Here is a 57671-nt window from a genome sequence, read left to right on the forward strand (position 1 = left end):
CAGCTCTTTTCGTTACTGCTGCGTCCCTTATCGATGATGGTAACCGAAGGTTGTTGCTCCTGCAGGAAAGCGATGGCGGCCTTCACCCGTTCATTATAAGCTGCCGGCGCTTCGGCTTTTTCGCAAGCCCCTTTACAGGTAGCGGCGGCAATACCGGCACAGGTGCCGGTACCTTTCTGGAGAAAACACAATTTGGGGCATAACCCGAACTCCTTTATCAGCGAGCGTAGCAGGCGATGTCCATCTATCAGTAAATTAAAGCTGTGTATGGGGTGGGTATACTTCCGTTTCTTTTCTATGGCCAGCCTCAGGTAGCCGTGCTGGTCTTCAAACAGGTAAAAGCCATAGCGGAACTCCACCCGCTTCTGGGCGGAGTTATAAATGGGCCAAAGCCGTTTTATCTCGACCGACTCCAGGATGCAGGCCATCAGGTCTGTAGCCGTTTCCTGGTGGGTAATGCTATAAATAGTGCGGAGGAAGTTTTGTCGCTGGCGACTGGTACTATGCCCCGTAAAGTGGCTGTTAACACGCTTCTTGAGGTCTTTCGCCTTGCCTACATATACCACTTTCCCCTTCTGGTCGTGGAAATAGTATACGCCAGGGCGGTCGGGCAACGACTTTACCTGTTCTGGTGGCAGGTTTGGTGGCAGGAACTGTTCTTTTGAACCCACCTTCAGCGCGGCAGCAATCACCTTCTCTTTATCATTAGCCAGCAACAGGCCGAAGAGTTTAGCCGTAGCCTCCGCATCGCCACCGGCGCGATGACGGCCATGTATGGGGATACTGAAATGCCGGCAGATATTACCCAGGCTATAGGATGCCAGGCCGGGGAAGATTTTGCGGCCCAGTCGAACCGTACAAAGTTTTTTCGTTTGCAGGTCAAAACCGGCGGTGTTCAGTTGATGCTTAATAAAAGAATAGTCGAAGTTGACGTTGTGTGCCACAAAGATGCGGTCTTTCAACAAATCGAACAGCATCGGCGCAATCGCTTCAAAGGGAGGTGCTTCCGCCACCATTTCATTGGTGATCCCTGTCAGGGATTCAATATAATAAGGAATGGGTATACCGGGGTTTACCAGGGTTTGGTAATGCTGCGTAATTTCCTTGCCATCGAACAGGAATACAGCAATTTCCGTAATTCCATTGGCACTGGCATGGCCACCTGTTGTTTCAATATCTACAATTGCGTACATCCGTTGGCAAATATATGGATTGTTACTACTAAATTTTCATGAATAAGGTTTGAAGTATTTGAAAAAAATTATACATAATTTGATAATAAATGAGTTACGGTTAAAATCATTACCTTTAACAACAACGATAAATAGTACATCATTTACCGTATTTGATCCATTTGCTCCCAAAGATTATCAACCGATATTTGTGTTACAAAAAATTGAACAATAATTTTCAGTTCTTGTTAAAATATAGTCCTGCAGCGGTTTTCGCAGCTAAAAATATCATTGATTCATTATAAAACTACATTTACTTATGGCAAAGCAACAATGGACGTTAGACCTAACCCACAGTGAACTCGGATTTAAAATCCGTCACCTGATGATTACCAATATCAATGGTAAGTTTCACAATTTCACGGTAGATGCCGAAACGGAGGGAGAAGACTTTATGACGGCAAAAGTAACGGTGAAAGTAGATGTAGACTCCATCACTACGGGCAGTGATGACCGGGACAAGCACCTCCGTTCGCCTGACTTCTTTGATGTAAATACTTTCCGGGATATTACGTTTGTAACCACGAAGTATGAAAACGTGGACAATGATGGCTCCTACGAGTTATGGGGCGATCTGACCATCCGCAATGTAACCAAGAATGTAAAGCTGGACGTTGAATTCGGCGGCGTGGTAAAAGACCCCTGGGGCAATACCAAAGCAGGATTTACTATTAACGGTAAAATCAACCGTAAAGATTTTGGCCTTACCTGGAATGCTGCCACAGAAACCGGTGGCGTGTTGGTCGGCGACGATGTGAAGCTCTACGGAGAAGTGCAATTAATTAAAAAATAGAAGGAAGTGGTTAGTTGCGGATAGCTACTACCTGCAGCTAACCACTCCTGCTTAAAAGGAGGTGTTATGAACGAACAAGCTATCACTGGGTTACACCATATTACCGCGATATCCGGCAATGCTAAGAAAAATTATGATTTTTACACCCGCGTCATGGGGTTGCGATTTGTAAAAAAGACGGTAAACTTTGACGACCCACATACCTACCATTTTTACTACGGGGATGAAACCGGCACTCCTGGCACCATACTCACCTTTTTCCCCTGGGAAGATATTATGGCCGGCCGCAGAGGCACACATATGGCCACTGAAATAGGTTACTCCATCCCGGAAGGCAGTATTGATTTCTGGTTAAAGCGATTCGAAAAAGAGAATATTATTTATAATAAGCCTTCTTCCAAATTCGGCGAAATATATCTGACTTTCCTGGATCCCGATGGGCTGAAGATAGAACTAACGGTACCGGACCTACCCGATTCCCGCGTTCCCTGGGTTACGCCGGAAGTACCTGAAGAACATGCTACGCGTGGATTTCACCATGTAACGCTGACACTGGAGGACGTACAGGCTACCTCTGATATACTGGTATCCGTTTTTGGTTACCAGCTGGTAAAGCATCATGCCAACCGCTATCGTTTTGCCAGTCCAGCTGGCGATACTGCCAACTTTATAGACCTGGTGGAAGCCAAGGGCGAACCACGTGGCCATGTAGCCGGGGGCAGTATACACCACATCGCATTCCGGATGAAAGACGATGCCATGCAATTACATTACCGGCAGCTCCTGGAAGACCGTGGCCTGCATCCAACAGAGCAGCTGGATCGTAAATATTTCCGCTCCGTATATTTCCGGGAGCCGGGAGGCGTGCTGTTTGAACTGGCCACCGACACCCCGGGATTTGCGGTGGATGAGCCGATAGCCGAGCTGGGTACGCACCTGATGTTACCGGACCAATTTGAACCGCAGCGGGAAGAGATTGTAAAAAAACTGATTACACTGGGATAGTATGAACATCACCAGCTACAACAAAACACACCGTTAACGGCAGCAGGGCTTAAAGACAATTATCAACAATAAAATATGGATCAGGAAGTTAGTGTAAGTTTATCCGGACAGCCTTACCAGGTCACCATCGATACCCGGGGGCACCGCTGGCTGGGAGATGAACCTGAAGACGTGGGTGGCGGCGACACTGGCCCACAACCCGGGGAGTTATTATTAAGCAGTTTGGGCGCCTGCACAGCGATTACCTTAAAGATGTATGCCAACAGGAAAAAATGGCCGGTAGAACATATAGCCGTGGAACTGCGCTACAACAGTGCGGCAAAGCCTAATTCACTTACCACCGTCATTGATATGGAAATTCATTTTACGGGAAACCTCAGCGAGGAACAGCATGCCCGCCTGCTGCAGATAGCGCACTCCTGCCCTGTTCACAAAGTGCTGAGCAATCCTATTGTTATCAATACAAAAGCAGTTTAAAGAGATGAAAGATATTACCAAACATTACACCAACGGGGAAGTAACCATTGTATGGAAACCGAATGTTTGTATACATTCGGAGATGTGTTTTCATGGGCTGCCTGACGTATTTAATCCGCATCAAAAGCCCTGGATCAATGCGGAAGGCGCTTCCACAGAAAAGATTGTATCGCAGGTGAAGCAATGCCCTTCCGGCGCCCTTACATTTTATATGAATGCCGATATAGCGGCGGAGGGAGGTACCGCCCCCGATATTACTGCCGAAAGCATTGTAGAACCTATGCCTAATGGTCCGCTGCTGGTATATGGTAATATCGTGGTAAAGGATGCCAGTGGTAAAGAAACGCATAAAAATAAAGTTACTGCTTTCTGCCGCTGTGGCGGTTCTTCCAATAAGCCTTATTGCGACGGCACGCATACCAAAATTAATTTCTCTGATAAATCTTAATGATAGTATGGAACTTACGATTACCAATAATACAGCGAAACAACAGTTTGAAACCGTGGTAGAAGGTCATACAGCGCTGATTGCCTATAAACTGTTTCCCGGCGGCATTGCCTACATACATACAGAAGTACCACAGGAACTGGAAGGCCGGGGCATAGCCGGCCAGCTGGCGAAGTATGTACTGGAATATGCCAGGGAACAGCACCTGAAAGTGAAGCCATTATGCCCTTACGTAAACGCCTATATGAAAAGACACCCTGAGTACAACGACCTGTTGTAACAGTTGTCTGATTAATATCTAACAAATACCTGTTATGCAACTATTAAAGTTTATTCAACAGCCCTGGCACTGGTCGGTGTCGGGATTGCTGATCGGGCTTACGGTACCGGTGCTGCTGATATTGGGGAACAAAGTGTTTGGCATCTCTTCTTCCCTACGACATATCTGCGCCGCGTGTTTTCCGGCCAATATCACCTTCTTTAAATACGACTGGAAGAAAGAGTCGTGGAATCTTTTCTTCGCAGCAGGCATCCTGCTGGGGGCATTTATCGCCGGGCATTACCTGCAGGATGGACAAGACACCCAGGTAGCAGCGGCTACCCGGGAGCGTTTGGCCAGTTATGGTATACACGACTACCGCGCGTTATTACCGCCTGAAATATTCAGCTGGCAGCAGCTGTTTACCTGGAAGGGACTTATTTTCTTCGTGATAGGCGGTTTCATGATAGGCTTTGGCACCCGGTACGCCGGAGGTTGTACCTCGGGGCATTCCATTATGGGATTGTCCAACCTGCAATGGCCTTCGCTGGTGGCCACGGTCTGTTTTATGGCTGGCGGGTTTGCCAGCGCAAATCTCTTTATTCCCCTTATTTTTAAATGGCTTCACTAAAATGAAAAATGTTAAGTACCTGTTGGCAGGCGTTTTCTTCGGCATTGTACTGGTAAAAGCCCAGGTGATCAGCTGGTTCCGGATACAGGAAATGTTTCAGCTCACGTCTTTTCATATGTATGGGGTGATTGGCACGGCGGTGGTGACCGGCATCATCTCCTTACAGTTGATTAAACGCTTTCATATCAAAACGCTCTCAGGTGATCCAATTGTAGTGGCGCCCAAAAAGTTCAGCAAGGGGCAAATATACGGGGGATTGATCTTCGGACTGGGATGGGCTATCACCGGCGCCTGTCCGGGGCCGCTCTTCGCCCAGATAGGAATGGGATTTAGCGTAGTGGCGGTCACATTAGTGAGTGCCATTGCCGGCACCTGGGTATACGGCGCTATCCAGGCTAAGCTGCCTCAATAAAAAAGCAAAGCTCCAGGGAATGGATCCCTGAAGCTCTTTTGCTATTCTCTGGACTCACAACTTGCTTATTGATTATTTTAATGCTTTCTGGATGACTCTGGCAGAATCCTGGTGCACTTTCAAAGTTGGCAACGTGCTTGTTGCCCATGTTTTAAGATCCGGATCTGTCAGATCGCTGGAGGCTTTTTCAAACTCTTTTACATCCTTATCGTGGTCATCTACCATCATGTCGATGTAAGATTTATCAAAATCTTTCCCGCTCTTTTTACCCAGATCATCCAGATGATTTTTTTCCTGGGTAGATAGTTCAGCAGGTAATGCAATATTTTTCTTTCCTGCCAGTTCTTTCAGCTGATCTCCTGCCTTGGTATGGTCGGTTACCATCATAGCGCCAAACGCTTTGACTCTTGCATTAGATGCTTTTTCCTGTGCCAGTTTTCCCATGGCTACTTCCATCATACCGCCATTAGCAGCATCCACTGCAAACTTTGAAGAATTTTCATCTACCGGTTTAGCGATTTCATTGAGGTCCTTGGCGCTGTCGACCGGTTTTTCCGATTGCGGATTCCTGTTGGTGCTATTGCCACAGGACTGCGTCATCCATGCAGCCAGGGCTATAGTTGATACTAACATTAGTTTCTTCATGACGTAATATTTTGGGTTCGTAATAGGTGTGCCTGTATAGCATTGATTTTACAAAAACGGGACCCGGATTACGCCCTCTTGCTCCATATGCGCTACTATAAAGCGTTTCCCGGACTCAGCGAGCTGCAGGGCATGTGATAGTATTTGTAGATTGTTTTCCCCAGAGCGCGAAAAAAATGGTGTTTCCCTTACTGCTGCGTTCTCTATTAACAGCGATAAGGAAAACACCATTTGCCGGTGGTGCTGGTATTAATTATTTCGATTGACTAACGAAGTAGATAGTCGTAATGATAACAATGATCAGGAGGATAAGCCCCACAATCTTGATCCAGCTGTAAGGTCTGTCGCCCGTTACTTCTCCTGTGCAGGCATTTACCACGAAATGATAAAGTTTTCCGTTGTAGCGGTACGCACTGATCCAGACAGGCAGCAACAGGTATTTAATTCCCAGGTTATTATAATCTACCTCATAACGGTCGATGCTTTGTTCATCACCACCAATGTCACTGCAAATTTCGTCTCGTATTACCGGGTCCATTCTCTTCTTAGCAACCACCAGGGCCTGTTCGGCATTGGTTTGATATATTTCTGCGCGAAATCCGCTCAGGTACCGCCCATCGTATTGCTTCAACTGGTCGAGCAGCCAGGGTTCCAGTATCTGCGCCATTTTAAGTGGCAACGAGGGACTGGCAGATACCAGTACATCCCGGAAATCGTTGCTCACCCTACCGGAAGCAGGGTACCAGGCAGTATGACGCACCTGCCGGGTGCGGGTTTCCGTTTTACCATTTACCTCTTCTGTGTAAGTTTCGGTGGTGTAATAGTACTCTCCTCTTTGTCCTGCGTAATCGGTAACCGTATCGGTATCGTAGCTCCAGTGCGGGATGTATATGCCTTTCAGTTGCTGAGAAGAGCCATCCTTTACTTTCTTCACCAGGTCGGAAGGGGCGAACCAGAGCTTACTCATCCAGGTGCGGAAGTGTTGCAGGGCTTCATTATCTTTTACCACGAAGGGCAGTACATAATGTGGCTGGAGAATAGCCGTTGTCTGCGTTGTATCTACCACCAGCGGAGAGGCGCAAAACGGGCAGGCGTCGGCAGTTACATTGGGAAGCATAGTTGTAGAAGCGCCACAGCTTTTACATTTTACGACCACCGCTTGTTGGGTGGTTTCGGTATGATTTTGCTGTTCCGCGATAAAGGTAGCATAGTCTATCGCGTGGACGGCGGTGGTAACGGTTTCCTGTTCAATTTCATTTACAGTGCCGCAGTATTCACATACCAGGCTGTTGGTACCGGGAGCATAATGCAGGATGGCTCCACAGTTCTGGCATTTCAGCGAGTTGACTGTTTCACTTGTTTTTTCCTCGAAAGACATAGGAATATTTTGGGTAACGGCTGTTGAGCCGATGCAGGGATCAACAGCCGTTACCATGATTGTTAGGGTAATGGTGGCGGAATGGTAGCTAATACCGGCGCCAGTTCGGGCACAGTAGCTGCGGCCGACCAGGCAGCCATACCGGTTTTCCACACCAGGGTTTGGGCGTTCAGGTTGCCTGCTGCTGCCAGCTGGCGGAGCTGTTCCATATCAAAAGGGCCGCTTTGTTTTCCTTCAACGGCTACGTAGAAGGGAGTGGCGCCCGGCAATGGCGGAGGCGTACCTGCACCAGTGTTGGCGGGTTGGTTATTGTTTTGGAAGACATTCCCTACCTGTCCCATCATGGCGGCGCCCATACCGGCGCCCAGTCCTGCTGCTGCAAGCCCGCCGCCATTGGGATTTTCTGCCGCTTTTTCCATAGCATTGGCCGCCTGGAACTGTGCATAGGCACCGAGGTTACCTACAATGCCCATGCTGCTGCGTTTGTCGAGCGCGGTTTCCACTTCCGGTGGCAGGGAAATATTTTCGATGAGGAATTTGGTTAATTCCAGGCCCAGCTCATTGAATTCGGCACCGATTTTTCCGGTGATCTGTGAAGATACTTCTTCATAGTTGGCGGCCAGGTCCAGTACGGGAATCTTTGCTTCCGCGATGGCTTCCATCCCACGGGATACCGCCAGGTTACGCAGTTGCTCGTTGATCCCTTCTACGGTGAACTCCGGGTTGGTAGCGGCCACTTCTTTCAGGAAAGCGCCGGCGTCTTTTACACGGAAAGCATAACTACCGAAAGCCCGGAGTCTTACCGGTCCGAATTCCGCATCGCGCAGCATCACCGGGTTTTTAGTACCCCATTTCTGGTTGGTAAACTGCCGCGTGCTCACGAAGAATACGTCTGCCTTAAACGGGCTATTAAAGCCATACTTCCATCCCTGTAAGGTGGTGAGTATAGGCATATTTTGTGTAGTCAGTGTGTACATACCGGGTTGGAATACGTCGGCAATTTTACCTTCATTCATAAAAACGGCCACCTGAGATTCCCGCACGGTGAGCTTCGCATTCATTTTTATTTCATTCTGGTAGCGGGGAAACTTCCACACAATGGTGTCTGTGGACGGGTCTGTCCACTCAATAATGTCAATAAATTCATTCCTGAGTTTATCAAAAATTCCCATAGTAACAGGTTTTATAGTCGCTCAAATGTAGAGAATTATTTACTCCCAACGTCCGTCCTGCCTTGTGATAATTATTTCACGGTAGTTTTTAGCCATTGTTCCAGGAGTGTGGGCCAGGCATCTGCTGCAGGATTGCCGCTGCGCAGTCCGTATCCATGGCCACCTTTGGCATAAAAGTGCAATTCCACGGGCACTTTCGCATCGCGGAGGGCGCCGGCCATTACCAGGGCGCTGTTGCCGTAGAAATCATCGGCGGTAGCAAAAAGAAACATGGGAGGTGTTTGTTCATTCACGGTCAGTTCAGGCGTAAGCGTCCTGTTTGTACCCTGATCAAGATAAGCAGGATATACCAGGATACCGAATGCCGGCCGGGCAGATAAGCTATCTGCTTTATCGATGGCCGTATAGGCATTCACGTTATAGCGGGTAGCGGCACGGGCCGTGAGGCTACCGCCGGCAGAAAAGCCCATCATGCCTATTTTATCGGGCTGCAGGCCCCATTCAGCTGCGCGGCTGCGTACCAGGCGGATAGCCCGTTGTGCGTCCTGCAGGGCACCCGCTTGTTTTTTAGGTACCCTGTATTGTAATACAAATGCTGTATATCCCAGCTTGTTAAGCCAGGCCGCAATTTCATCGCCTTCCAGGTCAATAGCCAATATCCCGTAACCTCCACCGGGATTGATAATTACCCCGACGCCATTGCTATTGCCTGCGGGAGCCGGAAACACTTCCAATACAGGGTCGGTCACATCTGTCAGCCGTTTTATGTTATTGCTGCCGTCGGGCGTTACCACTGCTGCATGCTTTGCCGCAGTTTCACCGGGAACTTTTCCCGGCCATAGATGAATGGTTTGTTGCTGAGCGCTGATCGTCATGTTCAATCCTAACATCATTGTTAATAAGATACCTGTTTGTTTCATAAGTGGAAATTCATGTGATGCAACAAATGTAATAAATGTAAAGGGCAGATAAAAGAGCAGCCTCCCAAAAGGGAGGCTGCGTGGTCCAATCTAACCGACAGGATATATGCAGATCCTGAAAGGTATCATCCTTGCTTATTGAATCAGGTAGTGTATTAAATAGCTTTGTAGGCCATCACAACGGTTCTTATCACATTTTCTCCATCGATCTTACCTACTGCCGTGAGGGTGAAACCCTGGTCATTTTTGACTACACTGGTATGACCTTCAAAATTATCCAGCATTTCACCGCTAAATGCGCCATCTGCGGTCATGCTCCAGTTAAAGCTGCGGGTTTGGTCTGCATCCGGGCATTTATCTCCTCCCTCATCTTCTGTACCTGTGCCATTTTCTTTCAGCACGATAAAATTATCCCGGAAGCAGGCCGGCATTACTGCTAACAGATCTGTTATAGGTCCTTGTCCTATGTCTATGCCAGGCGTTACGGTAGCGGATGCAATACTCCATTTTTTGTTGATGAGATAGGACTTGTCGATGCCGTTGGGCTGATCATCTTTCTTCCTGCATTGGGAAAAGAAGAGTGCCGCTAAGATGGCTACCGCAAATAATGTTACATCAGCCAGGCGAGCACGCAATGATTTTTTCATGATTAAGTGTTAATAGTGAACAATAAGGGGTTAATGGGTGCAAAGCTAGTTTGCACCCCGTTGTCACTATTCAGTAGAAGTACTTAATCTTAAAAATCAGGGAAGAGGGAAACGGTTACTTTATGCATTGCAGCCAAGCTTCCGCCATCAGCTGAGCACCCGCAACGCTGGGATGTACTCCATCCCCCGTCCAATAGGCGCCGGGAGCCGATTGCAGGGCCTTATCGAAAATAGCCTGGTAGGGAATAAAAATGGCCTGGTGCTTATCGGCTATTTCCTTCGCTGCGGCGCGGTATTCATCGAAAGCCGGGTACCATTTGTCATCTACGGCGCTGACACCTTTCACAGCAAAAGGCTCGCCGATGATCAGCTGTACGTCGGGCAACTGCTGCCTGGTACGATCCAGTAGTTTATTGTAATCGTCGCGATAGGTTTGAACGGTGCCTTTATAATTACCATTAAGCGTATGCCAATAATCGTTCACTCCTACGAGGATACTGAGTACATCGGGTTTTATCGCGAAACAGTCGTTATCCCAGCGTTCCGCCAGTTGAAAGACTTTATTTCCGCTGATGCCCTTGTTGTAAATTTTCAAGTTCTTGTCGGCATTCCTGCGCAACAAGCCTGATGCTGCCATGAGGGCGTATCCACTTCCTAAGGCAGCGCTGTTGTTGGGCTCATTTTTATCCCTTTTCCGGCCGGCATCTGTGATAGAATCGCCCTGAAAAAGGATGATGCCTTCTTTTTTCAGCCCGATCTTTTTACTTTTTTCAACAGTAACGGCAGCGGTAACAATGTTGGGAATACTAATAGCAGCCAAACTTCCCAGCGAAACATTCCGGAGGAAGTTGCGGCGGTTAAATACATTCATAATAGCAGTTCATTGCGTGATTAACGTGGTTTGTGCTGTTAAGCTATAAAAAAGAATTCATATTTTATACGAATGCGCTGGAACCGGTAATCGCCCTTCCTACGATGAGGGAATTGATTTCCTTAGTGCCCTCGTAGGAGTAAATAGCTTCCGCATCGGCTACAAAGCGGGCCACATTGTATTCCAGGAGAATGCCATTCCCTCCCATCACTTCCCGGGCACGGCTTACTACATCACGGGTGCGGAGGGTACAGAACACCTTCGCCAGGGAAGCATGCTCGTCCTGTAAGTGGCCTTCGTCCTGTATTTCAGAAAGGCGGTACACCATGGTTTGCATGGCGGTAAGGTTGGACAGCATTTCTACCAGGTGTCCCTGTATCAGTTGAAAAGCGGCGATGGGTTTTCCAAACTGTTTACGGGTACGGGTATACGCCAACGCGTTCTCATAGGCGCCACGGGCGCAGCCCACTGCCTCCCAGGCCACGCCGGCACGAGTCATTTGCAGTACTTTGGCGGTGTCTTTGAAAGAATTGGCGAGCTGGAGCCGGTCGGCCTCGGCCACCCGGCAATCTTTCAGCGTTATCAGCCCATTCTGTACAATGCGCAGCGCCATTTTATCATGTATTTTCTCTACGCTGAAACCGGGCGTATCTTTTCTCAGCAAAAAACCTTTCACCTGGTTATCGTCTACATCACGGGCCCAGATAACGATTACGTCCGCAAAGGTGGCATTGCCGATCCATTTTTTTTGCCCGTTCAGTACCCAGGTATCTCCACTCCGTTTAGCCGTTGTTGTGAGTCCTCCGGCGGCGGCGGAACCAACTTCCGGTTCGGTTAAACCAAAAGCGCCAATGATATTCAGCTGCTGCATGGCTGGCAGCCATTCCTGTTTCTGCGCTTCAGAGCCCAGCATATAAATAGATCCCATGGCCAGTCCACTTTGTACACCGAAGAACGTAGCGATCGAGGCATCTACCCGGGCCATTTCCATGGCAATGATACCTTCCATCAGGAAAGAGCGGTTCGGGCAGCCGTAACCATTGTAGGTAACGCCACAAATATTCAATTCCCGGAATTTGGGAATGATTTCAAAAGGGAATTCTGCTTTCAACCAGTATTCATTAACGATTGGTTGAATTTCCTTCTCCATGAATGCCCTTACTCTCAGCTGTAATGCGCGGTCTTCTTCATTCAATCTGCCGCCGAGGTCGTAAAAGTCACCGTCGATGGGCGGGAGTTCTTTCTTTTTAGCGCTGCCACCCAGCATTTTCATCAGTCCGTGCAACTGCTGATCATTCATATGCGCTACCGATTCCATTACTTTGGGCAGGTCAACTTTTTCTGATAAGCGGGCCAGCATCCCGAGGTCGATATGCTTCAGCAGCTGGTAGGCATTTTTCAGTTTAGAGAAGGTTCCGGACATAGTACATGGTTTTGTATAAAAATACAAAAAGCAGCAGAAAACAATTGTCTTCCACTGCCTTATTATCTATGAATCCCATGTTGTTATTCCATTACAAAGTCCTTTCGGAAGCTGTATTACTTCATCTTTTCGTTGGCCCGTATTCGTTATATCAACACTCACATGAATATCGTCCTGCGGGGCCTGTTTTTCGGGCGTTACCACCTGGTGACTGTATTCAAAGGGAGTATAGCGGTGGCCAATCCGAAAAGATGCCGCCCACGGCGATACGTCCCTCATGATAAATAGCTCCGGGTTTACCGATATGCAATGGATTGCAAATATTTAAAACACCATGCAGGAGAGGGTAATATCATATAAGGAATGGGTAAAAAAGGGCTGCATAAGCGCCTATGCAACCCTGGTTTTAAAACACAACTAAAAAAAATTTCCTACAGACATATAGGCATAGGTGTTAGCTATATAACGCAGATAGCAATAATTCCCTCTATCTCTCATTAAAAAAAAGTGAAATTAAAAATCAGGGGAGCAAATATGTTTGTTTTCGAAAAGATAGTTACTTTCGCAGCGATCATTCACGCATATAAAATATCTGAAGGTTAAATGCTTACATCACCTTCTTACCAGGCTTACAAAGCGTTATTCGATTCACAATATAATGACTTATGTAACTACGCATTTAGTTTTCTGAAAGATGATGCTGCAGCTGAAGATGTAGTACAGGAAACATTTATCAGGCTTTGGGAAAAACATCGTGAGCTGATAAATATACCTAATATAAAAGCATACTTATTCCGGGCTGTCCGCAATAATTCCATTTCTGTACTACGCAGGCAAACCACAGAAGAGGCGGGCAATAAAGGATTTGAGTGGATAGTGGAGCATGCAGAAGATCCGGATGCCAGGGAGGTAGAAAATTCCAGGCCGTACTACGAACAGCTGATATACGAAGCTATTGCCAATCTTCCGCCACAATGTAAAGAAGTATTTACTTGTTGCCGGCTCCAGGGGATGACTCATCAGCAAACAGCCACTAAGCTGGGACTTTCCGCCAAAACTGTAGAAAATTATATGGGGCGGGCGCTCAAATTACTGAGAAAATACCTGCAGCAATACGGATTACCGGTTGCCATTTTCTTTTTGTTAAAATTATTTTAATCTTTATAGAGGGATCGTCACACCTGAGCGTTATTTAAGTAGAGCACACTGTAACTATGGAGCATTTAGATACTTACCTACATGAACTTATAGCTAAGAAGTTATCCGGTCAATGTACTGAGGCAGAATCAGCAACTTTACAGGAATGGCTGGATAAATCGCCTGAAAACAGGGCAGAATATGAAGTTCTCTCCAAAATCTGGGGCGACAGCCCATCTGCGGCCGTACACTCCCGTCAATACAATACTGCAGCTGCCTGGGAAAAGACCACCCGGGTTATTCAATTCAATACATCCAAAGTAAAATACCTGTATACTAAATATGCTGCTGCGGCTGCTATTTTAATCTTGCTCACAGTTGGGGCCTGGTGGCTGGAAAGCCGGTCTGGCTTGAAAAAACATGAGCTGGCCGCCAACGACGGCAGGATAAGAAGCCTGGAATTACCTGATAAATCTACGGTTACCCTCCGCCAGGGCGCCCGCATCCGTTATATTAATGGTTATCATAATGATCAGCGGATTGTGGAACTCGAAGGAGAAGCTTTCTTTGAAATAGCCAGCGATCCCTCCCACCCCTTCCTGGTAAAAACGCCCAACCAATCGGTTGTGGAAGTACTGGGCACCTCCTTTACCGTACAAACCGGGAAGGACAGCACAACAGTGGTGGTAGCATCCGGTAGTGTAAGGCTGGGTGTGGACGGCGATACTGCGTCCCTGGTGCTGGCCAGCGGCCAAAAAGGGACCTGGGGAAATGGACAATTATATGCCCGCAACAACAACAATCCCAACTTTATTGCCTGGAAAACGGGGATTTTGCAATTTAATGATCAGTCACTTCTTGAAATATTGCCACAATTAGCCGATTTTTACGCAAAAGATATCAGGATTGATGAAAAGTACAGGGAAACGGCCGCACAGCAAAAAGCTACGATAACGTTCCAGCATCAGTCCTGTGATGATGTTTTGCATGAATTACAACTATTGCTTGGGTTTAAATACCAACAGGAAGGCGACACTATCGTCATTAGCCAGTAGCTTATTAAACCATTTTTTATATCTATGCTGTGCCGCTCTGCTGTTGCTGCCTGTTAATCAATTGCGGGCACAAAGCGGCGGAAATGACATCCTTGCACATCCCTATACCCCACCTTCCAAACAGGGCACCATCCTTTTTTATATACAGGACATCCAGAAAAGTACAGGCGTTAGTGTATCCTATAGTTCCAGTTTTCTTCATCTCAATAAAAGAGTTCAGTTGACCGGTACGGAACGTACCACCGGGGCGGTATTGACAACCATCCTGCAAGGAACAGGCATACAGGCCGCGGCCTTGAATGGGAAAATATTCCTGCTCCGGGAAAGTTCACAAACCCAGTATTACACCATCAGCGGCTTCGTAAAAGAAACGAACAGTAATGAGGCTATCATCGGCGCTTCTGTGTATGATCCTGTTACCAAAAAAGGTACGGAGACCAACTCTTATGGCTTTTACAGTCTCCAGGTACCGGATAGCTGCCAGGGGGTGGTATTTTCACATATCAGTTACAAGCCCCTATTTCAGCATCTGCCGCCTCCCGACGAGGGGCAGCTGGACGTTCACCTGGAAACCAGGAGCATGCTGCAGACCGTGGTGGTTAACGGAGAAAAAGAGGAAGTCAACTCCCAGCCGGGGTTTATCAATATGCCCGTAGGTTATGTGTCCAATTTCCCGGCGTTACTGGGTGAAAAAGATGTACTCAAGTCGCTGCAGCTATATCCCGGCGCCAGCAGTTCCCTGGAAAGCAGCAGTAACCTGTTGATCAGGGGCGGCGCAGCAGATCAGAACCTTTACCTGCTCGACGGAGTGCCCCTGTATCATACTGGCCACCTGTTCGGCCTCTTTTCTATTTTCAATGGCGACGCGGTAAAAGACGTTTCTCTTTACAAAGATGCTTTCCCGGCACGATATGGCGGGCGCCTGTCTTCCGTGGTAGATATCCGCACCAAAGATGGTAATATGAAGGAATGGCATGGCAGTGTTACCGCCAGCCCCGTTTCCGCCAGCGCCTTACTGGAAGGACCTATTGTAAAAGATAAGAGTGCTGTATTGCTGTCTGTCAGAAGATCCCTGGTAGATGCGCTGTACGGGCAAACTTATCTCAAAGACTATGGCCGGTATTACCTGTATGATGTCAACTTTAAACTCAACCAGGTTATCAATAATAAAAACCGGGTGTATGTGAGCTTTTATAAGGGACAGGATAAGATGTTTATCCAGAGTACCAACCCGGTGATACAGCTATTTGACGATTATAATTTTGACTGGAGTAATATTACGGCGGCCGTAAAATGGACCCGGGTAGTAAATCCCAGGGTGTTCTCCAATACCACCGCTACCTACAGCCGGTTTTACAACCTCTTTACGCAAAACTCTATTATCCCGCTTACGATCAACGACTCGCTGTTTGTAAAGGGTAAGGGAGTTTCGCGGATCCGCGATATTGCTGTAAGAAATGAAACAGAATATAATGTCAGTAACCGGCAACATATTTCGCTGGGTGGGGGCTATACCTATCACAACTTTGCACCTACAGCCTATCATACCAATATTTCCGCAGGAGAAGCCGCAGTGCGGAAGGCGCCCATTTATTACATGTCGGAGGTAACGGCCTATGCAGAAGATGAACTCAGTTTATTCAATGATAAGCTGATTGTGCGCCCTGGCCTGCATTTCGGGGCATTGATACAATCTTCATCTTTTTATGCCAGCGCCCAGCCCCGGATCATGGTACGCTGGCAGCTGCCCCAGTCGCAATTCGTACAGGTATCGTTTGCTAAAATGACGCAGTTCGTGCATCAACTGACCACGCCTGTGATTAACCTCCCTACCGACCTGTGGGTACCCAGCACCGACAATATTAAACCGGAACATGCTTTTTCCTATAGCCTCTCCTACCAACGGCAATGGAGTCCGGACTGGCGGTTCAACGTAAACTTGTACTATAAGCAATTGAAGAATATCGTTACCACCAATACCGTATTGAATATATTTGACAACTCCGATCTGTGGGAAAAGAAAGTGATCGCAGGCAATGGTTATAATTATGGGAGCGAAATTCTGCTGGAAAAAACACAGGGAAAACTCACCGGCGTTTTTTCCTATACCCTGTCCTGGGCATGGCGCCAGTTCGACCGCCTGAACGGAGGCAAAATGTTTCCCTATAAGGAAGATCGCCGGCACAATCTTTCCCTGGCGGTTAAATACCGGCTCAATGAGAAATGGAACCTTTCCGCATCCTGGAAGTTTGCCAGCGGCGCACCTTTCACGCTGCCAACACAAATATTCCCTGACTTCGACTGGGCCCGCAACATACAGGGATACCTGGATGAACGTTACTCGCCTTTTTCTACCTTCCAGGTCAACTACCTGCCTTACATAGCGCGATTAAATAACTATCGCCTCAACGCAGTTCATCATCTCGACCTGGGCGCCAATCTTTTTCTGGGTAGCAAACGGCGGTTCAAACATGTGATTTCAGGCGGTATTTACAATATCTACAACCGCTCCAATCCATTTATTGTGAGCTTTGATCAATTTTCTTACTTCGCGTATGATAACGTATACCCGTTACAGTTATATCAATACAGCCTGTTCAGGACGTTACCTTATCTGAGTTATACTTTCAAATTTTAATCATGAAATATCTCTTCTTCATATTACCCATGGCGGCCTGGTGGTTACTCACCGGATGCGAGCGGCAGTTACCCCTGCCAGATAACCATGCAGCGCCGCGGGCGGTGGTATACAGCGAGCTGGTGGCCGGGGAAGTACCGCAGGTGCTGGTAGGTAAAAGCAAGCCCGTAGCACCGGGTGTAGACAATGGATTTATACTGGTAAACAATGCCAGGGTAACACTCATGGACAAAAGCGGACAGGTACTGGAGGAATTGCCTTATGTACCGGATACCACGCGGCCTATGAGTCTTTACCAGGGCAAGACGAAGCTACTGGGCGGCAAAACGTATACCGTGAAGGTAGAGGTTCCCGGACTGCGACCTATTACCGCGCAACCTCCTCCTACCATTCCTCCTCCCTTTAAGGTGGATTTACTGGATACTGTACGGACCTTGCTGAACGGACGTCCTGTATTACGTTTTCATTTTACGGTCTATCCTTTGCCTGGCGTAAGACAATATTTGGTGATGGAAGCGTTGAAACAAAGCGTAACACTGGATACCTCCTTTACCTGGCAGGGCGTAAGATACCGGAAAAGTGAAAATGAAGCACTTTATGACCGGGTAAAAGATAAGCCTGGCATTGATATGAAAAAAGACAGCATCTTCCTGAATGACTTTCTGCGCATTCCCTGCTACACCCAGGATGAAAATGCGGACAACAACCAGATTGGCGGGTTGAATGAAAACTATAACAGCATCTTATTTACGCAAATGGGAAAACCACTGACCACTTATTTTTATATCAATGCTACTGCCCTGAGTTCCAGTCCGGCGGAAGCCATTGCGCCAGTGGGCCGGGTACAGGTATATGTAAAATCTGTTTCGAAGGAATATTATGACTTCCTGCTGACCTACGAAAAAGTAAAACGTAACCCGGGGTTAAACAGCCTTATTCAGGCCATACAACTCCGCAGTAATATGCAGGGAGGCTTTGGCGTGGTAGGAGGTGTGTATCAGAAGCTTTACTCTTTGTATTATGATACCTTGTAAAAGGTATCTTAAAAACAACAAGGCCATGGTGTAGCAACCATGGCCTTGTTGTTTTTGAATTATTTCAGCTCATATACATTATCTGCCTTATTGATATCCGCTACCCAGGTGCTTCCCAGGGTTACTTTTTTTACTTTTTTGGGAGAAGAAAATGTTAGCGAAACTGTTTTGTTTCCCTTTTCCCAGCAGGCAACACTCCGGTGCAGCTTCAGGGTGCTATTGTCTTCCAGCAATACCGTCACATCTACCGGCACAGGTTTGGTGCCTTTGGATATTATCTCCACCACCCCTTGCTTCCCTTTTTGCAATACTTTACCGATGGCCAGGTCGGGGTATCCATTGTCAAAGAACCAGCTTTTCCAGAACCAGTTCATATTTCTACCGGCGCCGGTATTCATACAATTAAAGAAGTCGTAAGGCTGCGGATGTTTCCCGTGCCATTGTTCAATATAATAATGCAATGCTTTCAGGAAAAGACTATCGCCCAGCATATCCTTTACGTACAGGTATCCTAATGCCGGCTTTGGATAGGAGTTGGTTACATAAGCTTCGGTGAGTTGGTTAGAAGGCGTGATAATTGGCAGATCGGCAGCTTTACCGGCAACGTAGTTATACGGCGCCATCCCATAGTCATCGATAATGGTGCTATCGATGCAGGGTGAAATGATCCACTCCCCAATGGTGGCCCATCCTTCATCCATCCAGGCGTACAGCGTTTCGTTGGTACCCATATAAAAAGGGAACATGGTATGAAATACCTCGTGGTCGGTCAGTTCAATGGCCTGCGCCTTATCGCTCAGTGGATTATCGTTTACCATCATAGGATACTCCATCTGGTCGAGTCCATCAAACACTGTTTCATGGTTGTAGGGAAAAGGCCATTTAGGAAAGTGATGGCTCATTTTATCAACCGTTATGCGGGCATAACGTACTACATCGAAGAAATCGGCATGATTGGGATTAAATGCTACATCAACGCGGGTACGTCGTTTGGTTTGATCATCTACCTGCACACTGGTGGCATTCCAGCAATAGTGATTACTGAGGGCAAACGCAAAATCGGGTACGTTGGTGGCTTCGAAGCGCCAGGTATTGGTATTACGCTTAGGGCTGATATTACCCGCGCGGATATCGCTGGTATCTATCACTGCTATAATATCATTACTCTTTTCGGCAGCTGTTATCCGCTGCACATATTTATCAGCATATACTTCGCTGGTATTTTTGAGATCGCCGGTAGCCCATACCTGGTACGCACCGGGAACGGTAATGGCTACACGGAAATCGCTGAAGTCGTTATAAAACTCCAGCATGCCCATATAATTGATCATATCCCAGCCATTGATATCATCGTATACGGCGATACGAGGAAAGAAATAGGCAATAAAATAGGCGCCGGTATCGATGGATCCTGCGCGGATATGGGTATTCTCGTTCAGGATATAGGAGAAATCAAGATCAAATTTCAGCGACTGCCCGGGATACAGCGCCGGGATATTCACGGGCATGTTAGTTCCTTTGGTGGGTGTCATCACCGGATGATCCTTCCCGTTGATCTTCATATTTTTAATCACCACGCCCTCTATCAGGTCATCTGCCGACACGGGCATATTTCTCACGGCTCCTTTCTGGAAGAGGTTGGGAAACAATTTAAAATTAACGGAGTAAAGAGTATCCGGGCTGTTGTTGGTATATTGAATCGTTTCGGTGCCGGCTACCTGGTTGGTAGCTGGGTCGAAGTTGACCTGGATATCGTACCCGGCTTTATTCTGCCAGTATTTACTCCCCGGGGCGCCGCTATAGCTACGGGTTTGCCGGTCGTACGCCTTTTTGAAGCCAAGTGGCATGTACAATGGGGTTTGTGCTATCACCTGGCTGGTGGCGGCCAGGAGTAAAAAAATGAAAACTTTCCTCATAAACAATTTAAAGCAGTAGGATCAAATGTAGGGAATAAAGAGGAAACTGAGCCGCTGTATTGCGGTCAATTTGTGGGGCTGGGCGTCCCGTGACGGGAGGTATCTGTGGGTGATGCAGGCGCCTGGGTGGAGTCAACCCGAAGCGGCGCAGCCGCACTGTCATTTACTGCGGCGGTGCTGTCTTTTCCATGTCCGCTTTCACCCGGCAACGGAATAGTGGGCTTTGAACTCCTGCGTTTCGACGAATACCCTGATGCCGTTCCCCGTTGTTGCATGTCCTTCATTGTTTTTTTATCGAAGAGGTAACGGGGATGTTTTTCCGGCCGGAGCCCCCGGTCGAACTGGGCCTCTGCTCCTACTGCCGGCGCCTGGTAGATTTTCTGCGAGGAGTGGCAGGAAAGTAATAACAAGATGGGTGACCATACCAGCAGTTTCATATTGGTAGATTTGTGCAGTGGTAAACGCAATTATCCCTGCATTTGAATACAGTATACGGGGTATGGGATGGGACAGCCTAAAAACGCTAAAAAGCCGGGGTTTAGTATCCATTACTGCTCAGGAAGGTGCGTAATCAGTTCATATGAAATCTACCGGTATTTTGAAATTCAAGGATGCTGTATTAAATTTATCGTAAATTCACTGGTTGTCATCCCCTTATCCTAATATTTTATATCTTTAATTACTATTTCAATCCCGATGAAAACCCTCCTGCAGGAGAGTCACGGCCACAACGTTATTAACAAAGTACTATGAAAGTATCAACAACCAGCTTCCCAAGCGTTTTTGAGACCGCATTTGGAAACACCGAAAACTCAAGTAAGGACTTACTCAACGGATTAAAAATTAAAAAAGATGAAGCCTGGTACCTGGTAGGCAATCTCGCAAAGAGAGGTGGCATCAATCCGGGCCGGGTGACCAATGCCTCTCCTACGGAAGAAGATTATGAAATATTGTTTAAAGCTGCGTTGTTGAATACAATCGATAAGGTACAGCAGCCAATAGCCCTGACCGTTGGTTTTCCCTTCTCTACCTACAATATCTACAAAAATGCGGCGGAACAATTTTTAAGTAAAAGACATTTCCTGATCGACTACGATACCCAAACTTACAATACCAAGGGCTCGTTTAAGAAAGCGATGTTTGATATTGAGAAGTATGAAGTTATCCCTGAAATTGTGGGTGGTATTATTGGTTTGAAGAAGACCATTAATGAACCGCAGCTCGACAACTTCATCGCCGTTAGTTTTGGATTTGGTACCATTGAAGGTGGTATGGCCACCGGCGATGGGCTGATTCACCGTACCTGCTTCAGTTCTCACGGCATCCGTTATGCGATCAACAATCTTACCCGTGAGCTAAACCAGAAACATTACCTGGAAATGAAGAATGAGCACCAAGTGGATGATGCCTTTATGAAAGGTTCCATCTTCACCAACCGCAAGCGCATAGATCTGCGCGATATGCGTAAAGGCGTGCTCACACAATATTATAAAGAAGTAGTATCACCGTTGATGCGCAGTTATTTTACCGACCTGGATTTTGAAACCTGCGAGAAAATTTATCTCATGGGTGGCGGCGCCCATTACCGGGAACTGACGGATGCCTTTGTAGAAGAGTTCCGTGACTTTATTCCTGTAGAAGTAGCACCTGAACCGGAAAAGCTCATGAGTATTGGTTATCTTTATAATTCATTAAGAATTTCAGATAACAAACCACAGCGGAGTGTGGGCCTGGATCTCGGTAACTCCAGTTCTATTATTTCAACTTTTGAGGACCAGCAACAGCATACTCCTACTATAACACCTAATCCTATCACCCTCTAATTTCTACGTGTGATCAGTGTCAGACATCTATTCCGAAATATAATTGTCCCCGGAGCTTTTCGTATTCCTAAAACTGTGTCCGTCAACGGCAGCATTGACGCTTCTGTTTCGGGCCGTATCGATGGTAATGTGAGGGGCGATGTAAAAACCACCGGTAAGCTGGTGGTAAGTGAAACGGCGAGCATTCGTGGCCATATATATGCTACCGACCTGGTAGTACATGGAAAAGTGTATGGCGATGTTTACATCAGCAACAAAGCACATATCAGCAATAAAGCCCTGGTAAAGGGCGACGTAAATGCCATGGTGCTGGAAATAGAAGAAGGTGCGGTAGTAGAAGGCGCTATCCGCAAAAATGTGATGCCGGCTCCTAAAGCTACTTCTGAACTACCTGCAGAAGCGGCCATTGCGCAAACCGCCATTGCTCCTGCCGATGCAGCCGGATCAGTAGAGGAAGAACAAAATACCAGTTGGTTCTGATATCTCTCCCATCATATTTTATTAAAAACGGCTGTTTCTTATTGGAAACAGCCGTTTTGCTTATCTCGCAGGTGCGTAAACGTTACCCTATCTTTTGTTCTTCAACGGGTCCAGTAAAGCGGAAAGCCCGTTCATTTTTATGACCAGCATTGTTTCCAGCAGCATGCCCAGTTTGCCCTGGGGAAAGCCTTTTCGCTGAAACCATTCCAGGTAGCTAACGGGGAGGTCGCAAAGCACTACATCTTTATATTTTCCGAAAGGCATCTTCATCACGACAAGTTGTTTCAGCAGCTCCGGGTTGGGTGTGGTCATTTCCATACAGGCCAGTTTATCATTAATGCGACAAATGTAAATTATAAATCCGTTTTCACCAGCTTCTTCGTAATTTGTCGGTATTCAAACACGATCTTATGAAAAATTACCTGTTACTGGCACTTCCCTTTGCCGCGTGTGTACAGCCCGGCGCCAAGATAAGTCTTACTAACGCAAACACGGTGATACAATGGCAAAATTGCACGCGATCATACCTACTACGATAATAGTCACTGATTATCTTTTCAGCAATCCGGCATTGTCCAGGGCAGTAGATACCTGTGTGGCATACGATTTCGCGAAAGATTCGAGGCTATTGGGATTGTACGTTTCAGACTGACCAGACCAAACCAGCTTGCCGTCCTGGGTCAGATCATACAGGTTGCTTTCCAGGAAATAGGTTTTATCAGTAGTATAATATCCGGGTGAATATGCACTGCCCCACATATAGCCATAATATCCCCAGAAACGGCCATAATAGCCGAATGCAGGATAAGGCGCATAGCCCATAGAACCTGGTACATATCTTCTTTCAGACTCTTTATTCACCAGGGATACCGTCAGCACGGAAGTATAGCCTGCGGCTTTCATCCGTTCCCCGGCGGCTGTTTTATCGTTTTCACGGGTAGGATCAAATTTAGGCGGAAAAATGTCGGCGCCCCGTCCGGCCACAATGCCACGTTTCTGCAGCGCCTCTGCCAACCTTGATTCAACCGTTTGCTGGGCAGCCATATTAGAAGTAAGTGCCGCTACCACCATGTTATGAAACCCGGAAGATGGCGCCTCCGGTGCTTTCCAGGTACCAGTCATATGTACCGTAGTGCCACAGGCTCCTAACAGTAATATTGCAGCAAGCAGTGCTGACAAAAAGATCGATTTCATAGCTGTAATGTTTTAGTGGAACCTAACGGGTTACATAAAGACAACACTTACCGGCCTGAAAAGTTTAACCGGTCGGTGAATGCATATGTTCCGGGAGCTATCATCTTTTACCGGCGATAATCCCGCTTTGGCCGTAAAATGGCGGTAGCCCCGCCAGTAGCGTATTTTCCTGGTTTTCAGGTGTGGGATACATTTGTATAAAAATCGCTGCAAATGCTGGCCACTGCTACCTTCCAGGTCCTTCTCCATCTACTCACAACGGGCTTCCCGATGCTGTTGCTGCACCTCATTTATCATCATGCGACCAGCACAGCCAACTTATTTCCTTTTAACCAGGTCCGGCATACGGGTTTACAGGAGCGACTGGCAGATATCGTAATAGCAGCGGTATTGCTGTTACTGCCACTACCGGCGATATTGGCGCATAGCCGGTTATGGCAGTATACCTGCTATTGTTTACGCAGCTTTACGCTGGTAGAAGAATGGCGTACCTGGAGGGACCTGTATCACTGGAATCCTGAAAAAGCCTGGATGGCTACTGCTACCGCTGCTATTCGTCTTTATTAGGCAGGCGTACCGCGTAAGCTACACGATAAAATTCATATCCTTTTTCCGGACGTTGGGGCAGGTATCGTTGGCGATACCCGGTCGCTCCCAGGTCCTGTTGCAGTGTAAACTGGTATTGTGTCAGGTATCCGGGCAGTTCTCCCGGCTCGAAGCCAAATGTCCAGCGTTCTTCCAGGGCAGCTACACCTTCGAGCAATTTTGTACCGCCGAAAAAAGCAGCGGGGTTACGGAGTACCTCCTGGTGTACGTACGTGAAGATTATCATAGATCCTGGAGCAAAACGTTGCAGGAAACTGAAAGTGTTGTCGATCGCGGACTTGTCGAGGTAGTTGGTAACGCCTTCCCAGATGATGACGGTGGGCGCCGTAAAGTCGAAGTGGTGCTGCGCCGCCAGTTGATCAAGACTCTGCTTATTGAAGTCTATTTGGTAATAGAATATTTTCGCCGGCATATGATGCATCCGCAATGCGGCCTGTTTATAGGCGGAGGTATTGGGGTGATCTATCTCCACCACTTTCAGGTGTTTTAACGCCGGCAAACGCAGGCCACGGGTATCAAATCCTGCCCCCAGTATAAATACCTGTTGTGCGCCGGCGTCAACAGATTGCAATAGCAATTCGTCAATATATTTCGTACGTGCGATACCGGAGGACAGGGCGCCGGGAATTTTATTCTTTATTATCCGTTCTACAAAGGCTCTCCAACCGGGAATGCGACAGAGTCTTACGGCCCATTTCAAGCCATTGTCGAGGAACCAGGCGGCAAACGGGTCAGCAAATAATCTTTTCCGGGGAGAGCGGGTAGTTTCCAATGCTCTGAATAACGCCATGTACTGCGCTGTTCTGCTGGTAACATTGGCTTTCATAGATCAAAGATTTTTAACGACAAGTAAATAAGTTATCAATATAATTAAAAAAAGCCAGCCGGGAGATAATGCCGCTATCCCGGTGGGTAATTTCATGGGAGGAGCGCGTTACCTGTAGGCCCCGTTCCGTGTATTACCTGTAAAAGGCGGCGGTAGACTGGGTTTTCAGTTGATGACAGGAAGCAAATAAATTTTGACTTAGATGATTTTTGCGATTATTTCAAAAAAATACCTATTTTTAGAAAAAAATCTAAATCGCGTTGCAAAAATGAGTCACCCATTAAATATTGACAAATTAGACCTGCAAATCATTTCAGAAATGTCAACCGATGCGAGTATTTCCTATGCTGAACTGGGAAAGAAGCTCTTTGTATCTGGCGGTACTATTCATGTGCGCATTAAGAAGTTACATGAAATGGGGGTTATTAAAGGGACGCGTTTACAGGTAAACCTACGTGCTATCGGCTATGATGTATTGGCTTTTATAGGTATTTACCTGGAGAAAAGCTCACTGTATGAAACCGTAGCCAAACAACTATTGAAGATTCCGCAGATTGTAAGGCTGAACTATACTACTGGCTCATACAGTATGTTTGCAGAAATTATTTGCAAGGACAGCGGTGAGTTACGTAAAATTTTACAAGATGATCTCCAGCACATCAAGGGGATAGAGCGTACAGAAACCATTATATCCCTGGAGGAGAGCTTTTCCAGGCCAATTAATGTGAGCGAGGCTATTTAAGACAGCAACATTTTACAGATATGCGCTGCCCGGCCAAGGCAGCGCTTTTTCATCATATACTTTTATAGTAAGGACTACTCATCATTTTTATCTCCCGCCAGCTTCCTGGCATCACGGGTACCCGCATACAGCTCATATTCCAGCAGGCGGCAGTCGATCGTACTATTGTAAAATTCGATTCTTCTTTTGGCTTTCAGGCCTATTTTCTTTGCCAGTTCCAGGTTACCGGTAAACACGTAGCCGTGGTAGCCGCCGCAACGTTGTTTCAGGAAATCGCCGATGCGGCCGTAGGTTTCTTCCAGTGCTTCGATTTCGCCGAGGCGCAAACCATATTCCGGGTTCATATATACGACGCCGGCCGCATTGGCAGGCACTTCTGTAGCAGCAAAATCGCACACCCTGAATTCAATCATATCCTGTACACCAGCGGCCTTTGCATTCTTGCGTGCATTGACAATAGCCATATCACTAAGATCGGTAGCAATAATGCGTAAGCCGGGCACTTCTACTATCTGTTTTTCCAGGATGCCCCGCTCTTCCAGGTATACGTCTTCGTTATAGCCTTGCAGGTGCATAAAGGCATAGTTTTCGCGGAACAGACCGGGGCGGCTATTAGTGGCTATCAGTGCGGCTTCTATGGCCACGGTGCCGGAACCGCACATCGGGTTGATGAAGGGACTCTTACAATCCCATTTTGTAGCGAGGATGGTGGATGCTGCCAGGGCTTCCAGCATGGGCGCGCGACCCGGGATTTTGCGGTAACCGTGGCGGGCCAACGAATCGCCGCTGGTATCTACAAACACTTCTGCCTTTTCATTTTTCCAGAACAGGTGAATGACAGCACCGCTCAGCTCTGCGCCTGTAGATGGGCGTTTCCCTGTTTCAGCGCGCAGCCGGTCTACCACCGCATCTTTTACACGGAGATTGGCAAACATGCTGTTATTAATGGTATCATTCTGTACGTTGCTGGTGATTGAAAAATAGCCATCTGCCGGAAGAATCGTTTCCCAGGGATAGCTGTGCAATGCCTGGTAGATATCATCTGCATCGGTGGCCTCAAATTGTTTCAGGCTATAGAGTACCTGGCTGCCGCAGCGCAGCTGCAGGTTTAAACGGATACACTCGTTGACAGAAGCCTGTAACCGCACACCGGTCACAAATGTCTCATCTATCGTAAATCCCAGTTCTTTTACTTCCTGTTCCAGGAAGGGTGTCAGGCGTTTGTTACAGGTAACCGTAACTGTTCCTGTGGTAGTATATAATGACATAAGGCGGCAAATTTACCAATCTTTATGATAATCACCGTCCATTCCTTAATTTAACCGCCTCATAAGATCCCGTATAATATGCGAAATTGTTTCTCGCTGCTATTGCTGGCAGTATTTTATTTCCCGGCACAAGCACAACTGAAGGCCACACTGGTGCATAATAAGCTGATCATGGAAAAGCCGGTCACCCCTTCCAGTCATGCGTCTACCATCGCCGCCCTTCCTGGCGGACAATTACTGGCGGCCTGGTTTGGCGGTAAAGAAGAAGGTAGTAAAGATGTGGTGATATGGGCGTCTCTGTATAAAAATAACCAATGGCAGCAACCTGTACAGCTGGCAGATGGTATCGTCAGTGATACCCTACGGTACCCTTGCTGGAACCCGGTACTGTTCCGTACCCGGGCGGGATTGCTTTGCCTGTTTTACAAAGTGGGCCCCAATCCACGGGAGTGGTGGGGCATGGCCCGCTACAGCCATGACAACGGCGTTAGCTGGTCTTCTCCGGAAAAACTACCTGCCGGTATATTCGGACCTATTAAGAATAAATGCATACAGCTGCCTGATGGGCATTTGCTGCATCCCTCCAGTACAGAGAGTGTGAAAGGTAATATATGGATATCGCATATGGAAATCAGTGATAGCACTGGGCATGAGTGGAAGAAAATAAACATCAACTGCGACACTTTCAGCGTTATACAGCCTACGGTGCTCTCTTATAGAAACGGGAAACTACAGGCGCTGTTCCGCAGCAGGCAAAATGTGGTGGCCAGCAGCTGGTCGTCCGATAACGGGGCTTCCTGGAGCACGGTGAGTGGTTTGTCTCTCCTCAATCCCAATTCAGGTATTGATGCTGTTACCCGGCCCGATGGATGGCAGGTGCTGGTATATAACCCCACCAAATCAGGAAAAGATTGGTCGAATGGTCGCAATGAGCTGAGGGTGGCGGTGTCGAAAGACGGACTGCAATGGAAAGATGTGTATACCCTGGAGAAACATGCGGGTGGCGAATATAGCTATCCTGCTATTATCGCCACCGCAGATGGTTTGGTGCATATTACGTATACCAGTGACCGTAAGAATATCCGGGCAGTGACTTTATCGCTGCGTTAGTGATCAGTTCCAGATTTCGTTGGCGGCAGTCAATATAATAGGTGCCTGGTCGGTTACCACGATGGTATGTTCATGCTGGGCTACAAATCCACCTTTGTTGCCGATGAGCGTCCAGCCATCGTTGCTTTGATTGGCAAAAGAGGATTTGGTTGAGATAAATGTTTCAATAGCCACCACTCCGTTTCTTTTAAACCGGGTTTTATTGAAACGAACATAACAATTGAGGATATCGTCTGGCGCTTCATGGAGACTGCGGCCTACACCATGTCCGGCCAGGTTTCTGATTACTGTAAACCCGGATTTTCCGGCTTCGGTTTCTATAAATTTTCCCAGGTCGGCCACACGGGAACCTGTTTTAATGCGGTGAATAGCTTTATAGAGAATAGATTTTGATGCATCTACCAGTACCTGGTGATGATGGATATCTTCTCCCAACACGAAAGAGCCGCCATTGTCGGACCAGTAGCCATCCAGCTCTGCAGATACATCTATATTTACCAGGTCGCCTTCCTGCAATACTTTTGCTTCGGAAGGAATGCCATGTGCAATTTCGTTGTTGACGCTGATACAGGTCCAGCCGGGAAAGCCATAGGTAAGTCTGGGTGCGGACTTTGCTCCTAAAGCATTTAATATCTCTCCACCAAAATCATCGATTTCCCGGGCTGTCATACCCGGTTTGGCATAGTTTCTCATTTCTTTCAGGGTAACGGCTACTGCGTTGCTGACCCTTTTCATGCCATTGAGTTCTGCTTCGGAATTGATAGACATGTTTTTTATCTAAAAGTACTAATTAATTAAATAACAAAGCCTCTCCCGTTACAGGAGAGACTTTTCAGAAGAATTTCATTAAGCCGCTAAATCGCTGCCATGGCGGCAAAGCAGGCATTACTGAATATATTTCGGCGGCACTTCATCTGTGAGCCATACCCCGTTGGCCGACAGGTAAAACACCCAACCATCGCGATGCATTTGCCCGCTGCGTATAGTGAGGATAAGCGGTATGCCTCTCCTGCTGCCTACTTTCTGTGCCGTGCCCAGATCTTCCGACAGGTGCACGTGTTGACGGCTGACCTTCTGTATACCAGTGTTCCTGATCTGTTGCACAAATTTACCTACCGTACCATGATAGAGGTATTCCGGCGGTGTGGCCGGGGGCAGGTCCAGCGAGATATTCAGCGAGAGCGAATGTCCCTGGCTGGCCCTGATCCTGGTTTTATCTTCGTTGAACGCGAAGCGTTGTTTATCATTTTCGGCTACCATCGATTCCAGTTCGGTGCGTGAGAAGTGGAATCCATGTGCTTTACATTGTTGCAGTAAAGTAGCTACGTCGGCCCAGCCATGAGCATCGAGTGGTAGTTGTACTTTGTCCGGGTTATGCCGGAGAATAAGACTCAGCAGTTTGCTGATAGCTTTTGGTGTCATGTTTATTTCAATTGATCCCTTACCGTCATGAGTGCGTAGCCTAACAGGTTTTCGCCGCGCCACAGGGTGGGATTATCTGCATGTTCGTGGGTTTCCGCCATTCCAATTCCCCAGATACGATCCATGGGGCTGGCTTCTACCAATATACGTTCCTGCGTGTTTAGTAAAAATTTTTTCAATGCGGGGTCCTGTGAAAACTTATGATAGTTACCGGTGGCCACGATATCAAATTTATGGGCGTTCCAGGTAGCCTGGTCAAAATTTTTCACTTGCTGCCCCAGCTTTTTGACCTCTGCGGGGGCAGCCGCCTGCAATATCTTTTCCATTGCAACAGGGTCATTAAAGAGACGGGCTTTGCCCGCCATCATCCAATGTTCCGCCGTTTTATAGGTAATACCGTCTACGGTAAAATTGCTTTTCCACCACTGTCCCAGGCAGGAGGCGGTAATTTGTCCGTTTGGCGCCACGAGTGGCTTCCAGAAGAAGACAAACTTTAATCGCTCTTTCGCTTCATACCTGGCTAACAGCCATTCGTTATTATACTGCATGGTGTTGAAATTCGTTATTAAATGCGTTACGGTTATGTTGTTTTTCCGAAGTATCATACACGGCAAATACAATGTTTGTGAAGGCGTGTTGGAATACTTCGTTGTGGCAGATATGGTGCGCCAGCCAACGGGCGATATCTGCCGGGTTGTTCCTGAAAACACCACAGCCCCAGGCTCCCAATACCAGGGAGGTTTGTTTGTTGGCTACCGCCACTGACAATAGTTTTTCGATTCTTGCCAGCATCACGGCTTCCATGTCTTTAAGTCTACCGGGTTCATTGTTGCTGATGGCGCCCGCATTTACAGCCGGGGCGGTGATGATTGATACAAGATAGGCCTCGTCCAGCAATTCATCGCGGTCGTTCCTGAACACGGGTACCTGCGGAGAATAGATTATATTATCAGTGTACAGGCAGGTGTGGGTTAGTCTGTTGGCCGTATACATCTGTGGTTTGGATTTGAGGCAGGCATACAGGCCGCTGGCCCTGGACAGGGCTTCTTCCTGTGCTTGCGCGCCACCAAGAAAACCTCCGCCGGGATTTTTTGCCGAAGCAAAGTTAAGGCAGCATACGTCGGTGATGCCTTCTTTTACTATTAGCCGATAGGCAGCAGCGAAAGTGGTTTCACCGGTAACGGATATACGAAGTGGCCTCACTGGTAGGTTTCTCAACTGCTGGTCTCTTTGCAGACATACGGTTTCAAAATCTCCGGGCTTATAATGTACCGTGTTGGCTACGCTGTATTGCAGCGCAGCGCTGATATCAATGAGGTGGTTATGTTGATTTCGATAACAGCCTTTTTCCATTATCTCCAGCGTTTGGTAAGCCGTGGCTATTCTTTTGCTTTTGTTCATGTTGTTCCAGTTTTTCAGCAGGGTTGTTGGAATAATGGTGGGGTTAACATAATTCCATAGTACAGCTGAGGGTTCAATAATTTGTTTACGTCATTATGACGCAAAGTAAATGAATATTTATGACTTCACCATAATTTTTTTGGGAAGAAGGTCGAAAAGATGTTTTTCTCAACTCTACCGGGTATTTATTTGTTAATTATGAGAGGCGGTGATAAAATTAATTTGGAATTAAATTGTGTACAATTTAATTTTACACAATAAATTAGAATTTTATGGCCACATTTGAAAGCATATACACAGCACTCGCCACCGTAACGGGTGGCAGGAACGGACATGTAACATCTTCCGACGGGGTATTGGATATGGGTGTTCGCATGCCAAAGGAAATGGGTGGTAGCGGCGGCGCTTACACCAATCCCGAGCAACTATTTGCCGCGGGTTATGCCGCTTGTTTCGACAGTGCACTTAACCTGGTGATCAGAACAGAAAAGGTGCGTACCGGTACTACCCAGGTTACTGCGGCAGTTAGTTTAGGAAAGGATAACGCGGGGCGTTATGGCCTGGCCGTGAAACTGGAAGTAGCCATCCCGGATACTGACCCTGAACTGGCCCAGTCACTGATGGAAAAGGCGCACCAGGTATGTCCTTATTCCCAGGCTACCCATGGTAATATAAACGTTGAATTAGCTTTGATATAAACCAGATCATATGCAGGTACTTATTGTATTGACCTCGCACAGCGAGTTAGGCAATACCGGTCATAAGACCGGTTTTTGGGTAGAGGAGTTTGCCGCCCCCTATTATGTGTTGGCAGATGCGGGGGTAGAGATCACCCTGGCCTCGCCGAAAGGTGGTCAACCGCCGATAGATCCGAAGAGTGAGCTGGCCGAATTTCAAACCGCCGCCACCGAGCGTTTTAAGCGGGACCCTGCCCTACAGGAAAAGCTGGCGCATACGGTGAAGCTGAATGAAGTGGATGCCGCCGACTATGACGCGGTATTTTATCCCGGCGGCCACGGCCCATTATGGGACCTCGCCAATGATCCCAGCTCTATTTCACTGATAGAAACCTTCTATCGTCAAAATAAACCGGTGGCCTTTGTTTGCCATGCTCCCGGAGCACTGGTAAAGGTAAAAGGCCCTGATGGCGAGCCGTTGGTAAAAGGTAAGGAAGTAACCGGCTTCAGTAATGCAGAAGAAGAGGCCGTGCAACTCACTACCATTGTACCGTTCCTGTTGGAAGATGAATTGAAAAAGTTAGGCGGCTTTTACAGCAAAGGCGCCAACTGGCATCCTTACGCCCTGAAAGACGGCTTATTAATTACCGGGCAAAACCCGGCATCTTCTGAAGAAGTGGCTAAAATATTAATTGAAACATTAGCGTAGCTTTGTGTTGTTAAATCAAGTCAATTGAAACAACTAAAATTATCCAATCAGCTTTGCTTTTCGTTTTACGCATTATCAAGGCTGGTAACTTCGCATTACCAGCCTTTTTTAAATGCGATAGACCTTACGTATCCCCAATACCTGGTGATGTTATCGCTATGGGAACATGAAACGTTATCGGTGAAAGCGCTGGGAAAATTGCTGATGCTGGATTCCGGGACCCTCACCCCGTTGTTAAAGCGACTGGAAAGCAAAAAGCTGATTAAGCGGTCGCGCAGCAAAACGGATGAGCGGATCGTGAATATCCAGTTAACCGCAGCCGGGACGGAGCTGAAAGCCCGTGCCGCCGATATCCCTGAAAAAATCAGTTGCAGCATGGGATTCACCCCGGAAGAATATCAGACCCTGAAACCTATGATCAACGATATCCTGCAACGGAACCAGGAAGCCTAATCTTTTTTTTGCATAGCTGGCATTTTTTCGCATAATCTATTATCTTTCTTACTGAACCTTATTTTGTACGCGAAAGAATGTTTTACCCACTTTTAATTATTTCCACGCTATGCACCATTTTAACATCAATCGCCGTCGTTTTTTAAAGGGAGCTACGGCTACTCTCGCACTTTCCGCCATAGGCGCCAGCGCGCTCGATTTCATTTATCCTGACAAGCCTTTGCGGGTGGCGCTGATCGGCACCGGTTGGTATGGTAAAAGCGACCTATTCCGCCTCATACAGGTAGCGCCGGTGAAAGTGATTGCATTATGCGATGTTGACAAAAACATGCTGCAGGCCGCTGCCGACATGGTACGCCAGCGACAAGTCTCCCATGAAACGCCACGGTTGTATACCGACTACCGTAAGCTCCTGTCAGAAAATGAACTGGACATTGTGCTGATAGGAACGCCTGACCACTGGCATGCCCTGCAAACCATTGCTGCGCTGGAATCTGGCGCAAATGTATATGTACAGAAACCGATCAGCGTAGATGTGATCGAGGGGGAAGCCATGGTAGCCGCTGCCCGCAAATATGGCAAGGTAGTACAGGTGGGCACCCAACGGAAAAGTACTCCCCACCTGATAGATGCGAAAAAGAATATCGTAGATGCCGGCTTGCTGGGTAAAGTATCCCATGTAGAAATGTGCTGTTACTATCATATGCGCAATAATGGCAACCCGCCGGTACAGGCGGTACCTGATTATTTTGACTATGAGATGTGGACAGGCCCCGCTCCCCTGCGGCCTTACGACGGCCTCCCCCACGTACGCTGGTGGCGTACTTTTATGGAATACGGCAATGGCATTATGGGCGATATGTGTATCCATATGTTTGATACGGTGCGCTGGATGCTGCAACTGGGCTGGCCTAAGCGTATCAGTTCTACCGGCGGTATCTATGTGCAGAAAGAAGGAAAATCGAATATTGCCGATACCCAGTCAGCCATCTTTGAATACGAGGGATTAAACTGCGTATGGCAGCACCGTACCTGGGGCACGCCGGCAGATCCCAAATACCCATGGGCATTTAAATTATATGGAGAAAAAGGCACGCTGACTGCCAGCACCATGTCTTACGACTTCATACCTGCCGACAACGGTGCCCCTATTCATAAAGATGTAGTATATGAAAAGGAAAAATACCCGGAAGATCTGACCGAACCGGCTATTGAATTAAATGCAGCTCCTGCCACGCGCCTCCATATGCTCAACTTCCTGGGCGCCATCAAAAATGGCGGACGCCCCGTAGCAGATATCGAAGAAGGGCATATTTCCACCGCCAGTTGTATTCTCGCCAATATATCCATGCAACTGGGACGCCCGGTTGTTTACAACCCGCAGCAACGGATTATTACCGGCGATCCGGCTGCCACGGCCTTATTACAACGCCCCTACCGGTCGCCCTGGCAACACCCTTTAGTCTAAAAAAAACAACCATAAAATTATCATGATAAAATATGTTTGATTATCATAAGTACACTTATTATATTTGCACTTATAAAATAATTACTCACGTCAAAAACATTACTATCATGTGGTCACAATCCCATACTATCGTTACCAAATCCGCTACCAAAGAACAAATGTGGAAACTTTTTGCCGACGTTAACAACTGGCATACCTGGGATGACGGCATTGAATATGCCCGGCTGGACGGAAAATTTGAAAAGGGTAACCATTTCCTGCTCAAACCTAAAAACGGCCCTAAAGTGAAGATTGAGTTGTTTGACATCGTTCCAAATAAGAGGTTTGTTGACCTCACCCGCTTCCCATTGGCTAAAATGTACGGTGAGCATACCTTTGAAGAAACACCAGAGGGTCTGAAGATCACCACCACCATGACGGTATCCGGCGCCCTTGGATTTTTATGGAAAAAGATAGTGGCACAGGATATTGTGAACGGTTTACCTGCTGATATGGAAAATCAAATCCAGGTAGCGAGCAAACTATAATTATTTTTGCAAAAAAATGGGCGATGAAGAAAGAAGACAATCCTTTTAGTGTAGCCGAAGCAGAAGAGAGTCCGGGTTTTCTGCTGTGGCAGGTAACTAGTTTATGGCAGCGGGAAATCCGCAAGGCACTGGAGAAGTATGACCTTACGCATTCGCAGTTCGTTCTGCTGGCCAGTACCATGTGGCTTACCCGGCAAAACGAGCCAGTGACACAGATCCTGCTGTCTGCTCACTCCAAGATAGATCCGATGACCACTTCCACAGTGCTGCGCACCCTGCAAACAAAAGGCCTGCTGGAGAGACGGGAACATGCCACGGATACCAGGGCTAAAACCGTAGCGTTGACGGCCAACGGTGAAAAGATCACCCGGCAAGCTATTAAAGTAGTAGAGCAATTTGATGCCGATTTCTTTGCCCCCCTGGGTAGCAAGACCAGCGAGTTTAACAAGAAGTTGCGTTTGCTGCTGCAACAGTAATATTTAATATATACTTTGACGTTAGTGACCGGGAATAAAACGGCCCCGATGTACCGGAGCCGCTGAAAAGGGTTTCCTGCATCCCCTCCTATTCCCGGATAATTTTCACCTGGGCAGGCGCTTTGATAGTTGATTGAATTTTCCCGTTTGCCAGGCGCGTATGCTTTACTTTTACCACGCCATAGGGTGTTGGGAAAGTACCTTCTGCAAACCTAAGGTCTCCCAGGTGAGGCGCCACCCTGATCACCCGGCAACCGGGTGCTACTACCGAAATACCCAATACGTGCTCCGTTAACCAGGGTGTAGGCCCGGAAGCCCAGCCATGGCATAAGCTATGGCGCAATCCCTTGTAACAGTAAGCGCCATAATCGCCGTGAATATCTTTCTGGCCCGGCTGCACCAGGGTATCTATGCGTGCGGCGCCGGGCAGCCAGTCCATATTAAAATCTTCCCAGAAAGTGGTAGCGCCCAACTTAAGCATAGCGCCCCAGTAGGTGCGGATATCGTTTAGCCCTCCCTGGTAATCACCCGCTTTGGCTTTTGCCTGGAGCATATAGTAGCCGTAAAACGTGGAGTAATCTTTTACGCCTCCTGCAGATAGCATCTCCCGGTTAATTTTTTCTGCCGGCACCAAATCGGCCAGTGCCAGCAAAGCGGCGGCCTGCTTGGAGCCATTGGCATCCGGCACATTTCTTTTCAGGCGTGCTATGGCTGCTTCGCATTGCCGGGCAGTGGCCTCATCTTTCAGCACTTTGCTGAGATCGGCTCCCGCTTTGAGGGTCATGATCATCATGGCCTGCAATCCCGCATGTATACCGGGTTTATTTTCACTGGAAGGCCAGTCGAGGAACCTCGTGCCATCGTTCAGGTCTTCGCTGTTGTTGGTATCAATCTTCTTACATAAGTGACCCAACAGCCCTTTCAGGTAGCTGGCCTGTTGCTGCAGGTAGGCGCTGTTGCCGGTATGTTGATACCAGTCCCGCTGGATCAGCACCCACCACATGGAATAAGATACCATGCCGTTCATGTATTGCGGTATCGGCGTAATATCTCTGGCCAAATCGAGGCTGCGGGGCACCACTTCGTTATACCCAAATACGGCGCTGATCGTAGATGTTTCGGGGTGCATATCGCCTATCCATACCAGTCGATCGCGTTTAATGCCGTCCCACAGGTAGTCCTGCATATTGAGGTGCACCGTATAGGCGCCGGTCAGCCATATTTTGTTGAGCAGTTCGTCGCTGCATTTGAACGAGCCCAGGTAAGGCAAGTCGCGATATACGAAGATGGCCCTCACCTCTTTGAGTTGTAGTTCTGCCTTGTCATCGAGCAGATCTATCCGCACAAAGCGAAAGCCGGTATTGCCTACTTCCAGTTTGCCCAACCAGGGCACTTCTACCACCATGTCTCTTACTGCATGATCGTTAGTCGCATTTTTCGATGGTTCTATGTCACTCATGGCTTCACTCACCGATTCGCCAAAGCGCACCCGCAGTTTTATAGGTTTCCCGCTTTTATACATGCCGGTTACCAGTTGCAGGCCGCCGTGGAGTTCCTTTCCAAAATCAAACAGGATGGCCGGATGGGCGGTGACACTGCTTTTCAGCACACACATATTTTGATTAGCCAGGTCGGCCTGGCCATTACCCGGCAACAGGAAGCGGGCCGCATTGCTAATGCTGGCGCCGTCAGCGTTGGGCGTTTGCCAAGTAATTTTTTCCGGAGACAAGTAACGCCGTACGGTGGCGGTGGTTTGTACCGTTGCCATGCGGCTGCTGTCAAATACGGGCGGCAGCTGTGCCCGGAGGGTGTTTACCCATAATAACAAGGCGCTGAACGACGCCAGCCAGGTGCTTATTTTCATGTTGATCTTCCTGTGTTTACTTCATTAATATTTGATGGCTACCAGCTTCACCGGCCCCAATAAGCCAGCGGGCTGATAAGTAGCCTGCGGCGTATAGGGGTTTACGTTACTCCAGGTTTTACGTGCTTCCGGCGGCAATTTACTGTCGCCAATCAGCCGGTTTACCCAGGTATTCACCACTTCCACCGTTAATTTATTGACGCCTCTCCTGAGGGCCTGCTGTACATTTACGCGATAGGGCGCAGTCCATACGGTTCCCAGCTCGGCGCCATTCAGTTTTACTTTGCCCATTGCGGTTACATTGCCCAGATCAAGGAAAAGAGCAAGGCCCGCTGGTATATCATTTGCGGTAAAAGTGGTTTCATAAATAGCGGAACCGGAATAATCACGGATTTGTTCATTTTCATGTTTACTCCAGTCGATCAGTTGCTCAAATACTACGGGGTGTGCCGGTCCCCGCTTTGCTGCGTCGAATTTCACTTTCCAGGCGCCCGTCAATGTTGTGAGCACTACCGGTTCGGGAAAGTTAGTATGCCCGTTACCGTTATTAGCCACGGCTTTTCTGAATACTACAAAACCGCTCTCGTAAGGTGCTAACGTTAACGGTACTACGATATGCGACGATTGCATGATAAACTCTGGCAGATCGCGGATTTCGCCGGAAACGGCATTCCACCATTCCGGCTGACGACCGGTAACGCGAAATGCGGGATGCAACGTAATAGGTTGATCGGATTGGTTGGTTACGAAGTAAAGGTCGCCCATATCTCCACTGCGGTGTGCATACAACACATTTTCCGGTAGTTGGGCTACATCAGCAGGGAGTTGCAAGATGTTGAGGGCCGCCTTCATATCCATGCCACTGAGCACCTGCCCTTTACCATATGTGTGACGGACGCTTTGTTCACTCCCCCACAACGCAGTGGCCAGCTGCCGCACCTGTGCATCAGCAGCAGGGAAATGCTGCAGGCTGGGCGAACGTTTGGGGGCGGGACCCAGGATGGTGGCGCCTTCCTTTACCAGGGCTGCTATCTTCTCCAGTAATTCGGGCCGCATAGTTTCCAACTGCGGCAGTACCAGCAGGCGATAACTCATACCATCCGGCAACACCAGCTTCCCATCGCGCACCTGGAGCCGGTCCAGGATCACTTCTGCGTTGATGTAATCATAGGAATACCCGGCAGGCAGTTCCGGCTCACGGATACCTGTCATTTTAGGGGCATCTTCCCCGATGAAATAAGCAACATCATTCACGGCCTTACCTTGTTGTAAAAGGTAATTACATCTCCTGATATAATCTACAAAAGCTTTCCCCTGGTAAAACCAGGTATTCTTCCGGTTAAACTCTGTCCCGAAACCCGCGTTTACACCGGGTTCGCGATCTTCGTAAGGCTGCGTGATAAATACATGCAACAGGGTATGATTAATTCCTTCTGTGAAGGACCAATCGCCCCGGCGCTTGAGCAGTGCCGGATAGCGGACAAAGGCGGCGCCTCCGGCGGTAAAGGATTCTGCGGCTACGCGTGTTTTCCCGTAAATATGCGCCGCGGAAGAAGCAGCCCTGCACTCAATATTTCCCAGGGTACCTTCATTCCAGAATTCACCGGCCACTTCATCTGATTGCCCTCCGTACTTCAGGAACTCCGATGGAAAGCCCCAATGGCCGTAGTTTTCCAGCCATAGTTTCAGCCCATCTTTATGGCTGGCTTTGCGAAGACCGGCCACGTATTTATATGCCACGCGGTCGGCTATGAGGCGACGCAGGTCCCACAGGAAGCGGTCTGACTGATCGGGGCTACCCACTACCCTGCCAGATAATACCGGCAGCCAGGGCAAGGGATCATAGCCATATTGCCGGGCAAAATCTTCGGCCATGTCATCGGTCCAGTTCTGGGAGCCGGTTTCATAGCTATCGGCCACCACCCACTTCAGGGCACTGCGCTCGGCAGCAGGAATACTTTGGCGGATTTTACCGATAAAGGAATCATAGTGATGCTGCGACCAGCTGTCGCTGATCTTATCTATTTCCAACCCCGTGCCTTCCGGCGATGCCGGGGCGTTGGTAACACCGGTTGGTAGCATACCATAGCGTATCACCATCCAGTTACCCGCTGGTACCTGCCAGCGTAGTATACCTTCCGGAGAGACATTTTTTGTCAGGTCCACTACTTTCGCGGGATCTATTACCAGGGCGGCATCTGTTACCGGTGGCTGCTGTGGCCACTGGTATTCGTTCCATAGCGGTAAGGGAGTCTGGAACATTTTAGCCAGCTGTTTCTCCTCATAACGTTCAATGCGCGGGGCCGACAACAATTTTATTTCCGTCAGCGCCGGCTGGCCATTGCTGATGATTAGCCTAAACTGCTTGCCTGTAGCCGCATCAAAGGCAACAGCTACAGGAGCATAAGGCTTAAATCCTACATTGGGCTGGGGGTTACTGCGGTCGAAGGTAAATGTTTTAACACTACGCCAATTCCCATTTTGCTTTACCTGTAATTCGAAATTTGCCTTCGAAGGTTTAACCGCCGGGTAAATAACCAGGCTGCGGGCGGTGAAGTCCTGGCTCACTTCCAGGTCAATGCTGATACTGGCGGGTTTGTTACTCCCAGCTATCATGGCTTCATCGGCTATATTTCCATCTACCAGTTGTTCGATATGCTGATAGCTTGCATTAGAAGTGAGGTGGGGAGTGTGTTTGTTGATATCGTCTTCGTCGGCCGCGGGTACTGGAAAGGCCAGTACGGCTACCTGCTGAAAATTGGGCGCAGCGGCGGGGAGCTGCTGTGAGAGCTGTTGAGGTCCTTTGACGGTGATTTCGTTACCTGCCAGGTAGCGCATGGACTGGGAGGGTTTGATCCAGGGGCCTCCGCTCTGGCTCCAGCCGGGACTGTTGAACATCCCGATATCCAGCCCATTCCTGGAGGCCGTACTAACAGCGGTACGGGTCACCTTCCACCATTCGTCTGAAAAAAGTTTGATCGTTCCATAAGGTACTTCCTCTTTCGCATAACCGATATTTCCAATAAAAGCGCGACCTATCCCTATTTTCACCATGGCTTCAATATCTTTCTTTACACCTTCCTGCGAGATATTGTCACTCATCCAGTACCAGTACACGCTGGGTTTTATGCTATTGGGAGGCGTGATAAAACCTTGCTGCAATTGCGCGCTGGCGGCACTCACCAGTCCCAGCAGGCCAACAGCCATCATTGTTCTTTTATAGAGAAAGTAATTCATAGTGGAATACGTTTATACGTTACCGTGATAACAACACCGAATAGTGACCCGTGCCGGCGACCGCACCGGCATACAAGTTATTTCCCAAAATAGAAAAGAGATTTAGTATAACTGTCCTGTACCTCCCTGTAGCAGGGAATTACCGGGATTGAGCATACCGGTACGACCCAGCCATTTCATGATGATCTGCATCCAGCCCTCTGCGGGAAGCTTCAGTACAAACCCGTGATCACCTTCGGGATAGATATGCATTTCAGTGGGAACATGCTGGTGGCGTAATGCCTGGTAAAAAGTAAGGGTATTGTCTACGTCCACCACTTTATCATCGCCGGTATGAAACAGTAGGGTTGGCGGTGTACGCCGGGTCACCTGCCGGTCGTTGGAGTAGTATTTGATATTGGTTTCGTCGGGATGCTCACCTAGCAGAAACTTACGCGATCCGGCATGGGTAAGGTCCTTTTCCATACTGATTACCGGGTATACCAATACCATAAAATCGGGACGGAGATTAAGTCCGGCGTTGGCGGCTAATACCGGCCGGTCGAAATGGGTGCCTAATGTGGAGGCGAGATGGCCGCCGGCAGAAAAGCCCATTACACCAACCCTTGCAGTATCGATATTCCATTCTGCCGCGCGTGCCCGGATCGTTTTTATGGCTTCCTGGGCATCCTGCAGGGGACCGCTGCTTTTATCCTGCATGATTTTATCAGAAGGCAGGCGGTATTTGAGTACAAAAGCCGCAATGCCTTGTTTTACAAAATACTCGGCGATGTTATTGCCTTCCTTCTGCAACACTACTACGTGATAACCACCGCCCGGTATGATCAGCACGGCCGCGCCGGTGGCTTTGTCTTTTGTGGGCAGGTAACTGGTCAGCGTGGGTACGCTGGTCAAAAAGCGGTTATTGTCTTTATCCTTTGTTTCTTCATCCGGGCTAGCAATACCTCCTGGAGGAAGGCTTTGGTATAAAGGGAAGGTCGTTTGTGCGTTGGCGATAGCCGCCAGCAGGCAGCAGCAAAAAGTTAACAGGGCGCGCATAGTTGTTGATATTGAGCGTAGTGATAATCAAATCTTCATAAAGATACATCATGCGTCAATGAATAGTACTTCAGTTCTATCAAATTGTTGGGCAGGGGCTTACTGTTCCAGGCGCCATGTATAGCCAGTGCGGCTCCCATGGCGGTAGCCTGCGCCATTGATGCAGCAAAGATTTCTATCTCTGGAAAAAAAGCTGCCAGCAGGTTCATGTAAATCGCATTTTTACTGAAGCCACCGTCAACGAATATACGTTTTACCTTGTCCCCGCTCAATACTCTTTTTGTAGCAATATATTGCTGATGGGCGATATCCAGCATTAACTGGTGATAGGCTTCGATATCGGAGGCAAAGGTGTTCAGGTCCCGTTGTTCAAATTCGGAGGACTGCAATACTTTCTTCTCTGCTGCCGGTATCGGCGTTTCCTGTTGGTTACGCGCTTTCAGCCGGCGAATCATATCGCTGTCGAAGTCGATATTGCGGTACCTGCCGGTATGCTGATTAAAATGCGCCGCAATGCGTTTTACCTGTTGCTCGTGCTCATAGCCGGCAAAGAGACGGGAAGCCTTCACGGGCTTACCCTGGAAGGTCATATAGCAAAGACAGTCGGCCTCAAGTTCTTCTGTGGTAAGCGGCGTATCGTTAAAGGGATTGAGACTGATACACCAGGTGCCGGTAGAAATTAATACAAATGGTTCCTGGAAGTTGACCAGGTAAGGAATCAGCGCTGCGGAGCTGTCGTGCAAACCGGTGCCAACCAGGTAATTGTTACCTGGAAAGGCCGCCGGCATTACTTCATTGGAAGAAAAAAGAGGCGCCAGCTTACCCAGCACCCCTTCTTCTGTTACCCACTTATGATAATTATTCCGTTGAAAATCCCAGAGGTTGGTATGACAGCCAATACTGGTAATGTCTGCACAGGCCACACCGGTTAAGAGATAGCTCATATATTGCGGCAAATGCAGGGAGTATTTCACCTGCCGGTAGATGTCTGGTTGTTCGTACTTGAGCCGGTATAGCTGCATACCGGAGTTAAGGCTTCCCAATACCGGGGAAGCCGACTGCACCGAAAATGCAGTGGCTCCCCCATACTGGTGGTAAAATTGTTCACTGAGCGCAGCAGGATACGCTTTCAGGTAATTGTACAGCGGAGTAAGCGGGCGCCCTTCTTCATCTATGTACACCAGGCTGGCGCCATAGGTAGAAAAATTAATGGCTTTAATCTGCCATTCTTTTTTCCGGAATACTTCCCTTAGCGAGTCAAACACCGACAGGCGAAGGCTTTCCAGGTTCTCACAGGGCGCACCATCTTCATCCACAGTTTCCATGAAACGGGCTGTCCGCTCAAAAATGATCCGGTACTGTTCATCAAAGAGGAACAGTTTTTTGTTGGTTTTACCAACGTCAAAAATTGCTATAACGGGAATTTCGCTCATGATACTTTCTAAAGTTACAAACCAGTGGCCATCGTTTTTGCGCCTCTCTCACGGATCAGCTCTTCTCTTACCTTTTCAGCACGATAGAGTGCCAGCGGGTTCAGCGCGCCTCCTGCCTGTAGACGGGCAGCGGCTACCAGCGCCCGTACATCCGTGCGGAAAGCCTGTTGCAATACCTCTTGTGCGGTTACCACATCGTTTTGTTCCTGTGCTGCCAGCAGTTTCTTACGGTTTACCAGCAAGGCCTGTGCGTAGCTGATCATGATGGCTTCTACCGACTGTAGCAGATCTTCCAGTGGATCCTTCACATTATGAGAAGCATCGATCATCCATCCCAGGTCGGTTGCATGATTCATGTCCCGGGCATCCATGCCTTCCACCAGTTCGTTGAAGATAAGAAACAGCTGATAAGGCTTGATGCTACCTACCGTCAGATCATCATCTCCATATTTGGAATCGTTGAAATGGAAACCGCCGAGCTTTCCTTCCATCAGCAACAGCGCTACGATTTGTTCTATATTGGCATTGGGCAGGTGATGGCCTAAATCCACCAGCGTATAGGCCTTCGGGCCGAGCTTACTGGAAAAGAGATAGGATTGTCCCCAGTCGCCCACCGTAGTAGAATAGAAGTTGGGCTCTGCCGCCTTATACTCTACAAACATTTTCCAGTTATCGGGCAGGGCGGCATAAATTTCCCGGAGTCCTTCCAGCGTACGCTGAAACGCCTGCCGGAAATTGAGCTGGCCGGGGAAGCAGGAGCCATCCGATAGCCATACCGTGAGAGCGTCGGAACCTACGGCTATCCCCTGGCGGATGACTTCAATGTTATGGTCAATGGCTTGCTGCCGTACCGCTTTATCAACGTGTTGCAGGGAGCCGAATTTATAGCTATGTGTTTGCCCGGGCTGGTCCTGGAAGGTATTGGAGTTCACCGCATCAAAACGGATCCCGTTTTGGGCCGCTACGGCTTTAATATGCGCCGGGTTATTAGCAGTGTCCCAGGGAATATGCAGGGAAATGGCGCCGCTGGATTGGTTCAGCTGGTGCAGCAATCCTACATCTTCAATTTTCTCTTCCAGGCTGCGGGGCTCGCCACCACCGGGGAAGCGGCCAAAGCGGGTACCACCGGTGCCCAGCGCCCAGCTGGGAATACCTACCTGGAAAGCCACCAGCTGTTGAATGATATCCTGTACGTGGTCAATTTCCCCGGAGAGGTATTGAAATGCACGCTGATGGGCGGCCATCAACGCCTGGTTATGATCATCTATTTTATGTTGGGCTATACGCATTGATCGTCATTTTAAGGAATTCATAAAATACAGCTTCTATCTTACAAAAGCCATGGCTACCCCACCGTCTACATTGAGTACATTGCCAGTGGCCTTGTTCAGCAATCCGCCTACAAAAGCATAGCAGGCGTTGGCAATATCTTCCGGCACAATAATTTCGTTGAGGAGCGTGCGTTTGGCATAAAATGCCGGCAGCTCTTCCACTTTCACCCCATAGGCTTTGGCTCTGCCTTCTGCCCATGCGCCGGCCCATATTTTACTATCAGAAATAACCGCATCGGGGTTTACAACGTTGACGCGTATACGATCTTTGCCCAATTCGGCGGCATTGAGCCGGCTCAGGTGCAGCTGGGCTGCCTTAGCGGAGCCGTATGCCGCATTGTTAGGACCAGAAACCAGTGCATTTTTACTGACAATATTCAACACATCGCCGCCCGTGCCTTGCTTGCGCATAATATCTACGCCGGTTTGGGTAACGAGGAATTGTCCTTTTACCAGTACATCGTACAGGAGGTCCCAATCTTTTTCCGTATGATCTTCCAATGGTTTGGAGATCGATAATCCGGCGCAATTGACGATGATATCTACGCCGCCAAATGCCAGTACAGCGGTGTTATAGGTTTTACGTACAGAAGCAGCGTCTGTAACATCGAGCAGGTCGGCCGCAAATACATCTTTACCATAGAGCCGGTTAAACTCTTCCCGGGCGCTTTCCAGTCGCTGCGCATCGTTGTCGTTGATCACTACCACGGCGCCTTCTTCGGCAAACTTTTTTGCGATAGCTTTACCGATACCACCGGCGCTGCCGGTTACCAGGGCCACTCTACCGGTGAGCGCTTTGGGTTTAGGCATGCGTTGCAATTTAGCTTCTTCCAGCAACCAGTACTCGATATTGAATGCCTCCTGGCGTGGCAGGGAAGTATATTCTGATACCGCTTCTGCGCCTTTCATTACGTTGATGGCATTGATATAAAATTCGGCTGCTACCCGGGCGGTTTGTTTATCCTTTGCGAAAGTAAACATGCCTACGCCGGGATACAGGATCACTACCGGATTAGGGTCGCGCATCGCAGGACTATTGGGATGTTTACAGGTATTGTAATAGTCGGTGTACATTTGCCGGTAGGCATCGAACAGCGGCTCCAATGCGGCTTTTACTGCTGGCACATCGCTGAGGTTAGCCTCAGGAGCCAGGTTGAGTACCAGTGGGCTGATTTTGGTACGAAGAAAGTGGTCGGGGCAGCTGGTGCCGAGGGGCGCCAGCCGGTGCAGGTCGTTGGAGTTAATGAATTCCAATACCCGGGCGTCGTCGGTAAAATGGCCCACCATTTTCTGTTGAGAAGAGCAATAGCCCCTTAATACAGGCGCGAGTGCGGCGGCCTGGGAGTGGCGTTGCGCTTCTTCCAGGGAGGCGATCGCCTGCCCGCCGAAAACGGGTTTATGACGTCCCATGTTGGCCTCCAGGTATTCTGCGCAACGTTCTATCACTTCCAGGGTATTGATATAGCTTTCGTAAGCAGTATCTCCCCAGGTAAAGAGCCCGTGAGATCCCAGCATAATTCCGCGTATACCGGGGTTTTCGTCCAGGCATTGCTTCAGTTGTAAGCCCAGGTCGAAACCAGGCTTTTGCCAGGGCACCCAGCCAATGGTGCCATTGAACAATTCCTGTGTGATGCGTTTTCCGTCTTTCGCGGCAGCGATCGCGATGGCGGCATCCGGATGCAAATGATCAATATGCTTGAAGGGAAGAAAACCATGCAGCGGAGTATCGATAGAAGGCGCTTTTGAGCTGAGATCGTAGATGCAATGGTTAAACAATTCCACCATTTCGTCTTCATACGCAATGCCTTTATAAATATGTTGCAGGCTGCGGAGCCGGTCTGTATATAATGCAGCGAGCCCGCTTCTGCGGAGTGTGCCCAGGTCGCCGCCGGAACCTTTTACCCACATCACTTCTACCGGTTCGCCGGTGAGCGGATCTTTAGCCATTGCTTTACAGGAAGTATTTCCTCCCCCATAGTTGGTGAGTCGCAGGTCGGCGCCGAGCAAATTGGAACGATAGATCAGCAAGGCAACTTCATCACCCGCCATGGCGGCGGCTGTTGCTTCATCCCATAAATAACTTACATGCCTGAATTGCGTAGTGGTTCCATTTATAGACATACTATATAATTTTAACGTTTTTAATTGCGGTAATACTGCGGGTTAATAATCAAGTGAATTACCATATCCTACGAGTATAACAGACAGGATGATGGTGAATATACCAAATGAAATAGTGAAGAATGTTTTCCTGCTGGCGTTCTTCCATTCTTTCAGCACAAATCCCCACATGCCGGAAATCAGGATAATAAAGGCCATGTGCAGTATCCAGGAACTGGCATCGTTGCCCAGCTTGCTTTCGCCCATGCCATAGAAGAAGAACTGCAAAAACCAGGTAGTGCCGGCAATGGCGGCGAACAAATAGTTCTTTACCAACGGGGTTTCTTTGTTGGTATAATCACCGAAGGAGCGGTTGCGGCTATTCAGGATCATACACCAGATAAAATTGGTAGTTAACCCACCTAACATAATAATGACAAAGATAACATTGTTCTTAAAGAGGGGATTGGCGTTGTTGGCTACCGCCGCCTTTCCCATACTGTTGCCGGCGCTGATAGCGAAGCTCATACAGGCGCTCAGGATACCGGAAACAATGGCTACCACCAATCCTTTACGGAGATTGAACTCCTGTATGCTGGCTGTTTTCTGCTCCTCAGACAGTTCTTTTTCCTTCATCATCCCTGCCCGGCCGCAAATGGCAATACCCACCAGGCATACTGCCACGCCCAACAGCACATAAATTCCCCTGCTGGTATGGAACATGGCACTCAGGGTATTGGCATCGCTGGTAAACAACTGCCGGTAAATGGGAGGAATGAGCGCTCCAAACGCAGAGCAAAAACCCAGTGCTACCGCCATCCCCAGCGACATGCCCAGGTAGCGCATAGACAGCCCGAAAGTTAAACCGCCAATCCCCCATAAAACGCCCAGGAACCAGGTCCAGAAAAGCACGGGGCCTTCTGTGCCGGTTATGATATCGAGGAAACCCGGCACCGTTAGCCAGGCAGCAAACAACGGCACTACCAGCCAGGAAAAGATGCCTCCCACTATCCAATAACTCTCCCAGCTCCACCCCTTCACTTTCTTGTAAGGGATATAAAAACTGCCGGATGCAAAACCACCTATAAAGTGGAATAAAACTCCCAATAAAGCCTGCATAATGATGTACTGATTTGTAACGTGGAAACTAATATTTCATAAAAATAAAGCTTGTACATTTTTAAACTGTCATGTACTGTCATGCTTCCCACACCCGCTACCATTTATAGAATTAAATCACTATCATTGTCCCGAAAAGCTGATCACTGATTCCACGGAAAGATTAATAACTGACGCATCATGAAGCAACATCCGATTTTTAAATACCTGTTTATAGATGACTTTTCCGCCACTCCTAAATACTATCAGCTGGCTAATTCCATTATCAAAGCTATTGTAGATCAGAAAGTACAACAGGATGATATACTGCCTTCTATCAACGAGGTAAGCTATGCCTTCGAGATATCGCGGGATACCGCTGAAAAGGCCTATAAATACCTGAAGGGCCTGGGCATCCTGGGATCGGTACCTGGTAAGGGGTATTATGTACAACAAACCAACCTGGACCAACAATATAAAATATTGCTGTTGTTCAACAAACTGAGTGAGCACAAAAAAATCATCTACGACTCTTTTGCGGATAAGTTAGGCGAACAGGCGAACATCGACTTCTATATTTACAACAGCGACTTCAGTTTGTTTAAAAAATTGCTGTCCCAGAACATCAACGAGTATACCCATATCGTGATACTTCCGCATTTCCGGGAGCGTTGGGAGCATGTAGACGAGGTAATTAACACCATCCCTAAAGAAAAGCTGATATTATTGGATAAAAAGCTGAAAGGCGTTACGGGTGAATATGGCGCCGTGTATGAGAACTTCCAGGAAGACATCTATGGCGCGCTGGAACAGGCCAGGGACAAGCTGCAGCAGTATCACACCCTAAAAATTATTTACCCGGAAAACACGTATTACCCGGAAGAAATTTATGAAGGGTTTGTGCAGTTTTGCCAGAACTACGCTTTTACCAGTAAAAAAGTAAATGAGATTTCGGAAGAAGATATACAGCCGGGCGACGTATATATCAATCTCCGCGAAAATGACCTCGTTTCGCTTATCGAACGGATTATTTCGCTGAATCTGCAGATAGGAAAAGATGTGGGGGTGATTTCCTATAACGAAACACCTTTGAAGAAATATATCCTGAATGGTATCACCACTATTTCCACTGATTTCCGGTGTATGGGAGAAATGGCAGCACAACTGATACAGGATCATTCGAGAGCGCAAATTGAAGTACCGTTTTACGTTACCATGCGGGCATCGTTGTAATGTCCGGAATCGGACATCTTATATCACAATTACGGACACATTTCAATAATTAAAATACATAACTCAGCTAAAAATATAGTACCGGAATCCTGGTCTTAAAATAGTGGAAGAATGGGCTGATTCATAAAACCCGTTACATGTTCCGCAGTTACCTGAAAACCGCCGCCAGAGCCATCAGCCATCATCTACGCTATACGTTCCTGAATGCCTTCGGACTGGCGTTGAGCATAGCCGCCTGCCTGATTATATTCCTGATTGTAAGGAACGAGCTTAGTTACGACAGTTTCCACCAGAAAGCAGACCGCACTTACCGGGTAACCTTCAACGAACTGGATTATAATCCCAGCGTGTCTATGGCGGTTACACCAGCGATACGGAATGATTTTCCCGAACTGCCGCTGGTATCACAGTATTGGTACCGGGAAAAAGGGTTGATGAAAGTGGGTAACACGCGGTACAATCAGAAAGGCTATGCCTTTGCCGATGGCGACTTCTTCCGGGTATTTGATTTCAGCTGGCTGTCCGGCGACCCGCGCAATGCCCTCTCAGGGCCTAATGAAGTAGTACTGACCAGGAGTACTGCGCAGAAATATTTTGGAGATAAAGACCCCATTGGGCAGCTCATTAACCTCGATAATAAGTTCGATCTGAAGGTTATTGGCGTAATTAACGACGTACCATCGAATTCCAGCCTGGCATTTTCGATGCTGGTGTCTTTTGAAACCGTAAAGAAGCTGGTATTAACCGACAACGCATTCTTCCGCATTATGGGGGGCAATACCTTTGTGGTGTTGCCTGAAAACTACACTATTGAACAGTTACAACGGAAGATGCCCGGTTTCATTGCTAAAAACTGGGGGGCTGATATCAGTAAAACCACGAGGCTGATTCTACAGCCTTTAAAAGATATTCATTTCGACCAACGCTATATTTCCAGTCCCGGTAACACCACTACCAGCAAAACCACCTATTGGGGGCTGGCGGCTATTGCCTTGTTCATCATCATCACGGCCTGTATCAATTTCATCAATATGGCCACAGTGCAGGCCATACGCCGGGCCCGGGAAACCGGTGTGCGCAAAGTGCTGGGCGCTTACCGGGGACAGCTGGTATTGCAATTCCTGTCGGAAACGGCAGTACTGGTGCTGATATCGGTGATACTGGGTTTTGTATCGGCCTTGCTGCTCCTGCCCCTGGTAGCCACCTGGATGGATTTAAGCATACCGGTATCCCAGCTGTTGCAGCCCGTCGTATTGGGGGTGCTGGCAGCTATAACGGTAACGGTTATACTGTTGGCAGGGTTATATCCCGCCTTTGTACAAGCCGCCTTTAACCCCACCAATGCTTTAAAAGCCAATACCAGTATCAGCTTCAAAGGCTTAGGACTTCGTAAAGTGCTGGTATCCGCCCAATTTGGCATATCCCAGGTACTCATTGCCGGAACGCTGATCGTAGGCTACCAGATGGATTTTCTAAAGAACAAGGACCTGGGCTTCAATAAGGAAGCGGTGATTTCCATCCCCCTGCCGGATGAAACAAAACGGGAGGTGATGCGTGAGCAACTGGCCTCAAATCCGGGCATTCAACAAATGAGTTTTGGCTCCGGCGATCCGGTGTCCAACAATGCCTTTGCCCCGTTTACCTGTCCCGATGCCGGCATCACCAAAAATGATGTTACAGAAATTAAATTCATCGACGAGCAATATCTTCCCATGTTTGATATAAAAATACTGGCGGGAGAAAATGTTCACCGGCAAAGGGAAGGCGATACAGTGCGACAAGTCGTCGTGAATGAAACCCTGATGCATAAGATACATATACAAGACCCGCAACAGGCCATAGGAAAGCGTTTCAACTTAAACAGCAATACCTGTCTCATTACCGGCGTAGTGCGTGATTTCCAGAGTGAATCGCGGTACAAACAAAGAAGGCCTTGTGTGCTGATCAATGAGCCTGACGCATTCGGCGCAGTCAATATCAGGATTCAACCCACCGATATGGGTAAAACCATTACGGCCATCGACAAAGTGTGGTCGGCTATTTTTACTGATAACCAGTTTGCCTACCGCTTTCTCGACGACCGGATAGCTGACATGTATAAACAGGAACAGAAAATATACACTGCCTTCCGGATTTTCTCTTTCCTGGCTATCCTGATTGGATGTTTTGGTCTTTATGGACTGGTAGCTTATGCGGCGGTACAACGTACTAAAGAAATGAGTATCCGAAAAGTATTAGGTGCTACGGTATGGAGTATTGTGGGCTTATTTGCAAAAGAATTTATTATCCTGATTATCGTCGCTTTCTGCATCGCCGGTCCCCTTACTTACTATGTAATGCAACGCTGGCTGGAAAATTTTGCCTACCAGACGCATATCGGCGGTGGCATTTTCCTGGCAGCAATTATTTTATCGATCGTTATTGCTGCTATCACGATTGCCTACCAGGCGATTAAAGCCGGGTTGGTCAACCCGGCAAAAAACCTGCGATAAGGTGGTTACCACTTTATTTTAAGCCCTAATTCCTTTTTCATGGTCAGCAGGGCTTCTGCATTTCCCCGGGCATCATCTACGGGATGATGCGTATGCGCGGTTTTACGCAGATGTTTGAAGTTTTTAAACGTATCCTTCATCAGGCCCTTGTACATGCTACCCAGGTTCTGGGAGCTATGTCCAAAGGGATTTTCACCCAGGAAATGATGAAAATACCAGCAGATAAACATCCAGTCGAAACCGTTGTTATCGCTGATAAAAATGGGGCGGTCGTTACTGACCGAAGTTATCCAGTCGCGAAAACGTGTCATCACTGCTACCGGATCGCCGAAAGTCAGGGTTTCTTCGCGGGTAATGTTGGATACGGCCAATGCTTCGGGAATAAACTTGTCAGATATAGGTTTTAGCTGTCCGTAAAAGGTTTCGTCCAGCGTATCATTTACCAGTACGGCACCGAAGGAAATCATGGAGTAGTCGCCGGGAATAGGGCCATCACACTCTACATCCACCATAATAAAAGCCATATTACTTAAATTTTAGTTTTGGGGTTTAACGATTCATTATTCATCTCACAAAAATATAAAATATACTATTACGGCCCCTGCAGTATAAGAAAAAGGCATCCCGGCGATGCCAGGATGCCTTTAACGCCAAAGCGTTAACAGTGCTTAAATGGAGCCCCCTTTGGTTAAACTAAATCAACCGCAGGTGTCCATGAATATACTGTAGATAACATGAATACCTCCTTTTCTTTGGTGAGAAATGAAGTTAGCGGAAAATGTCCGGATTTAAAAACACGTTGAGAAAATTTTAACAAATTATCGCGATAACATGCTGCCATCAGTGATTTTACTTCACCGCCGGCGATATCAGCGACAGGATGTCTTTCTCAAACGAAAATCCATGTGACAGGTCCGACTCTTTCCATGCCACATTTTCCAACACAATCATGCTGGTACGCCGGAAAATATTCCCGCCAACAATAATATTCTGATGAGCATCTATTTCTTTTTGAGTGCAGTAGCGATTGCTTTTTCTACCAGCGGTTCCATCACCAGGTAACCGGCTTTATTCGGATGTACGCCATCGTAGGTCAACTCCGCTTTCAACCCCTTTTTATCATCTTCCATAGCGGAAAAATAATCAAGATATACGCAATTATTTTTAGCGGCATAGTCTTTCAGGCGCTGGTTAAGGTCCGCAATTTTCCCTACAGCATCGATACCCATACCCTTTCTCCAGGGGTACTCATATACCGGCAATACCGTTGACAGTACCACTTTAATACCGTTGGCCTTTGCCAGCTCCGTCATAGATACGATATTGCCGAAGATAGTTTCCACCGGCGTGTAGCCCGTATTGCCGGCGATATCGTTGGTACCTGCTAAAATCACCACCACTTTTGGTTTCAGGTTAATCACATCAGGCCGGAAGCGGATCAGCATCTGGGAGGTGGTTTGACCACTGATACCCCGGTTGATATAAGGCTTCCCTTCAAAAAAATCCGGGTGGGCATTCTTCCAGCCAATCGTGATAGAGTTACCCATGAATACAATCCGCTGCTCTCCTGCCTTTGGAGGCGCTACTTTGGTATTTTCTTCCTGGAAACATTTCAGGCAAGCCCAATCCTGCTTCATCAGTTCTTCAAACTGTTTTCTTTGCTTGGCCGTGTCTACTGTTTGTTGCTGGGCAAAAGTGTTGGTACTTAACAGGGCAAATAATGCCACTAGTGGTAAACGCAATTTTTTCATTCTCATGGATCGGATTTTATAAGCGATATACTTCCGATTTGCAATGCTTAACATCGGATAAGTGAAGCGAAAATTAAAGCTTTTTTTGTGCTTTTCATACGCCATCCATCCGAAAGTCCCCTAAAAATGGGGGATTGATACAGGACAGTACAGGACAGTACAGGACACAACAGGACAGGAATATATTATTCTTCGACTAAATTGGATTCCGTAAATCATTGCCGTTTCATCACCACAAATTCCACTTGTTATGATTAAAGCATTCAGTCTTTATCGTAAACGACCACTTATTCTCGTACCTTTTGGCACCACGTTCTCGTTATTTATGTTTTGCTGTGTGTACAACAGCTATGCGCAGAAAAGCAATATCAGCGGACAGGTCACCGATGTAGGTACCAGTTCCCCGCTTCCCAGCGTAACTATTGGCGTAAAAGGAAGCAGCCAGGGAACTTTCAGCGACGCCAATGGCCGATACACCATTGCCGCTGCCAGCACTGACTCGCTCGTATTCAGTATCATCGGGTACATCTCCAAAACAGTAGCGGTGGGAAGCCGCACTAAAATAAGCCTCCAACTGGAGCCGAGCAACAAAGTGCTCAACCAGGTGGTGGTAGTTGGCTACGGTACCCAACAGAAAAAAGACGTTACCGGATCCGTAGGCATTGTGTCAATGAAAAACGTAAAAGACATGCCGGTGGCAGGCCCCGACCAGGCATTATCCGGACAGATTGCCGGTATACAGGTGAGTACCTCCAATGGTATTCCCGGTGGTGGTCCGCAGGTACAGGTACGCGGTATCGGTGCCGTGGGCGCCGGCAGCCAGCCATTGTACGTAGTGGATGGCTACCCGCTGGCGTCTTCTTCCGATCAGGTATCGGACCCTATGAATGCGATTAATCCCCAGGACATCGAGTCCATGGCGGTATTGAAAGACGCATCTGCCACCGCGATCTACGGTTCCAGGGGAGCGAATGGCGTAGTATTGATCACCACTAAAAGAGGCAGCTCCGGTATCCCCACCGTACAGCTTTCTGCCAACTACGGCTCGCAACGGATTCCGCAGAAAGGACGTCCCAACCTGATGAACGGACAAGAGTTCGCGCAATTCAGGAAAGAATCTATCGAAGATAATATACGCTTCACCGAACACCGCGAACCTACCGATGCCGACATTCCCGAAATTTATCGCCATCCCGAACTGATTGGCGAAGGCACCAACTGGTTTGATGCCATTACCCGCGTAGCGCCTATGCAGGACATCAACCTAAGCGTAAGCGGCGGTACCGATAAAATAAGAACCTATGTATCTGCCGGTTACTTCAACCAGGATGGTGTGATCATCAATTCCGGCTACCAGCGCTATTCTGTCAGAGCCAATGTAGACGCCAACCTCTCCGACCGTTTCAAAATAGGATTTAATGTAGCCCCCTCCTACACTACCCGTAAAGGCGGCACCAACGGCGAAGGCCGCGACGGCGTATTCGGCATTGCCAGTCCCATAGAGCCCATCTATAATAAAGACGGCAGCTATAACGCCTTCATACAAAGCCCGGGTACTTTCGGTTTACCCAACCCGGTAATGATGCTCAATGAAATTGTAAACCGGTCTAAAAGCACCCGCATACTATTCAACACGTATGGCGAATATGAAATTATAAAGAACCTGAAATTTAAATCCACCTTCAACGTCGACTACCAGGAAGGCAGTGCAGAATACTTCCGGCCTTCCACCATTGGCAACACCAACGCGGCGCCTCCCAGCATCCCCAGTGGCAACTATTCCAGCGGTAACTACCTGAACTGGCTAAATGAAAACACACTTACTTACCAGTACAATACCAGCAATGGACATGCCTTTACCGGTCTGTTAGGATATACCGTTCAATCACAGAAAGAAAACTATGCCGGCTTTAACGGCGCCAACTACCCGGATGACGATATCAAAACATTAAATGCCGCCGCTACCATTACCGGCGGCACCGACAAAACAGAATGGGCCCTGCTGTCGTATCTTGCAAGGGTTAACTACGCCTACAAGGATAAATACCTGGTGACAGCTACCGTCAGGGCAGACGGTTCATCCCGGTTTGGCGCCAACAACCGCTGGGGCACCTTTCCTTCGGTAGCCCTGGGCTGGCGCTTATCACAGGAAGAATTCATGAAGTCGTCCCGCCTGATCAGCGATCTGAAAGTAAGGGCCTCCTATGGATTTACCGGTAACTTCAATATTGGCAACTACTCTTACATGAGCAACATCGGTACCAGCGACTATGTACTCGGTGGGGCGCTGGCCGGCGGCCGCGTGATGAACTCTCTCGGCAACCCGAACCTGGGCTGGGAAAAAATGAAAGAACTAAATATAGGCGTTGACGTTGGATTGCTGAAAGACCGTCTCTACTTCACCATCGATGCCTATAAAAGAAATACCCAGGAACTGTTGCTGAATGTAGAAATTCCTCAGTCCAGCGGCTTTGGCAACGTAACGGAAAACAAAGGCGATATGGAAAACAGGGGCCTGGAAATTGGCATCAGCTCCCGGAACATAGAAACCAAATCGCTGACTTGGAGCACCAACTTCAACATCGCCTTTAACCGCAACAAGGTGCTGGCATTGGGTAAAGATAATGCGCCTATTTATTCCGGCAACAGCAGCGAGGGTAATCCTACCAATATCAGTATAGTAGGCAAACCGCTGGCCATGCTGTACGGATATGTATTTGACGGCATTTATCAAAACCAGGCCGAAGTAGATAAAGGCCCCGCCTTCCCCGGCGCTATCCCGGGTAATATCCGGTTTAAAGACATCAACGGCAACGGGGTGATTAATCCCCGGGAAGATTTCGCCATCATTGGTAACCCATATCCCGACTTTAACTGGGGTATGACCAACACCTTCTCCTATAAAAAATGGGACCTGCGGGTACTGGTAGTAGGTTCTATGGGAGCCGACCGCTTACATGCCACCAACGACTACAATGGTAATATAGATGGCGTATTTAACGTAAGAAAAGATGTAGCTAACCGCTGGAGGTCAGAATCCAATCCCGGCAACGGCAAAGTGCCTACCACCAATGGCTCCGGGCGTGGCCGCGTGATGTACCGCGATGTAAGCTCCCTGACTGTAGAAAAGAACAACTACGCCTGGATAAAAAATATTACACTGGGATACAGCTTTCCGAAATTCGGATTTGTGCAAAGCGCCCGCTTATATGTAAGTGTGCAGAATGCCATCCTGTTTACCCACTACAGCGGCAATCCGGAAGTGACCAACTACCTGGGTAAGGGCGGTAGTGGCGCATTGGTACCGGGTATAGATTATTCCAACTATCCTGTACCAAGAATTTACTCACTCGGCGCCAACCTCTCTTTTTAATTCAGCCTCTAAAAGCATAGCAACATGAAAACTAAAATATCTTTAATCACGCTCCTGGCGATTGCCATGAATGGCTGTAACAGTATGCTCGATGTAAAGCCAAACTCCTTCTCCAGCGGCTCCAACTACTATACTTCAGAGGCGCAGGTACTACGTGCAGTAAATGGCTGTTATGGTGTGCTGCAGGACCTGTATAAGAGCGACTACTGGGCCATGGCAGAAATGCGGTCAGACAATACCAACTATCAATACGATGAAAGTGATCGCGGTGCGCAGCAAAGGGAAGAGATAGACGAATTCCTGATCACTGCCAGCAATAACTACGTGAATAATACCTGGGCACAGTTATACAGAAACATACAGCAATCCAACGTAATCATTAGTCGTATTGATAACGTAAAATTTGCTAATGACGCAACTAAACAACAGTATCTCGGCGAAGCCAAATTCCTCCGGGCGCTCTATTACTTTCACCTGGTACGTCTTTTCGGAGCAGTGCCCTTGCTGGTGAAAGAAGTAGCCAGCCCGGAAGAGGCTTCCACTCCCAAGCGTGCCAGCGTAGAAGAAGTATATACGCAGATCATTGCCGATGCTACCGATGCCGCCGCAGGATTGCCAGCTACCTACGCCTCCAGCGAAGCCGGAAGGGCTACCAAAGGCGCAGCACTAACACTGCTGGGCGATGTATATCTCACCAGGAAAGAGTATGCTAAAGCGGTAACCACCCTGCAACAGGTGCTTACGTTGAATTATTCGCTGGTAGATAACTATGCAGATAATTTTGATCCTGCTAAAAAAAATAACTCAGAATCTGTTTTTGCAGTGCAGTACAATGCCGGATTGGAAACAGAAAGCAGCAACTTCATCTTCATTTTCGGACCACGCAACGGGAAGAAAGATCTCACCGGCTTTAACGGTAACCTGGGCGGCAACAACATTCCCACGCCCAGCATCGTAAATGCGTATGAGGCCAAAGACAAAAGAAAAGATGCTTCCATTTATATGTACGACAGCCCCACCAACGCCGCATTTGCCGAGTCAGTGGCCTTCGGTGGTAAATTGCCGCTGATCAAAAAATTCTACCACCCGCCTTATGCATTAGACGGGCGTTCCAACGAAAACTGGCCGGTGTACCGCTATGCACAGGTATTGCTGATGCTGGCAGAAGCAGTGAATGAAACCGGCAACGGCGATCCGTTGCAGTATATCAATCCCGTACGCAAACGCGCGGGCCTGGATCCGCTCCCGGCCCTGAGCCAGGCGGCCTTCCGAGATACCGTATTCCATGAACAACGGGTAGAGCTTGCGTTTGAAGATCAACGCTGGTACCAGCTGCTGCGCACCGGCAAAGCCATTTCCGTAATGATGGCGCATGGTATCGAAGAAAAGAAACGGTTGTCCAGGCTAAGCCCTGCTTCCTATAACATACAGCCGTTCCAGTTATTG

At 48.1% G+C, this 57671-nt stretch carries 54 protein-coding genes (2 of these 54 cut by a window edge); 26 read left to right on the plus strand and 28 right to left on the minus strand.

Translation table 11 applies throughout. From position 1 onward, the window contains the following. On the minus strand, positions 1-1193 hold the 5' portion of the coding sequence (locus FHW36_RS10290; RefSeq protein ID WP_145666617.1) for an exonuclease domain-containing protein. The gene continues 172 nt to the left of window position 1, outside the view; 1193 of the gene's 1365 nt are visible here — the first part of the coding sequence; the start codon lies at positions 1191-1193; its stop codon lies off the left edge, out of view. 298 nt (positions 1194-1491) lie between these two features. Here FHW36_RS10290 and FHW36_RS10295 point away from each other — a divergent pair, with 298 nt between their 5' ends. The 7 genes from FHW36_RS10295 to FHW36_RS10325 all read left to right on the plus strand — a co-directional run bounded on the left by FHW36_RS10295 (position 1492) and on the right by FHW36_RS10325 (position 5257). Further along, positions 1492-2025, plus strand: a complete 534-nt coding sequence (locus tag FHW36_RS10295; protein ID WP_145666620.1) for a YceI family protein — start codon at positions 1492-1494, stop codon at positions 2023-2025. 66 nt (positions 2026-2091) lie between these two features. Further along, complete coding sequence (locus tag FHW36_RS10300; protein ID WP_145666623.1) at positions 2092-3030, plus strand: ring-cleaving dioxygenase; 939 nt, start codon at positions 2092-2094, stop codon at positions 3028-3030. Between the two features lie 75 nt (positions 3031-3105). Further along, the gene (locus FHW36_RS10305) at positions 3106-3507 is read left to right on the plus strand and encodes an OsmC family protein (protein WP_145666625.1); all 402 of its coding nucleotides are present in this window, start codon (positions 3106-3108) and stop codon (positions 3505-3507) included. 4 nt (positions 3508-3511) lie between these two features. Beyond that, entirely contained in the window at positions 3512-3955 is a 444-nt protein-coding gene (locus FHW36_RS10310; RefSeq protein ID WP_145666628.1) for a (4Fe-4S)-binding protein, read from the plus strand. A gap of 7 nt (positions 3956-3962) precedes the next feature. Continuing rightward, positions 3963-4235, plus strand: coding sequence for a GNAT family N-acetyltransferase (locus FHW36_RS10315; RefSeq protein ID WP_145666631.1), 273 nt, complete (start codon positions 3963-3965; stop codon positions 4233-4235). A gap of 34 nt (positions 4236-4269) precedes the next feature. Continuing rightward, entirely contained in the window at positions 4270-4845 is a 576-nt protein-coding gene (locus FHW36_RS10320; protein ID WP_145666634.1) for a YeeE/YedE family protein, read from the plus strand. A 1-nt stretch (position 4846) separates the two neighbouring features. Further along, positions 4847-5257 (plus strand): DUF6691 family protein, encoded by a 411-nt coding sequence (locus tag FHW36_RS10325; protein ID WP_145666637.1) that lies wholly within the window; start codon positions 4847-4849, stop codon positions 5255-5257. 72 nt (positions 5258-5329) lie between these two features. Here the strand turns inward: FHW36_RS10325 and FHW36_RS10330 are convergent, their stop codons facing one another. From FHW36_RS10330 to FHW36_RS10365, 8 genes are all read right to left on the minus strand, one after another. Then, positions 5330-5902, minus strand: coding sequence for a DUF4142 domain-containing protein (locus tag FHW36_RS10330; RefSeq protein ID WP_145666640.1), 573 nt, complete (start codon positions 5900-5902; stop codon positions 5330-5332). A gap of 253 nt (positions 5903-6155) precedes the next feature. Then, positions 6156-7337 carry a zinc finger domain-containing protein gene (locus FHW36_RS10335; protein ID WP_145666643.1) on the minus strand — a complete coding sequence of 394 codons (1182 nt, stop codon included), beginning with the start codon at positions 7335-7337 and terminating at the stop codon, positions 6156-6158. Positions 7338-7342: 5 nt separating this feature from the next. Continuing rightward, a complete protein-coding gene (locus FHW36_RS10340) occupies positions 7343-8452 on the minus strand; it encodes an SPFH domain-containing protein (protein WP_145666646.1) in 1110 nt (369 codons plus the stop codon). 71 nt (positions 8453-8523) lie between these two features. Then, on the minus strand, positions 8524-9372 hold the full coding sequence (locus tag FHW36_RS10345; RefSeq protein WP_145666649.1) for an alpha/beta hydrolase: 849 nt from the start codon (positions 9370-9372) through the stop codon (positions 8524-8526). A 155-nt stretch (positions 9373-9527) separates the two neighbouring features. Then, complete coding sequence (locus FHW36_RS10350; protein ID WP_145666652.1) at positions 9528-10019, minus strand: hypothetical protein; 492 nt, start codon at positions 10017-10019, stop codon at positions 9528-9530. Between the two features lie 115 nt (positions 10020-10134). Next, entirely contained in the window at positions 10135-10890 is a 756-nt protein-coding gene (locus FHW36_RS10355) for an SGNH/GDSL hydrolase family protein (RefSeq protein ID WP_145666655.1), read from the minus strand. 64 nt (positions 10891-10954) lie between these two features. Continuing rightward, a complete protein-coding gene (locus tag FHW36_RS10360; protein WP_145666658.1) occupies positions 10955-12313 on the minus strand; it encodes an acyl-CoA dehydrogenase family protein in 1359 nt (452 codons plus the stop codon). 66 nt (positions 12314-12379) lie between these two features. Continuing rightward, the gene (locus tag FHW36_RS10365; RefSeq protein WP_145666662.1) at positions 12380-12592 is read right to left on the minus strand and encodes a hypothetical protein; all 213 of its coding nucleotides are present in this window, start codon (positions 12590-12592) and stop codon (positions 12380-12382) included. A gap of 324 nt (positions 12593-12916) precedes the next feature. On the opposite strand from FHW36_RS10365, the gene FHW36_RS10370 reads away from it, so the two are divergent. The 4 genes from FHW36_RS10370 to FHW36_RS10385 are packed head-to-tail and all read left to right on the plus strand — an operon-like array spanning position 12917 to position 18177. Beyond that, positions 12917-13471 carry an RNA polymerase sigma-70 factor gene (locus tag FHW36_RS10370; protein WP_145666666.1) on the plus strand — a complete coding sequence of 185 codons (555 nt, stop codon included), beginning with the start codon at positions 12917-12919 and terminating at the stop codon, positions 13469-13471. Positions 13472-13527: 56 nt separating this feature from the next. Further along, complete coding sequence (locus tag FHW36_RS10375) at positions 13528-14505, plus strand: FecR family protein (RefSeq protein WP_145666698.1); 978 nt, start codon at positions 13528-13530, stop codon at positions 14503-14505. Positions 14506-14548: 43 nt separating this feature from the next. Then, positions 14549-17143 (plus strand): TonB-dependent receptor, encoded by a 2595-nt coding sequence (locus FHW36_RS10380; RefSeq protein ID WP_186452379.1) that lies wholly within the window; start codon positions 14549-14551, stop codon positions 17141-17143. Positions 17144-17145: 2 nt separating this feature from the next. Then, positions 17146-18177 (plus strand): DUF4249 family protein, encoded by a 1032-nt coding sequence (locus FHW36_RS10385; protein ID WP_145666704.1) that lies wholly within the window; start codon positions 17146-17148, stop codon positions 18175-18177. Positions 18178-18236: 59 nt separating this feature from the next. Here FHW36_RS10385 and FHW36_RS10390 read toward each other — a convergent pair whose 3' ends face one another. Together FHW36_RS10390 and FHW36_RS10395 are read right to left on the minus strand one after the other, a co-directional pair. Further along, positions 18237-20093 carry a M1 family metallopeptidase gene (locus tag FHW36_RS10390; RefSeq protein WP_145666714.1) on the minus strand — a complete coding sequence of 619 codons (1857 nt, stop codon included), beginning with the start codon at positions 20091-20093 and terminating at the stop codon, positions 18237-18239. 65 nt (positions 20094-20158) lie between these two features. Beyond that, complete coding sequence (locus tag FHW36_RS10395) at positions 20159-20530, minus strand: hypothetical protein (protein ID WP_145666722.1); 372 nt, start codon at positions 20528-20530, stop codon at positions 20159-20161. Between the two features lie 312 nt (positions 20531-20842). Here FHW36_RS10395 and FHW36_RS10400 point away from each other — a divergent pair, with 312 nt between their 5' ends. Beyond that, on the plus strand, positions 20843-21916 hold the full coding sequence (locus FHW36_RS10400; protein WP_145666732.1) for a ParM/StbA family protein: 1074 nt from the start codon (positions 20843-20845) through the stop codon (positions 21914-21916). 75 nt (positions 21917-21991) lie between these two features. Next, positions 21992-22396, plus strand: coding sequence for a bactofilin family protein (locus tag FHW36_RS10405; protein WP_186452380.1), 405 nt, complete (start codon positions 21992-21994; stop codon positions 22394-22396). An 87-nt stretch (positions 22397-22483) separates the two neighbouring features. On the opposite strand, the gene FHW36_RS10410 is transcribed toward FHW36_RS10405, so the two are convergent. Together FHW36_RS10410 and FHW36_RS10415 are read right to left on the minus strand one after the other, a co-directional pair. Next, positions 22484-22714 carry a DUF3820 family protein gene (locus FHW36_RS10410; RefSeq protein ID WP_211092181.1) on the minus strand — a complete coding sequence of 77 codons (231 nt, stop codon included), beginning with the start codon at positions 22712-22714 and terminating at the stop codon, positions 22484-22486. 231 nt (positions 22715-22945) lie between these two features. Continuing rightward, positions 22946-23590 (minus strand): DUF4136 domain-containing protein, encoded by a 645-nt coding sequence (locus FHW36_RS10415; RefSeq protein ID WP_145666750.1) that lies wholly within the window; start codon positions 23588-23590, stop codon positions 22946-22948. A 213-nt stretch (positions 23591-23803) separates the two neighbouring features. On the opposite strand from FHW36_RS10415, the gene FHW36_RS10420 reads away from it, so the two are divergent. Then, positions 23804-24157, plus strand: a complete 354-nt coding sequence (locus tag FHW36_RS10420) for a hypothetical protein (RefSeq protein WP_145666760.1) — start codon at positions 23804-23806, stop codon at positions 24155-24157. Here the strand turns inward: FHW36_RS10420 and FHW36_RS10425 are convergent. Then, on the minus strand, positions 24141-25022 hold the full coding sequence (locus FHW36_RS10425) for a class I SAM-dependent methyltransferase (RefSeq protein ID WP_145666771.1): 882 nt from the start codon (positions 25020-25022) through the stop codon (positions 24141-24143). The two genes, FHW36_RS10420 and FHW36_RS10425, sit on opposite strands and share 17 nt — an antisense overlap. Before the next feature lie 268 nt (positions 25023-25290). On the opposite strand from FHW36_RS10425, the gene FHW36_RS10430 reads away from it, so the two are divergent. Further along, the gene (locus FHW36_RS10430; protein ID WP_145666780.1) at positions 25291-25764 is read left to right on the plus strand and encodes an Lrp/AsnC ligand binding domain-containing protein; all 474 of its coding nucleotides are present in this window, start codon (positions 25291-25293) and stop codon (positions 25762-25764) included. A 74-nt stretch (positions 25765-25838) separates the two neighbouring features. Here FHW36_RS10430 and FHW36_RS10435 read toward each other — a convergent pair whose 3' ends face one another. Continuing rightward, positions 25839-27032, minus strand: a complete 1194-nt coding sequence (locus FHW36_RS10435) for a THUMP domain-containing class I SAM-dependent RNA methyltransferase (protein ID WP_145666789.1) — start codon at positions 27030-27032, stop codon at positions 25839-25841. A gap of 78 nt (positions 27033-27110) precedes the next feature. On the opposite strand from FHW36_RS10435, the gene FHW36_RS10440 reads away from it, so the two are divergent. Continuing rightward, positions 27111-28142, plus strand: a complete 1032-nt coding sequence (locus tag FHW36_RS10440; protein ID WP_145666798.1) for a sialidase family protein — start codon at positions 27111-27113, stop codon at positions 28140-28142. A 3-nt stretch (positions 28143-28145) separates the two neighbouring features. On the opposite strand, the gene map is transcribed toward FHW36_RS10440, so the two are convergent. The 4 genes from map to FHW36_RS10460 all read right to left on the minus strand — a co-directional run bounded on the left by map (position 28146) and on the right by FHW36_RS10460 (position 30965). Further along, positions 28146-28910, minus strand: a complete 765-nt coding sequence (gene map, locus FHW36_RS10445; RefSeq protein WP_145666807.1) for a type I methionyl aminopeptidase — start codon at positions 28908-28910, stop codon at positions 28146-28148. Positions 28911-29027: 117 nt separating this feature from the next. Next, on the minus strand, positions 29028-29564 hold the full coding sequence (locus FHW36_RS10450; protein ID WP_186452381.1) for an RNA 2'-phosphotransferase: 537 nt from the start codon (positions 29562-29564) through the stop codon (positions 29028-29030). Between the two features lie 2 nt (positions 29565-29566). Next, complete coding sequence (locus FHW36_RS10455) at positions 29567-30112, minus strand: NADAR family protein (RefSeq protein WP_145667876.1); 546 nt, start codon at positions 30110-30112, stop codon at positions 29567-29569. After that, a complete protein-coding gene (locus FHW36_RS10460; RefSeq protein ID WP_145666815.1) occupies positions 30102-30965 on the minus strand; it encodes a TIGR02452 family protein in 864 nt (287 codons plus the stop codon). Before FHW36_RS10460 ends, FHW36_RS10455 begins: the two co-directional genes overlap by 11 nt. A gap of 272 nt (positions 30966-31237) precedes the next feature. Between FHW36_RS10460 and FHW36_RS10465 the strand changes: the two genes are divergently transcribed. From FHW36_RS10465 to FHW36_RS10490, 6 genes are all read left to right on the plus strand, one after another. Further along, complete coding sequence (locus FHW36_RS10465; protein WP_145666823.1) at positions 31238-31663, plus strand: organic hydroperoxide resistance protein; 426 nt, start codon at positions 31238-31240, stop codon at positions 31661-31663. Positions 31664-31673: 10 nt separating this feature from the next. Further along, complete coding sequence (locus FHW36_RS10470; protein WP_145666831.1) at positions 31674-32351, plus strand: type 1 glutamine amidotransferase domain-containing protein; 678 nt, start codon at positions 31674-31676, stop codon at positions 32349-32351. Positions 32352-32375: 24 nt separating this feature from the next. Beyond that, entirely contained in the window at positions 32376-32804 is a 429-nt protein-coding gene (locus FHW36_RS10475; protein ID WP_145666840.1) for a MarR family winged helix-turn-helix transcriptional regulator, read from the plus strand. Positions 32805-32913: 109 nt separating this feature from the next. Then, positions 32914-34272, plus strand: coding sequence for a Gfo/Idh/MocA family oxidoreductase (locus FHW36_RS10480; RefSeq protein ID WP_145666861.1), 1359 nt, complete (start codon positions 32914-32916; stop codon positions 34270-34272). 107 nt (positions 34273-34379) lie between these two features. Further along, positions 34380-34799, plus strand: a complete 420-nt coding sequence (locus FHW36_RS10485) for an SRPBCC family protein (protein WP_145666871.1) — start codon at positions 34380-34382, stop codon at positions 34797-34799. 23 nt (positions 34800-34822) lie between these two features. Beyond that, complete coding sequence (locus FHW36_RS10490) at positions 34823-35275, plus strand: MarR family winged helix-turn-helix transcriptional regulator (protein WP_145666882.1); 453 nt, start codon at positions 34823-34825, stop codon at positions 35273-35275. Positions 35276-35363: 88 nt separating this feature from the next. Here the strand turns inward: FHW36_RS10490 and FHW36_RS10495 are convergent, their stop codons facing one another. The 7 genes from FHW36_RS10495 to rhaT form a co-directional block, all read right to left on the minus strand. Beyond that, a complete protein-coding gene (locus tag FHW36_RS10495; protein WP_145666893.1) occupies positions 35364-37139 on the minus strand; it encodes an alpha-L-rhamnosidase-related protein in 1776 nt (591 codons plus the stop codon). 24 nt (positions 37140-37163) lie between these two features. Next, the gene (locus tag FHW36_RS10500; RefSeq protein WP_145666902.1) at positions 37164-40376 is read right to left on the minus strand and encodes a glycosyl hydrolase; all 3213 of its coding nucleotides are present in this window, start codon (positions 40374-40376) and stop codon (positions 37164-37166) included. Positions 40377-40478: 102 nt separating this feature from the next. Beyond that, on the minus strand, positions 40479-41414 hold the full coding sequence (locus FHW36_RS10505) for an alpha/beta hydrolase (protein WP_145666913.1): 936 nt from the start codon (positions 41412-41414) through the stop codon (positions 40479-40481). A gap of 35 nt (positions 41415-41449) precedes the next feature. Then, positions 41450-42847: an FGGY-family carbohydrate kinase gene (locus FHW36_RS10510; protein ID WP_145666925.1), complete on the minus strand. Its 1398-nt coding sequence runs from the start codon at positions 42845-42847 to the stop codon at positions 41450-41452. Between the two features lie 14 nt (positions 42848-42861). Next, positions 42862-44136: a sugar isomerase gene (locus FHW36_RS10515; protein ID WP_145666934.1), complete on the minus strand. Its 1275-nt coding sequence runs from the start codon at positions 44134-44136 to the stop codon at positions 42862-42864. A gap of 36 nt (positions 44137-44172) precedes the next feature. Beyond that, positions 44173-46299, minus strand: a complete 2127-nt coding sequence (locus FHW36_RS10520) for a bifunctional aldolase/short-chain dehydrogenase (protein WP_145666944.1) — start codon at positions 46297-46299, stop codon at positions 44173-44175. Between the two features lie 42 nt (positions 46300-46341). Then, positions 46342-47397, minus strand: coding sequence for an L-rhamnose/proton symporter RhaT (gene rhaT, locus FHW36_RS10525; RefSeq protein ID WP_145666956.1), 1056 nt, complete (start codon positions 47395-47397; stop codon positions 46342-46344). A gap of 180 nt (positions 47398-47577) precedes the next feature. Between rhaT and FHW36_RS10530 the strand changes: the two genes are divergently transcribed. Further along, on the plus strand, positions 47578-48609 hold the full coding sequence (locus tag FHW36_RS10530; RefSeq protein WP_145666968.1) for a GntR family transcriptional regulator: 1032 nt from the start codon (positions 47578-47580) through the stop codon (positions 48607-48609). A gap of 137 nt (positions 48610-48746) precedes the next feature. Next, positions 48747-51101: an ABC transporter permease gene (locus FHW36_RS10535; protein ID WP_145666979.1), complete on the plus strand. Its 2355-nt coding sequence runs from the start codon at positions 48747-48749 to the stop codon at positions 51099-51101. A 5-nt stretch (positions 51102-51106) separates the two neighbouring features. On the opposite strand, the gene FHW36_RS10540 is transcribed toward FHW36_RS10535, so the two are convergent. Then, a complete protein-coding gene (locus FHW36_RS10540) occupies positions 51107-51625 on the minus strand; it encodes an exonuclease domain-containing protein (RefSeq protein WP_145666981.1) in 519 nt (172 codons plus the stop codon). 477 nt (positions 51626-52102) lie between these two features. Then, entirely contained in the window at positions 52103-52858 is a 756-nt protein-coding gene (locus FHW36_RS10545; protein WP_246121126.1) for an SGNH/GDSL hydrolase family protein, read from the minus strand. Positions 52859-53102: 244 nt separating this feature from the next. Here FHW36_RS10545 and FHW36_RS10550 point away from each other — a divergent pair, with 244 nt between their 5' ends. Next, positions 53103-56225, plus strand: coding sequence for a SusC/RagA family TonB-linked outer membrane protein (locus FHW36_RS10550; RefSeq protein ID WP_145666984.1), 3123 nt, complete (start codon positions 53103-53105; stop codon positions 56223-56225). Positions 56226-56249: 24 nt separating this feature from the next. Continuing rightward, positions 56250-57671, plus strand: partial view of a RagB/SusD family nutrient uptake outer membrane protein gene (locus FHW36_RS10555; RefSeq protein ID WP_145666987.1) — the 5' portion only. The gene runs 60 nt beyond the window's last position; 1422 of the gene's 1482 nt are visible here — the first part of the coding sequence; the start codon lies at positions 56250-56252; its stop codon lies beyond the right edge, outside the window.

Origin of the sequence: Chitinophaga polysaccharea (genome assembly GCF_007829335.1) — a bacterium.
Classification (GTDB): domain Bacteria; phylum Bacteroidota; class Bacteroidia; order Chitinophagales; family Chitinophagaceae; genus Chitinophaga; species Chitinophaga polysaccharea_B.

Coding starts and splice junctions, on each gene's coding strand:
- FHW36_RS10295 (WP_145666620.1), top strand. CDS start 1,492: ATGGCAAAGCAACAATGGACGTTAGACCTAACCCACAGTGAACTCGGA.
- FHW36_RS10300 (WP_145666623.1), top strand. CDS start 2,092: ATGAACGAACAAGCTATCACTGGGTTACACCATATTACCGCGATATCC.
- FHW36_RS10305 (WP_145666625.1), top strand. CDS start 3,106: ATGGATCAGGAAGTTAGTGTAAGTTTATCCGGACAGCCTTACCAGGTC.
- FHW36_RS10310 (WP_145666628.1), top strand. CDS start 3,512: ATGAAAGATATTACCAAACATTACACCAACGGGGAAGTAACCATTGTA.
- FHW36_RS10315 (WP_145666631.1), top strand. CDS start 3,963: ATGGAACTTACGATTACCAATAATACAGCGAAACAACAGTTTGAAACC.
- FHW36_RS10320 (WP_145666634.1), top strand. CDS start 4,270: ATGCAACTATTAAAGTTTATTCAACAGCCCTGGCACTGGTCGGTGTCG.
- FHW36_RS10325 (WP_145666637.1), top strand. CDS start 4,847: ATGAAAAATGTTAAGTACCTGTTGGCAGGCGTTTTCTTCGGCATTGTA.
- FHW36_RS10330 (WP_145666640.1), bottom strand. CDS start 5,902: ATGAAGAAACTAATGTTAGTATCAACTATAGCCCTGGCTGCATGGATG.
- FHW36_RS10335 (WP_145666643.1), bottom strand. CDS start 7,337: ATGGTAACGGCTGTTGATCCCTGCATCGGCTCAACAGCCGTTACCCAA.
- FHW36_RS10340 (WP_145666646.1), bottom strand. CDS start 8,452: ATGGGAATTTTTGATAAACTCAGGAATGAATTTATTGACATTATTGAG.
- FHW36_RS10345 (WP_145666649.1), bottom strand. CDS start 9,372: ATGAAACAAACAGGTATCTTATTAACAATGATGTTAGGATTGAACATG.
- FHW36_RS10350 (WP_145666652.1), bottom strand. CDS start 10,019: ATGAAAAAATCATTGCGTGCTCGCCTGGCTGATGTAACATTATTTGCG.
- FHW36_RS10355 (WP_145666655.1), bottom strand. CDS start 10,890: ATGAATGTATTTAACCGCCGCAACTTCCTCCGGAATGTTTCGCTGGGA.
- FHW36_RS10360 (WP_145666658.1), bottom strand. CDS start 12,313: ATGTCCGGAACCTTCTCTAAACTGAAAAATGCCTACCAGCTGCTGAAG.
- FHW36_RS10365 (WP_145666662.1), bottom strand. CDS start 12,592: ATGAGGGACGTATCGCCGTGGGCGGCATCTTTTCGGATTGGCCACCGC.
- FHW36_RS10370 (WP_145666666.1), top strand. CDS start 12,917: ATGCTTACATCACCTTCTTACCAGGCTTACAAAGCGTTATTCGATTCA.
- FHW36_RS10375 (WP_145666698.1), top strand. CDS start 13,528: ATGGAGCATTTAGATACTTACCTACATGAACTTATAGCTAAGAAGTTA.
- FHW36_RS10385 (WP_145666704.1), top strand. CDS start 17,146: ATGAAATATCTCTTCTTCATATTACCCATGGCGGCCTGGTGGTTACTC.
- FHW36_RS10390 (WP_145666714.1), bottom strand. CDS start 20,093: ATGAGGAAAGTTTTCATTTTTTTACTCCTGGCCGCCACCAGCCAGGTG.
- FHW36_RS10395 (WP_145666722.1), bottom strand. CDS start 20,530: ATGAAACTGCTGGTATGGTCACCCATCTTGTTATTACTTTCCTGCCAC.
- FHW36_RS10400 (WP_145666732.1), top strand. CDS start 20,843: ATGAAAGTATCAACAACCAGCTTCCCAAGCGTTTTTGAGACCGCATTT.
- FHW36_RS10410 (WP_211092181.1), bottom strand. CDS start 22,714: ATGGAAATGACCACACCCAACCCGGAGCTGCTGAAACAACTTGTCGTG.
- FHW36_RS10415 (WP_145666750.1), bottom strand. CDS start 23,590: ATGAAATCGATCTTTTTGTCAGCACTGCTTGCTGCAATATTACTGTTA.
- FHW36_RS10420 (WP_145666760.1), top strand. CDS start 23,804: ATGCTGGCCACTGCTACCTTCCAGGTCCTTCTCCATCTACTCACAACG.
- FHW36_RS10425 (WP_145666771.1), bottom strand. CDS start 25,022: ATGAAAGCCAATGTTACCAGCAGAACAGCGCAGTACATGGCGTTATTC.
- FHW36_RS10430 (WP_145666780.1), top strand. CDS start 25,291: ATGAGTCACCCATTAAATATTGACAAATTAGACCTGCAAATCATTTCA.
- FHW36_RS10435 (WP_145666789.1), bottom strand. CDS start 27,032: ATGTCATTATATACTACCACAGGAACAGTTACGGTTACCTGTAACAAA.
- FHW36_RS10440 (WP_145666798.1), top strand. CDS start 27,111: ATGCGAAATTGTTTCTCGCTGCTATTGCTGGCAGTATTTTATTTCCCG.
- map (WP_145666807.1), bottom strand. CDS start 28,910: ATGTCTATCAATTCCGAAGCAGAACTCAATGGCATGAAAAGGGTCAGC.
- FHW36_RS10450 (WP_186452381.1), bottom strand. CDS start 29,564: ATGACACCAAAAGCTATCAGCAAACTGCTGAGTCTTATTCTCCGGCAT.
- FHW36_RS10455 (WP_145667876.1), bottom strand. CDS start 30,112: ATGCAGTATAATAACGAATGGCTGTTAGCCAGGTATGAAGCGAAAGAG.
- FHW36_RS10460 (WP_145666815.1), bottom strand. CDS start 30,965: ATGAACAAAAGCAAAAGAATAGCCACGGCTTACCAAACGCTGGAGATA.
- FHW36_RS10465 (WP_145666823.1), top strand. CDS start 31,238: ATGGCCACATTTGAAAGCATATACACAGCACTCGCCACCGTAACGGGT.
- FHW36_RS10470 (WP_145666831.1), top strand. CDS start 31,674: ATGCAGGTACTTATTGTATTGACCTCGCACAGCGAGTTAGGCAATACC.
- FHW36_RS10480 (WP_145666861.1), top strand. CDS start 32,914: ATGCACCATTTTAACATCAATCGCCGTCGTTTTTTAAAGGGAGCTACG.
- FHW36_RS10485 (WP_145666871.1), top strand. CDS start 34,380: ATGTGGTCACAATCCCATACTATCGTTACCAAATCCGCTACCAAAGAA.
- FHW36_RS10490 (WP_145666882.1), top strand. CDS start 34,823: ATGAAGAAAGAAGACAATCCTTTTAGTGTAGCCGAAGCAGAAGAGAGT.
- FHW36_RS10495 (WP_145666893.1), bottom strand. CDS start 37,139: ATGAAAATAAGCACCTGGCTGGCGTCGTTCAGCGCCTTGTTATTATGG.
- FHW36_RS10500 (WP_145666902.1), bottom strand. CDS start 40,376: ATGAATTACTTTCTCTATAAAAGAACAATGATGGCTGTTGGCCTGCTG.
- FHW36_RS10505 (WP_145666913.1), bottom strand. CDS start 41,414: ATGCGCGCCCTGTTAACTTTTTGCTGCTGCCTGCTGGCGGCTATCGCC.
- FHW36_RS10510 (WP_145666925.1), bottom strand. CDS start 42,847: ATGAGCGAAATTCCCGTTATAGCAATTTTTGACGTTGGTAAAACCAAC.
- FHW36_RS10515 (WP_145666934.1), bottom strand. CDS start 44,136: ATGCGTATAGCCCAACATAAAATAGATGATCATAACCAGGCGTTGATG.
- FHW36_RS10520 (WP_145666944.1), bottom strand. CDS start 46,299: ATGTCTATAAATGGAACCACTACGCAATTCAGGCATGTAAGTTATTTA.
- rhaT (WP_145666956.1), bottom strand. CDS start 47,397: ATGCAGGCTTTATTGGGAGTTTTATTCCACTTTATAGGTGGTTTTGCA.
- FHW36_RS10530 (WP_145666968.1), top strand. CDS start 47,578: ATGAAGCAACATCCGATTTTTAAATACCTGTTTATAGATGACTTTTCC.
- FHW36_RS10535 (WP_145666979.1), top strand. CDS start 48,747: ATGTTCCGCAGTTACCTGAAAACCGCCGCCAGAGCCATCAGCCATCAT.
- FHW36_RS10540 (WP_145666981.1), bottom strand. CDS start 51,625: ATGGCTTTTATTATGGTGGATGTAGAGTGTGATGGCCCTATTCCCGGC.
- FHW36_RS10545 (WP_246121126.1), bottom strand. CDS start 52,858: ATGAGAATGAAAAAATTGCGTTTACCACTAGTGGCATTATTTGCCCTG.
- FHW36_RS10550 (WP_145666984.1), top strand. CDS start 53,103: ATGATTAAAGCATTCAGTCTTTATCGTAAACGACCACTTATTCTCGTA.